Annotated in this window: 45 protein-coding genes and 3 pseudogenes; 16 read left to right on the top strand and 32 right to left on the bottom strand. The window is 69.5% G+C overall.

Going from position 1 to position 52841, the window contains the following annotated elements; all coding sequences use genetic code 11:
* Positions 1–126: 126 nt before the first annotated feature.
* Positions 127–471 carry a MerR family transcriptional regulator gene (locus ABZ453_RS38085; protein ID WP_359022520.1) on the top strand — a complete coding sequence of 115 codons (345 nt, stop codon included), beginning with the start codon at positions 127–129 and terminating at the stop codon, positions 469–471.
* Here the strand turns inward: ABZ453_RS38085 and ABZ453_RS38080 are convergent.
* From ABZ453_RS38080 to ABZ453_RS38045, 8 genes and pseudogenes are all read right to left on the bottom strand, one after another.
* Positions 463–660, bottom strand: coding sequence for a hypothetical protein (locus tag ABZ453_RS38080; RefSeq protein WP_359022518.1), 198 nt, complete (start codon positions 658–660; stop codon positions 463–465). The two genes, ABZ453_RS38085 and ABZ453_RS38080, sit on opposite strands and share 9 nt — an antisense overlap.
* Before the next feature lie 45 nt (positions 661–705).
* Positions 706–1905, bottom strand: a complete 1200-nt coding sequence (locus ABZ453_RS38075; RefSeq protein WP_359022516.1) for a PP2C family protein-serine/threonine phosphatase — start codon at positions 1903–1905, stop codon at positions 706–708.
* 534 nt (positions 1906–2439) lie between these two features.
* A pseudogene (locus ABZ453_RS38070) lies at positions 2440–2716 on the bottom strand (IS630 family transposase); the annotation flags it as partial.
* Positions 2717–2933: 217 nt separating this feature from the next.
* The gene (gene ugpC / locus ABZ453_RS38065; protein WP_359022514.1) at positions 2934–4121 is read right to left on the bottom strand and encodes a sn-glycerol-3-phosphate ABC transporter ATP-binding protein UgpC; all 1188 of its coding nucleotides are present in this window, start codon (positions 4119–4121) and stop codon (positions 2934–2936) included.
* A gap of 89 nt (positions 4122–4210) precedes the next feature.
* The gene (locus ABZ453_RS38060) at positions 4211–5044 is read right to left on the bottom strand and encodes a carbohydrate ABC transporter permease (RefSeq protein WP_359022512.1); all 834 of its coding nucleotides are present in this window, start codon (positions 5042–5044) and stop codon (positions 4211–4213) included.
* A complete protein-coding gene (locus ABZ453_RS38055) occupies positions 5044–5991 on the bottom strand; it encodes a sugar ABC transporter permease (RefSeq protein WP_359022534.1) in 948 nt (315 codons plus the stop codon). The genes ABZ453_RS38060 and ABZ453_RS38055 overlap by 1 nt, the downstream gene beginning before the upstream one ends.
* Before the next feature lie 64 nt (positions 5992–6055).
* Positions 6056–7309 (bottom strand): ABC transporter substrate-binding protein, encoded by a 1254-nt coding sequence (locus ABZ453_RS38050; RefSeq protein ID WP_359022510.1) that lies wholly within the window; start codon positions 7307–7309, stop codon positions 6056–6058.
* A gap of 505 nt (positions 7310–7814) precedes the next feature.
* Positions 7815–8885 carry a LacI family DNA-binding transcriptional regulator gene (locus ABZ453_RS38045; RefSeq protein ID WP_359022508.1) on the bottom strand — a complete coding sequence of 357 codons (1071 nt, stop codon included), beginning with the start codon at positions 8883–8885 and terminating at the stop codon, positions 7815–7817.
* Between the two features lie 188 nt (positions 8886–9073).
* Here ABZ453_RS38045 and ABZ453_RS38040 point away from each other — a divergent pair, with 188 nt between their 5' ends.
* Entirely contained in the window at positions 9074–11206 is a 2133-nt protein-coding gene (locus ABZ453_RS38040; protein ID WP_359022506.1) for a glycoside hydrolase family 36 protein, read from the top strand.
* 273 nt (positions 11207–11479) lie between these two features.
* Here the strand turns inward: ABZ453_RS38040 and ABZ453_RS38035 are convergent.
* The 12 genes and pseudogenes from ABZ453_RS38035 to ABZ453_RS37980 all read right to left on the bottom strand — a co-directional run.
* Positions 11480–11798: pseudogene (locus tag ABZ453_RS38035) on the bottom strand (acyl-CoA dehydrogenase family protein); the annotation flags it as partial.
* A gap of 21 nt (positions 11799–11819) precedes the next feature.
* The gene (locus ABZ453_RS38030) at positions 11820–12122 is read right to left on the bottom strand and encodes a hypothetical protein (protein ID WP_359022504.1); all 303 of its coding nucleotides are present in this window, start codon (positions 12120–12122) and stop codon (positions 11820–11822) included.
* A 79-nt stretch (positions 12123–12201) separates the two neighbouring features.
* Positions 12202–12411, bottom strand: coding sequence for a PAS domain-containing protein (locus ABZ453_RS38025; protein WP_359022502.1), 210 nt, complete (start codon positions 12409–12411; stop codon positions 12202–12204).
* 124 nt (positions 12412–12535) lie between these two features.
* Positions 12536–13210: a CoA transferase subunit B gene (locus ABZ453_RS38020; RefSeq protein WP_359022500.1), complete on the bottom strand. Its 675-nt coding sequence runs from the start codon at positions 13208–13210 to the stop codon at positions 12536–12538.
* Positions 13207–13989, bottom strand: a complete 783-nt coding sequence (locus tag ABZ453_RS38015) for a CoA transferase subunit A (RefSeq protein WP_359022498.1) — start codon at positions 13987–13989, stop codon at positions 13207–13209. Before ABZ453_RS38015 ends, ABZ453_RS38020 begins: the two co-directional genes overlap by 4 nt.
* A 22-nt stretch (positions 13990–14011) precedes the next feature.
* Positions 14012–14755 carry an SDR family oxidoreductase gene (locus ABZ453_RS38010; RefSeq protein WP_359022496.1) on the bottom strand — a complete coding sequence of 248 codons (744 nt, stop codon included), beginning with the start codon at positions 14753–14755 and terminating at the stop codon, positions 14012–14014.
* On the bottom strand, positions 14752–15723 hold the full coding sequence (locus ABZ453_RS38005) for a fumarylacetoacetate hydrolase family protein (RefSeq protein ID WP_359022494.1): 972 nt from the start codon (positions 15721–15723) through the stop codon (positions 14752–14754). Before ABZ453_RS38005 ends, ABZ453_RS38010 begins: the two co-directional genes overlap by 4 nt.
* Before the next feature lie 116 nt (positions 15724–15839).
* Complete coding sequence (locus tag ABZ453_RS38000) at positions 15840–16778, bottom strand: VOC family protein (RefSeq protein ID WP_359022492.1); 939 nt, start codon at positions 16776–16778, stop codon at positions 15840–15842.
* A gap of 13 nt (positions 16779–16791) precedes the next feature.
* Entirely contained in the window at positions 16792–17790 is a 999-nt protein-coding gene (locus tag ABZ453_RS37995) for an amidohydrolase family protein (protein ID WP_359022490.1), read from the bottom strand.
* A complete protein-coding gene (locus ABZ453_RS37990) occupies positions 17787–18923 on the bottom strand; it encodes an FAD-dependent oxidoreductase (RefSeq protein WP_359022488.1) in 1137 nt (378 codons plus the stop codon). Before ABZ453_RS37990 ends, ABZ453_RS37995 begins: the two co-directional genes overlap by 4 nt.
* Positions 18924–19096: 173 nt before the next feature.
* On the bottom strand, positions 19097–20056 hold the full coding sequence (locus tag ABZ453_RS37985) for a cyclase family protein (protein WP_359022486.1): 960 nt from the start codon (positions 20054–20056) through the stop codon (positions 19097–19099).
* Positions 20053–21039, bottom strand: coding sequence for a fumarylacetoacetate hydrolase family protein (locus ABZ453_RS37980; protein ID WP_359022484.1), 987 nt, complete (start codon positions 21037–21039; stop codon positions 20053–20055). The genes ABZ453_RS37985 and ABZ453_RS37980 overlap by 4 nt, the downstream gene beginning before the upstream one ends.
* A 120-nt stretch (positions 21040–21159) precedes the next feature.
* Here ABZ453_RS37980 and ABZ453_RS37975 point away from each other — a divergent pair, with 120 nt between their 5' ends.
* Entirely contained in the window at positions 21160–22119 is a 960-nt protein-coding gene (locus ABZ453_RS37975; RefSeq protein ID WP_359022482.1) for a LysR family transcriptional regulator, read from the top strand.
* Between the two features lie 74 nt (positions 22120–22193).
* On the opposite strand, the gene ABZ453_RS37970 is transcribed toward ABZ453_RS37975, so the two are convergent.
* The 9 genes from ABZ453_RS37970 to ABZ453_RS37930 form a co-directional block, all read right to left on the bottom strand.
* Complete coding sequence (locus tag ABZ453_RS37970) at positions 22194–23462, bottom strand: MFS transporter (protein ID WP_359022480.1); 1269 nt, start codon at positions 23460–23462, stop codon at positions 22194–22196.
* A 204-nt stretch (positions 23463–23666) separates the two neighbouring features.
* Positions 23667–23822: a hypothetical protein gene (locus ABZ453_RS37965; RefSeq protein WP_359022478.1), complete on the bottom strand. Its 156-nt coding sequence runs from the start codon at positions 23820–23822 to the stop codon at positions 23667–23669.
* Between the two features lie 558 nt (positions 23823–24380).
* A complete protein-coding gene (locus ABZ453_RS37960) occupies positions 24381–24707 on the bottom strand; it encodes a hypothetical protein (RefSeq protein ID WP_359022476.1) in 327 nt (108 codons plus the stop codon).
* Positions 24708–24760: 53 nt separating this feature from the next.
* Positions 24761–26614 carry an RICIN domain-containing protein gene (locus ABZ453_RS37955; RefSeq protein WP_359022474.1) on the bottom strand — a complete coding sequence of 618 codons (1854 nt, stop codon included), beginning with the start codon at positions 26612–26614 and terminating at the stop codon, positions 24761–24763.
* A 72-nt stretch (positions 26615–26686) separates the two neighbouring features.
* Positions 26687–28423, bottom strand: a complete 1737-nt coding sequence (locus tag ABZ453_RS37950; protein WP_359022472.1) for a trehalase family glycosidase — start codon at positions 28421–28423, stop codon at positions 26687–26689.
* A 77-nt stretch (positions 28424–28500) separates the two neighbouring features.
* The gene (locus tag ABZ453_RS37945; RefSeq protein ID WP_359022470.1) at positions 28501–29325 is read right to left on the bottom strand and encodes a carbohydrate ABC transporter permease; all 825 of its coding nucleotides are present in this window, start codon (positions 29323–29325) and stop codon (positions 28501–28503) included.
* Positions 29322–30308 (bottom strand): sugar ABC transporter permease, encoded by a 987-nt coding sequence (locus tag ABZ453_RS37940; RefSeq protein ID WP_359022468.1) that lies wholly within the window; start codon positions 30306–30308, stop codon positions 29322–29324. Before ABZ453_RS37940 ends, ABZ453_RS37945 begins: the two co-directional genes overlap by 4 nt.
* 20 nt (positions 30309–30328) lie before the next feature.
* Positions 30329–31576, bottom strand: coding sequence for an extracellular solute-binding protein (locus tag ABZ453_RS37935; protein ID WP_359022466.1), 1248 nt, complete (start codon positions 31574–31576; stop codon positions 30329–30331).
* A 144-nt stretch (positions 31577–31720) separates the two neighbouring features.
* Positions 31721–32734 (bottom strand): LacI family DNA-binding transcriptional regulator, encoded by a 1014-nt coding sequence (locus tag ABZ453_RS37930; RefSeq protein ID WP_359022464.1) that lies wholly within the window; start codon positions 32732–32734, stop codon positions 31721–31723.
* A 455-nt stretch (positions 32735–33189) separates the two neighbouring features.
* Here ABZ453_RS37930 and ABZ453_RS37925 point away from each other — a divergent pair, with 455 nt between their 5' ends.
* From ABZ453_RS37925 to ABZ453_RS37880, 10 genes are all read left to right on the top strand, one after another.
* The gene (locus tag ABZ453_RS37925) at positions 33190–36807 is read left to right on the top strand and encodes a LamG-like jellyroll fold domain-containing protein (protein WP_359022532.1); all 3618 of its coding nucleotides are present in this window, start codon (positions 33190–33192) and stop codon (positions 36805–36807) included.
* Between the two features lie 76 nt (positions 36808–36883).
* On the top strand, positions 36884–37114 hold the full coding sequence (locus ABZ453_RS37920; protein ID WP_359022462.1) for a hypothetical protein: 231 nt from the start codon (positions 36884–36886) through the stop codon (positions 37112–37114).
* 637 nt (positions 37115–37751) lie between these two features.
* Positions 37752–39053 carry an extracellular solute-binding protein gene (locus ABZ453_RS37915; protein WP_359022460.1) on the top strand — a complete coding sequence of 434 codons (1302 nt, stop codon included), beginning with the start codon at positions 37752–37754 and terminating at the stop codon, positions 39051–39053.
* A 7-nt stretch (positions 39054–39060) separates the two neighbouring features.
* Positions 39061–39981, top strand: a complete 921-nt coding sequence (locus ABZ453_RS37910) for a sugar ABC transporter permease (RefSeq protein ID WP_359022458.1) — start codon at positions 39061–39063, stop codon at positions 39979–39981.
* Entirely contained in the window at positions 39978–40859 is an 882-nt protein-coding gene (locus ABZ453_RS37905) for a carbohydrate ABC transporter permease (protein WP_359022456.1), read from the top strand. The genes ABZ453_RS37910 and ABZ453_RS37905 overlap by 4 nt, the downstream gene beginning before the upstream one ends.
* A complete protein-coding gene (locus tag ABZ453_RS37900; protein ID WP_359022454.1) occupies positions 40856–42223 on the top strand; it encodes a carboxylesterase family protein in 1368 nt (455 codons plus the stop codon). Before ABZ453_RS37905 ends, ABZ453_RS37900 begins: the two co-directional genes overlap by 4 nt.
* A gap of 8 nt (positions 42224–42231) precedes the next feature.
* A complete protein-coding gene (locus ABZ453_RS37895) occupies positions 42232–43362 on the top strand; it encodes an ROK family transcriptional regulator (protein ID WP_359022530.1) in 1131 nt (376 codons plus the stop codon).
* Between the two features lie 60 nt (positions 43363–43422).
* Positions 43423–44949, top strand: coding sequence for a GMC oxidoreductase (locus tag ABZ453_RS37890; RefSeq protein WP_359022452.1), 1527 nt, complete (start codon positions 43423–43425; stop codon positions 44947–44949).
* Positions 44950–44965: 16 nt separating this feature from the next.
* On the top strand, positions 44966–45574 hold the full coding sequence (locus ABZ453_RS37885; RefSeq protein ID WP_359022528.1) for a nucleoside deaminase: 609 nt from the start codon (positions 44966–44968) through the stop codon (positions 45572–45574).
* Complete coding sequence (locus tag ABZ453_RS37880) at positions 45571–46575, top strand: sugar phosphate isomerase/epimerase (protein WP_359022450.1); 1005 nt, start codon at positions 45571–45573, stop codon at positions 46573–46575. The genes ABZ453_RS37885 and ABZ453_RS37880 overlap by 4 nt, the downstream gene beginning before the upstream one ends.
* A 225-nt stretch (positions 46576–46800) precedes the next feature.
* On the opposite strand, the gene ABZ453_RS37875 is transcribed toward ABZ453_RS37880, so the two are convergent.
* Positions 46801–47523: a flavodoxin family protein gene (locus ABZ453_RS37875; RefSeq protein WP_359022448.1), complete on the bottom strand. Its 723-nt coding sequence runs from the start codon at positions 47521–47523 to the stop codon at positions 46801–46803.
* Positions 47524–47887: 364 nt separating this feature from the next.
* Between ABZ453_RS37875 and ABZ453_RS37870 the strand changes: the two are divergent.
* A pseudogene (locus ABZ453_RS37870) lies at positions 47888–47977 on the top strand (IS630 family transposase); the annotation flags it as partial.
* 34 nt (positions 47978–48011) lie between these two features.
* Here ABZ453_RS37870 and ABZ453_RS37865 read toward each other — a convergent pair.
* The gene (locus ABZ453_RS37865) at positions 48012–48884 is read right to left on the bottom strand and encodes an SDR family oxidoreductase (protein ID WP_359022446.1); all 873 of its coding nucleotides are present in this window, start codon (positions 48882–48884) and stop codon (positions 48012–48014) included.
* A 145-nt stretch (positions 48885–49029) separates the two neighbouring features.
* Between ABZ453_RS37865 and ABZ453_RS37860 the strand changes: the two genes are divergently transcribed.
* The gene (locus ABZ453_RS37860; protein ID WP_359022444.1) at positions 49030–49434 is read left to right on the top strand and encodes a helix-turn-helix domain-containing protein; all 405 of its coding nucleotides are present in this window, start codon (positions 49030–49032) and stop codon (positions 49432–49434) included.
* A gap of 248 nt (positions 49435–49682) precedes the next feature.
* On the opposite strand, the gene ABZ453_RS37855 is transcribed toward ABZ453_RS37860, so the two are convergent.
* The gene (locus ABZ453_RS37855; protein ID WP_359022442.1) at positions 49683–50936 is read right to left on the bottom strand and encodes a Gfo/Idh/MocA family oxidoreductase; all 1254 of its coding nucleotides are present in this window, start codon (positions 50934–50936) and stop codon (positions 49683–49685) included.
* Between the two features lie 838 nt (positions 50937–51774).
* Between ABZ453_RS37855 and ABZ453_RS37850 the strand changes: the two genes are divergently transcribed.
* The gene (locus ABZ453_RS37850; protein ID WP_359022440.1) at positions 51775–52590 is read left to right on the top strand and encodes an endo alpha-1,4 polygalactosaminidase; all 816 of its coding nucleotides are present in this window, start codon (positions 51775–51777) and stop codon (positions 52588–52590) included.
* Positions 52591–52841 lie beyond the last annotated feature (251 nt).

Below are 52841 nucleotides of genomic sequence, written 5' to 3'. Positions count from 1 at the left end.
GCGGCTCCCTCTTCGCGGAATATTCGGGGCGCCTTTTTTTGGGTGGTTTTTTTGTATTGTGCGGGGTCGGGGGGGCGTCGCTCCCCGCCACGGCCCCCCCGACGCGTCCGCCGAAAGAAGAGGTCTATGCCCCCTGCCGACTCCCGTCCCGTCGACAATCTCGACGACGACGACTACCCCGCCTACACCATGGGCCGGGCCGCCGAAATGCTCGGCACCACCCCCGCCTTCCTCCGCACCCTCGGCGAACACCGCCTGATCACCCCGCTGCGCTCCGAGGGCGGACACCGCCGCTACTCCCGCTACCAGCTACGCATCGCCGCCCGGGCCCGTGAACTCGTCGACCAGGGCACCCCGATCGAGGCCGCCTGCCGCATCGTCATCCTCGAAGACCAACTCGAAGAAGCCCGGCGCATCAACGAGGAACTGCGCACCCAAGGCCGCGAGCCGCAGTCAAAGACCTCAGCCTGACAGACGACACGCCCGACGGCCCAGCCGACGTCGCTGACGGCCCGTCACGGCTCCCGCCCCGCATTGCAGCGTGGTGCCGGTGTGCAGGGCGACTTCGCACAACACCTGGAATCCCGCGGTGAGCGCCATACCGTGGACCGCGATGAACACGCTGGTGCCCCGGTCGGCCATCGCGTCGTCGTCGATCACATACGAGCTCTCTCCGCCCGTTCTCTCCCGCCGAATGCCCCTGAGTCACGTGCGATGGCCCGGGGTTGCCGCGTGGAGGCCGCGCCAGTCCAGGCACAGGACGGTGGCGTCATCTCGCGGCTGCCGGCCGCCGTAGGCATCGGAGACCGCCCCGACCAGCGTGCGCACGACCTCGCGGGGATGGTCGGCGACGGTCTCACGCAGGAGACCGGGCAGGTCGACGGCACGCGCTTCGCGTTCCTGCATGCCGTCGGTGTAGAGAACGAGGCGGTCGCCGGGTCGCAGGTCGAGGTCCTGCACCTGGTAGGCGCCCTCCCAGGCGACGCCGAACGGCAGGTTCACCGCCAGGCGCAGTTCCTCGACCTTGCCCTCACGCAGCCGCAACGGCCAGGGATGGCCCGCGTTGACGAGCTGGGCGCCGCTGCCGTCCAGGGCGACGCGCACCAGCTGTCCCGTGGCGAAGGTGCGCCGGCCGTGCTCGAGGAGGGCCTGGTGAGTCTGGCGAGCCTGTTCGGCCAGGTCCGCCCCCGCACGGCGGGCGCCGCGGGAGGCGTTGACCAGGAGGGTGGCCATCAGCGAGGCGTTCACGTCGTGGCCCATGGCGTCGGTGACGGACAGGTGCAGGGTGTCCTGGTCGAGAGAGTAGTCGTAGGTGTCGCCGGCGATGTCGGAGGCTGGGACCAGCGCGCCGGCGAGGTCGAACTCGGGCGCCTCGCAGGAAGAGGCCGAGGGCAGCAGCTGGCGCTGGATCTCCGCGGCCAGGCTCACCGTGGTGGTGCGGTTGCCCCAGTGGTAGAGGTCGGTGAAGCGGCGGTCGGTGACGATGATGTAGGCCAGCGCGTGCGCGGCCTCCTCGACCTGCTCCAGTACGTCCTTGGTGGTGTCGGTGAGGAACAGCTCCAGCACACCGATGGCGTCGCCGCGGTTGGTGACGGGAGCGAGCACCCGCTGCCCGGGATCCGGCCCGTCGTGCGGCGCCTGGACCAGCTTCTGGGTGCGCAGAACCTGGTCGTAGACGCCGCTGCCGGCCAGCGAGACGTGTTCGGCCTGACGATGCCGTGGTGAAGCGGTGTTGTCGCTGACCCGCAGCAGGCGCCGGCCGACGACGTCGACGAACAGGAACGACACGTACCGTGCGCCGAAACGCTCGCGCAGGTTGCGCGCCACCACATCCAGCGACTCCACCGGTGCGGCGTCCTCCGCCGCCGCCAGCACATCCGACAGCCCGAACCGATCACGCAGCACATCCGCCTCCCTGGTTACGCCCCTTCTTCCCGCCGAAACGGCAAGCATCACCGCATTCTGGCGTTCAGCACGTCCCCCCACGGGGTGCTTCCGGTGTCCAGGTCGAGGCGCTCGCGCCGGGCCGAGGGACCCTGGTGATGGCACACCCGGCGTCGAACGGCCTGTGCAAGCAGCTCACCGACCGCCCCCGGCCGCCCAAGAAGCGGATCCACCGCGACGAGGTCCACAACCCGCCCCGCCTCATCCTCGACCCTGTGGACACACCGCGGCCACGGTCGACCTCACCGCCGTCGTCACCCACCTGGCCGCAGACTGCGGCGCACTGGTGCGATGCCGGCCGCCATGGTGGCCCCCGACCGCGTGCAACCGGGTACCCACTACCCCAGCGACGCCACCGCCGGCGCAGCCGTCGGCCCGGCCAGCGCCTGACTCACCCGCCACATCCCTGCCCTGCTTCTGCGCCACTGGCTCCGAGTGCTCTGACCGCATAGGTTCGCCGGGTCGCTCAAGCTGCGGCGACGAGGGGGGCGACTCTCAGCGGATGCCTCTTTCGCTGCGGATGCGGGCGCGTTCCTTGCGTTCGGCGGCCAGGACGTCGCGGTGGCGGGCGTTGGCGTTGCGCCAGCGGAGGCAGGCGTGCAGGGCCCAGATCTGCATGGTGTGGTGGGCATGGTCGGAGTTGGCGACATCGAACTGCCGCAGCGGTCCGAAGTGGAACTCGATGGGTTCGCCCATGGGGCGTAGGCCGGGGTGAAGCACACCTCGACCTTGTCTTCTTCGCCCAGCGGCAGATGTCGGCGCCCTTGTGGGCTTCGCCCGCGTCGCCATCGCCGCCACGAGCCCCCACTGCTCAACCTGGCCCTCACACCCCGCTACGCCACCCACAGCTCACAAGCCGGTGTCACCGCCATCAAGTGACGAGCCGTCAACACCACCGGCACCCACCTGTCCCCCACTTCGTCAGCCGCAAGGACCACGGAGCCTCCATCTCGCGGCGGGCTATGTCGTCGTCCGGCCGCGCGGCATCGTCAGGCTTCACTCTCGGGATGGGTGAGGTTCGCTCCGGTCGCCGGATCGAACACGTGCGCCTTGGCCATGTCGACGAGCAACTCCACCGGTGCGCCCTCCCGGGCGCGTGTGGCGGCGTCCAGGCGGGCCACGATCTGCTGGACCTCCGCGCCGGTGTCGCGCAGACCCGAGTCAGCCGCCAGTTCCTCCAGTTCCGCGGTCGTAGCGGAACCGCCCTCCGCGGTGAAGTACACGTATGCGTCGGAGCCCAGCGACTCCAGTACGTCCACGTTGGCGGTGAAGACGGGGCCGCCCCGGGTTGGTTGGGACGACAGGGCCGCGTCCTCGAAGGCCTCCGGCCGCAGGCCGACGATGACCTCGCGAGGCGCGTTCTGCCGTTCCAGAGCCTGCCGCGTACGGTCTTCCAGCGGCAGATCGCCCAAGGGCGAGCGCAGCATGCCGCCCTCCAGGGTGGCGTTGAGGAAGTTCATCGCCGGTGAGCCGATGAAGCCCGCGACGAAGAGGTTGCGCGGCAGGTCGTAGAGCTGTGCGGGCGTGCCGATCTGCTGGACGAGGCCCTGCCGCATCACGACGACCCGGTCGCCGAGGGTCATCGCCTCGGTCTGGTCGTGGGTGACGTACACCGTGGTGGTGCCGAGGCGTCGTTGCAGGCGGGAGATCTGGGTGCGCATCTGCACCCGGAGTTTTGCGTCCAGGTTGGACAGTGGCTCGTCCATCAGGAACGCCTTGGGATCGCGGACGATCGCCCTGCCCATGGCCACCCGCTGACGCTGGCCACCGGAGAGGTTCGCGGGTTTGCGGTCCAGGTGCTCGGTGAGGTCGAGGATCCGGGCTGCCTCCTCGACCTTGGAGTTGACGGTGGCCTTGTCCACCTTCGCCAGCCGCAGCGGGAAGCCCATGTTCTCGCGCACGCTCATGTGCGGGTACAGGGCGTAGCTCTGGAACACCATGGCAACGTCGCGCTCCTTGGGAGCGAGTTGGTTGACGACCTGGTCACCGATGCGCAGGGTGCCTTCGGTGATGTCCTCGAGTCCGGCGATCATGTTCAGGGTGGTGGATTTGCCGCAACCGGAAGGACCGACCAGGATCACGAACTCGCCGTCGGCGATGTCGAGATCCACATCCTTTACGGCAAGGGATCCGTCGGGAAAACGCTTGGTGACTCGTTCGAGGGTGATCGCGGCCATGGTGCCTCCTCCTTGCCTTCATGCCTTCCGGGTCCGGGTGTGGGGGTAGGGGTCCCGTAGCGGCGGACTGCCTGCCACGGCCGGCCCGGTCACCCCTTGACCGCCCCGGAGGTCAGTCCGGCGACGATCCGCCGCTGGAAGAGCAGAACGAAAATGATGATCGGAATGGTGATCACGACGGCCGCGGCGGCGATCGACCCGGTGGGCTGCTGGAACTGCGAACTTCCGGTGAAGAACGCGATCGCCGCGGGCACCGTGCGCGCCGCCTGCGTGGAGGTCAGCGAGATGGCGAACAGGAAGTCGTTCCAGCAGAAGATGAAGACGAGGATGGCTGTGGTGAACACGCCCGGCGCGGCCAGCGGAGCGATGACCAGCCGGAAGGCCTGCGCGGGCGTGGCCCCGTCCACCTTGGCGGCCTTCTCCAGGTCCCAGGGGATCTCCCGGAAGAACGCCGACAGGGTATAGATCGCCAGCGGCAGGGAGAAGGTCATGTACGGGATGATCAGCCCCACCCAGGTGTCGAAGATCCCCACGATGCGTTCGATGTTGAACAGCGGGGAGACCAGGGAGATCGGGGGGAACATGGCGATGAGCAGCGACATGCCGATGAGGACCCGCTTGCCGGGGAACCGGAGCCTGGCCACCGCGTAGGCGGCCATGGTGCCCAGCACCACTGCGATGATCGTGGAGATCAGGGCGATGCCGATCGAGTTGATCAGTGCGCGGGTGAACTCGGAGGTCTTGAAGATGCCCCGGTAGTTCTCCCAGGTCCACTGCCGCGGGATGTAGTTGCCGTCGGTGAGCGTGCTGGGCGCCTTGAACGACAGCGCGGCGATCCACCACACCGGGAACAGGGCATACAGCACCACCACCACGTTGATGACACCCCAGCGCGTGGCGTGCGTTTTCCCCACTTCGGCCATCAGCGTTTCACCTCCGCGCCAGGTGCGGCCGCGCCGAAGAGCTTGACAAACGTGAAGGCGATGATCCCGACGGCGATGAAGATCAGGACCGAGATCGTCGAACCGATGCCCAGGTTCAGCGCGGTGAACAGATTGTCGTAACCGAGGATGGACACGGAGCCTGTCTCGTGGGCGCCGGAAGTCAGGATGTAGATGTTGTCGAAGATCCGGAACGCGTCCAGCGTGCGGAAGAGCAGCGCCACCAGAATGGCCGGTTTCATCAGTGGCAGCACGACCTTGAAGAACCGCTGCCGGGCGGTGGCGCCGTCCACCATGGCCGCCTTGAGTGTTTCCTCGGGGACCAGCGCGAGGCCCGCCAGCAGCAGGAGGGCCATGAACGGGGTCGTCTTCCACACCTCGGCGAGGATGATCAGCCACAGGGCTGACCACTGATGGGTCAACGGGGCCGATCCGCTGGGCAACAGGCTTGCGAGGTAACCGAGTTGCGGCGTCCAGGCGTACTGCCAGGAGAAGGCGGCGACGACGGTGACGATGCCGTAGGGGATGAGGACCGCGGTACGTACGGAGCCGCGACCGAAGATCGTGCGGTGCATCACCAGGGCAAGCCCCATGCCGAGGACCAGTTCGATGGCCACGGACACGACGGTGATGAACAGCGTGACCCAGAAGGCCTGCCACCAGAACGTGGAGGACAGCACCGAACCGTAGTTGCTCAGACCCACGAACTTCGCCTGTGCCGGGAAGCGCAGGTCGTAGCGCTGCAGTGAGAGGTAGACGGCGTATCCGATCGGGTACGCGGTCACGGCGAGCATGACGATCACGGCCGGCGCGCACAGCAGCCAGCCGAGCCGCCGCTCCTGCCTGGCGCCGGCCGACAGTGCCGCCCGGTCCTGCCTGGCCTGTTTGGCATCGGGGGGCGGCGGGGCTCCGGCCGGTTCGGCCTGCATGCTCATCGGGGACCGCCGCAGGGTGAGGCCGGCGCGTGGGCGCGTCGGTCAAGGGGGTGGTGGTTCACGGGATCACTCCCTTGGATTGCAGAGCAGCGTCGATCTGGTCCCTGATGGTGCGGACCGAACTCACGGGCTTGATGGCGGAGGGCGGGGACAGGGTGTGGGAGACGGCGATCGACACGTTCTGGTAGGCGGGGGTGAGCGGGCGCACGCTCGCCGACTGCAGGGAAGTCAGCACGTCCTTGGCGAATGGATACGCCTTGATGAACGGCGGCTCGTCGTACAGGCCGCGCAGGGTGGGCGGCAGACCGCCCATGAGCGCGGCGGTGAGCTGGTTCTCCCTGTTGCGCAGGCACAGGGCGGCTTCGAAGGCCAGTTGCGGGTGGCGCGTGTAAGCGCTCACCGCGAGATTGATTCCGCCGATGGTCGGACGTGCCGGGCGGCTCGCGTCGACCCGGGGGTACAGCGCCCAGCGGAAGTTCTTGAACAGTGCCGGATTGTTGGCCTTCATCGACGGATAGACGAACGGATAGTTGAGTTCGAATGCGGCACTCCCGGACTCCATGGCGAGGCGGTTCTGGTCCTCCATCTGGTTGGACAGGGAGGGGTCCGCGGCCACGGAGCGCGCCAGGTTGCGCATGATCGTGGCGGCCCGCACGGCGGGCGCACCCAGGGAGGGCTTTGTCGCCGTCGGGTTGAGGATGGAGCCGCCCGCGCTGTTGATCAACGTGTTGAACCAGACGGTCAGTCCCTCGTACTGAGCACCCTGGATCTCCACATAGTGCGGCTTGCCCTGGCGGGCGAGGTTGCGGGCCATGCTCAGCATCTCGGCCCAGGTCTTGGGCGGGGTCGGCACCAGGTCCTTGCGGTACCACAGGAGTTGGGTGTTGGTGTTGTACGGGACGGCGTACAGCTTGTTCTTCCAGGTCGAGGTCTGCAGCGGTACCCGCAGGGTGCCCTGGGTGGCCTGCTGCTTCGCCGCGCCGGTCCACTCGCGGATCCAGCGCGCCTCGGCGAACTCCGCCGCCCAGGTGACGTCCAGGCCCAGGATGTCCAGGGTGTTGTCGTGGGCCGCGAGCCGGCGGACGAGTTGCTGGCGCTGGCCGTCGGCGCCACGGGGGAGCTTGTTGTAGCTGATCTTGTAGCGGCCGCGGGATGCCTGGCTGCACCGATCGGCTGCCTTCTGGAGCGCGCCGGAGTCGTCGGGGAAGTTGTACCAGTTCAAGGTGGGCCGGCCAGACCCCTCCCCGCTGCCGCACGCGGCGAGCGTCGACGCCAGCAGGGGCAGCACGGCGAGCATCCGCAGCCGTCGCATCCTCCCCCACGGGCGCCTCCGGGCCGGAAGGGGCCGCAAGCCGGGCCTCGCGTCCACGCGCTCCACACCTCGCCTTCGGGCCGGTGACCACGGAAGTTGGATTCCGTAGCCTTTATCCACGCAACGAACGCTAAACGCTACATAGAGCAACGACAAGTACATATAAGGGCAAATGGCTTACGTCCTGCACTTTTGGTCTACACCCGGCCCATCGTTGACACCTGCAGCCTCCGATCACGACGGAGACCAGCCGGCGGAAAGCACCACTGCGCCGCGCGACCGAGAGACCCGGACATACCTGGCCGCCCCACACCGCATCGAACAGGTCCGCAGGAACGCTGTGCGCCCACGCAGCCGCCCGACGAGCCCGCGGCTGTCGGCGTCGGCAGAACTCGGGTTCTGGATCACCACCACATGAGATGACGCCATAGGCAAGCGAGGGTTGGCGGCGCGGTGTTGTGAAGGGTGGTGGCGGAGGCGGAGCGGAGGGGTAAACGGGCCCGGATCATGCGCCCCGGCTCCCGGTGCTTTCGCGCCGGACCAGTTCGGGGCCGGCGAGCGTGGGCTCTGGCGCCTGGAAGTCGGATTCCAGCTGGCCGCGCAGGAGCCCGAAGGCGGACCGGCCCAGCCCCTGGAAGTCCAGGCGCACCGTGGTGAGCGCGGGTGTGATGAACTGCGAGTGGGGGGCGTCGTCGAAGCCGATGACGCTGACGTCCCCCGGGACGGACCGGCCGGCGTGGTGCAGGGCGCGCAGGACGCCCAGGGCCAGGTCGTCGTTTCCGCACAGGATCGCGGTGACGCCAGGATCACGGGCGAGCTTGCGGCCGGCGTCGTAACCGGCCTGGGCGTCCCAGCCCTTGCCCGTGGGAGGCGGAGGAGTGACACCTGCGGCCACCAGGGCCTGCCGCCAGCCCTCGGCGCGGGGTGCCGCCGAGCGCCGCGAGCCGGTGGACGCGGGAATCGCCACATAGTGGACGGTTTCGTGACCGAGGTCAAGCAGGTACTCGGTGGCGGCGCGGGACGCCGTACGGTCGTCGACCCACACCGCCGGACGCGGAGGTGTACGGCCCGGCGGCGGGGCTTCGACAGCCGCGGCGCAGGGCACGTTGGACGGGACCCGGTCCAGGGCCGCCGCGCCGAGCCGATCGAATCCGATCACCACGAGCCCGCCACCGGTCGAGGCCGCGGTGGTGATCGTACGGTCCAGGTCGTCCTGCGGGGTCAGGACCCGGACGCCGACCGAGTAGCCCGCGGCGCGGGCGGCCTCCTCCAGGCCCTGCAGGGTGGCTGCGTAACCGTAGAGGACGGTGTTGGACGTCAGGACCGTGACCGTCTTCGTGACGCCGCTGGCGAGCGCGAACGCGGTGGCGTTGCGCCGAAAGCCGAGGGCCTCGATGGCCTCCTCGACCCGGCGGCGGGTCTCCTCCTTCACGTTCGGGTGGTCGTTGATGACCCTCGAAACGGTCTGGTAGGAGACGCCGGTCGCCTGGGCGACATCACGGATACTGGCGGGCTTCCGCCGGCTCCCCTGCGGATCAGCAGGGCCGCCGGAGCTGGTGTGACCGGTCACAGCCATGCGAGGATTGTGAGCGGTCACAACACGGTCGTCAAGAGACTGCAACCACGGCGCTACCAATCCGCCGCAGAAACGGCCCATCGCCCCGTAATGCGCAGAAATCCAAAAACCACCTCAAGCTGAGCAATTCCTGTGAAACGACCCATGTGAACCACGGAGAAGTTCGGTTGTCCGGAAGGGAAAGCGCGTTGACAGCTTCTGCCGAGATCGCCCAGGAGTCCTTGCTGTGGAGCGATGAAACCCTCGGGTTGCACGTCGTGGCGGACCCTTCGGGGTCGGTCAGACTCACCGGCGACGGCCGCCCGTGGGACTGCCTCGTCCCCCTCGTCGAGGTCATCCTCACCGGGCACGGACGAACCTGGTCGGGAGAACGCTTCATCGACACGACCGTCGGCAGCCGACTGGTCCTGCGCGGCCACAAGACGGTCCAGGACCGGCAGTGGCGGCGCACCACGATCAGCCTCACCGACCCGGACACCGGTCTCGCCGCCGACGTCACCCTCAGCACCGTTCCGGGAGAGGGCTTCGTGCGCTCGCAGGTCCGCCTGGTCAACGAGGGCGACGCCCCCCTGCACCTGGAGGGCATATCCATCCTCACGCTCGGCGGCATCACCGACGGGGAAAAGGGCCTCGACGGCCTGACCCTGCACTGGGCGGACAACGACTGGCTCGCCGAATGCCGCTGGCGCCAGGCCACGTTCCGGGACCAGGTCGTCCCGCTGAGCAGGACCGCCCACGGCCATGAGGGCCGCGGCTGCTTCGAGCGCTCCTCCCAGGGCAGCTGGTCCACCGGCCGGCACCTTCCCCTCGGCGCCCTCACTGGCGGCGCCGGAGGCGCCTGGCTCTGGCAGATCGAGTCCAGCGCCGGCTGGCGCTACGAGACCGGGGAACGCGAGGGAGCCGCCTACCTCGCCCTGTTCGGACCGGACGACGCCCACCACCAGTGGCGGCAGACGCTGGCCCAAGGAGCCGAGTTCACCACCGTGCCCGCCGTGCTCGTCCACACCGAGAGCGGCGGCCTCGACGCGGCCTTCGGTGAACTCACCGCCTACCGCCGCCACATCCGCCGCACCCACCCGGATCATACGGCGCTTCCCGTGATCTACAACGACTACATGAACACCCTGATGGGTGACCCCACCACCGACAAGCTCCTGCCGCTCATCGAGGCAGCCGGGGCCGCCGGCGCCGAGGTCTTCGTCATCGACGCCGGCTGGTACGACGACGACGCCCAAGGCTGGTGGGACGCGGTGGGCGCCTGGGAACCCGCCGGGCGGCGCTTCCCCGGCGGCATCCAGGAAGTCCTCGACGCCATCCGACGCCACGGCATGACGCCCGGCCTGTGGCTGGAGCCCGAAGTCGTCGGCGTACGCAGCCGGTTGGCCCTGACCCTGCCCGACGAGGCGTTCTTCCGGCGGGGCGGGGTCCGGCTGACCGAGCACGGCCGCCACCACCTCGACCTGCGCCACCCGGCCGCCCGGGCCCACCTCGACCGGGTCATCGACCGCATCGTCGGCGAATGGGGCGTGGGTTACCTCAAACTCGACTACAACATCAACGCCGGCCCCGGCACCGAGAACGGCTCGGAGAGCGCCGGCGCCGGCCTGCTGGGGCACCACCGCGCCCACCTCGACTGGCTCACCTCGCTCCTGGACAGATATTCCGGCCTGGTCCTGGAGAACTGCGGTTCGGGCGGGCTGCGCATGGACTACGCACAGCTGGCCGTGACCCAGTTGCAGTCCACCAGCGACCAGCAGGACCCGTTGCGTTACCCGCCCATCGCGGCGGCGGCCGCCACTGCCGTGGCACCCGAACAGGCCGCCGTGTGGGCCTACCCGCAACCCCACTTCGACCTCGACGAGATCGCCTTCACGATGACCACCGCCCTGCTGGGCCGTGTGCACCTCTCCGGCTTCCTGGACCGTATGGACGAGGAGCAGCTCGCCCTCGTGCGCTCCGGCATCGATCTCTACAAACGCATCCGCCCGGCGATCGGCAGCGCCCGCCCGTTCTGGCCGCTCGGGCTCCCCGGGTGGGAGGACTCCTGGCTCGCCCACGGACTGCACGGGGAGGCCACTACGTATCTCGCGCTGTGGCGACGCGACGTTGTCAACGACGAGACTGCTGCGCAGAAGCCCAGCTCCGGCGTCCGAGGTATCCGCATCCCCCACTTGCGGGGCAATCGTCTGGACCCGCAGGTGCTCTATCCGACCGGCGCGGGCGCCACGGCGACCTGGGACGCGATCGACGGAACCCTCACCACGTCCCTACCCCGCGTCAACACCGCCGTCCTGCTGAGTCTCGACCACACGGAACAGTGAGCCCTCCAGCAAAGGTGGCACCACCATCCTGGTCAACTTGCGCCGATGTTCACCCTGTTGCGGGTCGCAAGGTGACAGGCAAGGGAAGAGGCGTATGCCCATGGGATCCACCGTCGGCCAACGCCCGGTGCATAGCCGCCCTCGGGCTGGGTGAGGCCGGCGGTGCCATCGCGAGCGACCTGGCCGACGCGGGCGCGGTTGCGTCCGGCTGTGTCCGGTTCCGGACGGGGCGAGGCCGCTCGCCCCGTCCGGAACCGGGCCACGGGGGACCGGTCAGCGGTAGGCCGCCTGGCCGGTGAGCGCCTGGCCGATGACCAGGGTGTGGATCTCTGGTGCCCTCGTAGGTCAGCACCGACTCCAGAGTGTTGGCGTGACGCAGCGGCGCGTACTCCAAGGAGATGCCGTTGGCCCCGAGGACCGTACGGCACTCGCGGGCGATGGCGAGCGCCTCGCGGACGTTGTTGAGCTTGCCGACGCTGATCTGCTCGGGGCGGATGCGTCCTTGGTCCTTCAGTCGGCCCAGATGCAGGGCGACGAGCGCGGCGCTGCCCAGAGACACGCTCATGTCGGCGAGCTTCTGCTGGGTGAGCTGGGATGTGCAGCTCTCTGCCGGTCAGCGGCACACCGGTGCGAAGTACCTGGCGCAGCGCGGCGTCGGTGGTCTCGGCGTTCTGCCGGGAGAACGCAGCCGGCGGCCGGCCGGGGGGACGGTGAGACCGTCGAACATCCAGGGCGTGATGTTGGTGCAGGTGACGGTCAGGTCCGCGTCGTGGACGACGATCCCGACGCGGTCCCGGGTGAGCAGGGCACGCAGCAGACTCGCGCCCTGCTCCCAGTACTTCGCTTGCCGAGCGGGGGCGAAGAGCAGCAGGGACCGCCCGGAGGCCGACGGCAGCACGCGAAGGGCGATTTCCACCGCGTCGCCGGTCCGGTGCCGCAAGAGGGCTCGACCCGCGGCCGGGATGGCGGACTGCCGTGCCGTGGTCCCACGTGTGTCATCGGACGGGTCGGCGAGCAGGAACCGGAGCGGGCGACCACAGACATCCCCGGAGCGGGCGGCCACAGACATCCTCGGCGCGACGGTCCAGCAGCTCGGCGGCTGTCTGGGACCAGTCGAGCACCGTGCCCTCAGCGTCGAGCACGGCCGTCGCGACCCCGGCGAGCGCGGTCTCTCTCCCTTCTGCGCCAGAGGTGTATCCGCGCATCTCGCTCCTCCCGCTCGGTGATCCCACACCTGGGCGTATATCCAGTATGGAAGCAGACGGGCGACTGCGAACCCGGCTCCGTCGCCGTAGGTGACGGCACCGAAGAGCCGGGGGCCGGGGAAGATCAGCAGGCGGCTGTGATGGAGTCGGTGCGCAGGGGTGCCCCGGTGCGGGCGGCGATGGCTTCGACGGTGACCCCGGGTGCCGTCTCGACGAGCGCGAGGCCGTCCGGGGTGACGTCGAGGACGCCGAGGTCGGTGATGATGCGGTGGACGCAGCATTCGCCGGTGAGTGGCAGGGTGCATTCGCTGAGGATCTTCGGCGAGCCGTCCTTGGCGGTGTGTTCCATCAGGACGATGACGCGGCGGGCGCCGTGGACGAGGTCCATGGCGCCGCCCATGCCCTTGACCATCTTGCCGGGGATCATCCAGTTGGCCAGGTCGCCGGCTGCGGAGACCTGCATGGCGCCGAGGACGGCGGTGTCGATGTGGCCGCCGCGGATCATGCCGAAGGACAGGGCCGAGTCGAAGAAGCTCGCCCCGGGCAGGACGGTGACGGTCTCCTTGCCCGCGTTGATCAGGTCGGGGTCCACCTCGTCCGCGGTGGGGTAGGGGCCGGTGCCGAGGATGCCGTTCTCTGAGTGCAGCACCACGTGGATGCCGGGTGGGAGGTGGCCGGGGATGAGGGTGGGCAGGCCGATGCCGAGGTTGACGTAGGAGCCGTCGGTGAGTTCGGCGGCGGCGCGCGCGGCCATCTGCTCGCGGCTCCAGCCCGGCGCGGTACGGACATCGTGGCTCATGCGCGGGCTGTCCCTCGTGTCGAAGACGCGGAAATCGAAAGGTGTTCGATGTGCTTGTCGGCCGCCTGGGCCGGGGTCAGTTCGACGATCCGCTGGATGAAGACTCCCGGCAGGTGCACGGCGTCGGGGCTCAACTCTCCCGGCTCGACGAGTTCTTCGACCTCGGCGAGGGTGATGCGGCCGGCCATGGCGGACAGGGGGTTGAAGTTGGCGGCGGCCCTGCGGAAGACCAGGTTGCCGTGGCGGTCGCCGCGCCAGGCGCGTACGAGGGCGAAGTCGGTGGTGATGCCATGCTCCAGGACGTGCGGGCGGCCGTGGAAGATGCGGGCCTCCTTGGGCGGGGAGGCGAGGGCGACGGTGCCTTCGGGGGCGTAGCGCCAGGGCAGGCCGCCGTTGGCCACCTGGGTGCCCACGCCCGCGGGGGTGTAGAAGGCGGGGATGCCCGCTCCCCCGGCGCGCAGCCGTTCGGCCAGGGTGCCCTGGGGCACCAGTTCCACCTCCAGCTCGCCGGAGAGGTACTGGCGGGCGAACTCCTTGTTCTCGCCCACGTAGCTGCCCGTGACGCGGGCGATCCGGCCGGCCGCGAGCAGGACGCCCAGTCCGCGCCCGTCCACGCCGCAGTTGTTCGAGACGACCTCCAGGCCGGTGGCGCCCTGGGTGTGGAGGGCGTGGATGAGCACCTCGGGGATGCCGCTGAGGCCGAATCCGCCGACGGCGAGGGACGCCCCGTCGGGGATGTCGGCGACCGCCTCCGCGGCGCTCGAACAGACCTTGTCCATGGGTGAGAGGGCCTTTCTGCTGCTAGTGCCGTACGGCGTCCGAGATCGGCTTCGCGCCGCCGTGCGCGGTGAGACCGCCGTCGACCGGGATCTCAGCTCCGGTGATGAAGGACGACTCCTCGGAGAGGAGGAAGGTGACGAGCGGGGTGACGTCGGCGGCGATCCCGGTGCGCCCGAGGGGCGTGCCGGCGAGGTTGGCCTCGCGGAAAGCGGGCGCGGCGGAGGCTGTCATCTCGGTCTCGATGTAACCGGGGTGGATGGTGTTCACGCGGATGCCGCGTGGCCCCAGTTCCATGGCGGCGGTGGCCGACAGGCCGCGCAGTGCCCACTTGCTGGCGGTGTAGGCGACCGGGTAGTGGGCGGTGAGTGCCGCCGAGGAGCCGACGTTCACGATCGACGCCCCGGGGCGCATCAGCGGTGCCAGGTGCTGGATGCCCAGGAGCGGCCCGGTGACGTTGACCGCGTGGACGCGGGCCATGTCCTCGGGGCGTACGGCGTCGAGGCGGGCGCGCCAGGTGATGCCGGCGTTGTTGACCAGGCCGTGCACCTGGCCGTACGCCTCTCCCAGTTCGGCGGCGAGTTCGGCCCAGTCCTTCTCGCTGGTGACGTCGAGTAGGCGGCAGCCAGGTGTCTCGGTCACATCGGTGGCGATGACCCGGGCGCCTTCGCGGGTGAGCGCCGCGGCCTCGGCGGCGCCCTGGCCGCGGGCGGCGCCGGTGACCACGACGACCTTGCCGAGAAGTCTCTTGGGGTGGAGGTCGGTCATGGCCGCTCCCGGGAGCGGCGTCGGCCGGTCGGCAGCGGGACCGGGGTGGCCCCGGCGACGAGCGTGTTGGAGACGCTGCCGATGCCCTCGACGCTCAGCGTCACCGTGTCACCGGGCTTCAGCGGGGGCGGGTCCTGGCTGCCGCGTACACCCCACAGCTCGGCGAGGCAGCCGCCGTTGCCGCAGGTGCCGGAGCCCAGGACGTCGCCGGGGCGGACGACGGTGCCGCGCGAGGCGTAGGCGACCATCTCCTCGAAGGTCCAGCTCATGTTGGACAGCAGGTCCTCGCCGACGACCTCGTCGTTGACCGAGGCGGTAAGCGCGAGGCGTAGGAAGCCGTCCGCGTCGCGGTACTTCTCCAGTTCGTCGGCGGTGACCAGGTACGGGCCGAGGGTGGTGGCGGTGTCCTTGCCCTTGCAGGGGCCCAGGCCCACCTTCATCTCGGCGGACTGCAGATCGCGGGCGGACCAGTCGTTGAAGATCGTGTAGCCGACGATGTGGTCGCGCGCCTGCTCGGGGGTGAGGTCGCGGCCCTCGGTGCCGATCACGGCGGCGACCTCGAGCTCGAAGTCGAGCACGTTGGAGCCGGGGGGCATCGGAATGTCGTCGTGCGGGCCGTACACGGCGTAGGGGTTGGTGAAGTAGAAGGTCGGCGCGGCGTACCACTGCTCCGGCACTCCGGCGGTGCCGTCCACGGACCGCCGTACGCCTTCGACGTGCTCCTCGAAGGTGACGAAGTCCCGCACGGTGGGCGGCTGGAGCGGTGGCAGCAGCCGTACCTCGGAGACATGGGGACCGGCCGGGATGTCCAGGGTGGCGGAGCCGGCCTCCAGCAGCTCGGGCAGGCCGCCGCCCTGGGCGAGCACGCCGGTCAGGGAGCCGGCACCGGGGAGAGGGTGGAGCGTGCCGTCCTCTTCGACGACGGCCACGTGGCGTCGGTTGCGGTACTCGTACGCGGCGAAACGCATGGAGGTTTCCTGTCGGCTGTCGGCGTGCGGGGTGGGCGCGAAGGCCGGGGGCGCGGCCTGGGAGTCAGGGCAGTTGACAGGGCCACCGCGCCCCCGGGGACTGAGAGCTTCGCCGATCAGAGCGGCGGGGCGACGAACACGCCGCGGTCGACATCGTTGAAGGATTCCTTGGTGACCAGTTCGTTCATGGGGTTGGCGGTGCCCCACTGGTCGGTGACCTCGGGCTGGGAGAAGTCGTAGACGTGGGGATGCCAGGTGTCCTCGTCCAGCAGTTCCAGCTCCGTCGTGTACTCGACGGTGTTGCCGTGCGGGTCGAGGAAGTAGGTGAAGGTGTTGTCGCCCGCCATGTGCCGGCCCGGCCCCCAGATCTTCTTGAAGCCGGCGCGGATCACCCGGCCCGAGCCGCGCATGTACTCGTCGATGCCGCGCATCTCGAAGGAGATGTGGTGCAGCGAGGTGTGCGGGCCCTTGGCGATGGCCATGGAGTGGTGCTGGTTGCTGATGCGCATGAAGTGCATGACGTCGCCGATGTGCGGATGGCCGAGGGTGTCGGACAGCCGGAAACCGAGGTGCTCCTCGTACCAGGCCTTGGTCTTGTCCAGGTCCGGGGAGTTCAGCACGACGTGCGACAGCTTGACCGGGATCGACTCCTTCTCCTCGATCCTGCGGTGCTGCCGTGCCTCGACGTCGGCGGAGACCTCGATCGTGCGCCCGTCGACGTCGAAGAAGCGGAAGCCGTACCCTCCTCCAGGGGTGTCGACCTTGCCCGGCTGGGAGATCAACTGCACGCCGCCCGCAAGGAGTTGTTCGGCGAGGGTGTCCACGTCGGTTGCGCTCGCGGCACCGTAGGAGACGAGGTCGAGGCGCTTCTCGTCGGCCTTGCGCAGCCGGACGACGTACTGTTCGGGGCTGCCTTCGGCGGCGAGGAAGGAGATGCCGGAGTCCTCGGCGACCTTGGTCAGGCCCCAGACGCCGGAGTAGAAGTCGAGTTGCTTGTCGTAGTCGGGCACGGCGAGGTCGACGTGCCGCAGGTGGGTGAGCAGGCGGTTGGACATGTGGGGGGCCTCCTCAGGCGAGGTTGAGAAGTGCGGCGGCGTTTGTGCCGCGGATGGCGTGGAAGTCGGGGTCGGGCAGCCGGGCGGCGCGCAGGGCGGCGACCGGGTCGTCGGTGCCCATGTCGAAGGCGTAGTCGGAGCCGAGCAACACTCGGTCCGCGCCCGCCACCCGCACCAGCTCCCGCAGCACGTGCGGGTCGTGGACGAGGGAGTCGAAGTACATCCGCTTGACGTAACTGCTGGGCAGATGGGCGCAGCCTGCCCCCGCGTCCGGACGGGCCGACCACGCGTGGTCGGAGCGGCCGATGTGGGTGGGCAGGTAGCCGCCGCCATGGGCTGCGATCAGCTTCAGCCCCGGGTGCCGGTCCAGCACGCCGGAGAAGATCAGGTGCGACAGCGCGACCGCGTTCTCCACCGGCTGGCCCACGACATTGGACAGGTACCAGCGGTCCAGGCGCTCGTCGAGCGTGCAGCCGAAGGGGTGCAGGAAGAGGACGGCGCCCGTCTCCTCCGCGCGGGTCCAGAAGGGTTCGTACGCCGGGTCGGACAGCTCGCGGCCGGGGGCGTGGCTGGAGATCTCCACCCCCAACAGACCTTGTTCCAGAGCATGTTCGAGGGCGAGCACGGCCAGCTCGGGATGCTGCAGGGGGACGAGGCCGAGACCGTGCAGCCGTTCGGGCGCCTGGGCACAGTGGGCGGCCGTCGCCTCGTTGGCGAGCCGGAAGACCTTCTCGGCCGTCTCCTCGTCCGCCCAGTAGTGGTAGTGCGAGGGGGAAGGACTGACCAGCTGCACGTCCACGCCCTGCGCATCCATGGCGGCCAGCCGCGCGGTGACGTCGATCATCCTCGGGGCCCGCTCGCGGACCATGGGGCCGCTGACGGCGAGGGCGTCGCGGCCGTTGCGGCGGGCGTCGAGGGCCCGTGCCTCAGCCAGTCCCGGCAGGTCCGCCACCAGTGCGTCGACCTCCGGCAGCAGGACGTGTGCGTGGACGTCCACGGTGCGCGCCGTCACGGCAGCTCCTTCAGGGAGTTCATCGTGCGAGCGATCAGCCCGGGCACGTCGGCGTCGCGTACGCCGTCCAGCTGCCACTGCCCGATCTGCACGGACGCCTCGACGACCCTCCGCACCCGGGGAATGCGGCGCTCGTAGTAGCTCTGGAGCACCTCGCTGTCCCAGTCCCGTCCGCTGGTGAGCAACTCGGCGAGCACCAGGGCGTCCTCCAGGGACATGGCCGCGCCCTGGGCGAGGGTGGGCGGGCAACAGTGGGCGGCGTCGCCGATCAGCACGACCCGGCCACGGTGCCAGGAGCCCTCGACCAGCAGCCGGTCGAACCAGGTGTAGTTGACCTTCCCGGGGTCGGTGATGTGCCGGGTGATCTCCGGCCAGGCTCCCCCGTAGGCCTGCGCCAGGCGGCGCATCTCGTCGGCATAGGTGGCCGGGTCGATGGAAGCGCGGTCGCGGCAGCCTTCGACGACGAACGCGTAGATGGTGTTCTCGCTGGTGGGGGTGTAGCCGGCGATGTAGGCCGGGCCGCCGTAGGCGAGGTCGCTGCGTTCGACGCCCTCGGGGCGCGGGGCGGCGATGCGCCAGATGGCCATGCCGGTCGGCTCGGGTTTGTCGGCGATGCCGATCGCGGCGCGGGTGGCGGAGTTGAGGCCGTCGGCGCCGATCACCAGGTCGTAGCGGCCTTCGGTGCCGTCGCTGAAGCGCACGGACACGCCGTCGGTGTCCTGCTGCAGGGCCTCGGCGGTGGTACCGAGACGGACGGTGGCACCGGAGGCGCGGACCGCGTCGATGAGGATCTGCTGGAGCTGGGGGCGCTGCATGCCGAGGGTGGCGGGAAGGTCGTCGCCACCGGTCTTGATGTCCTCGGCGACGTGCAGCACGGTGCCGTCCGGAGTGGTGATGCCCAGCGTGGTGAACGGGAAGCCGGAGGCGCTCACCCGGTCCCAGACCCCCAGTTCGCGCAGCACGCGCAGGGCGTTGCCCTGAAGGGTGATGCCGGAGCCGGTGGTGGCGTTCCAGTCGGGCTTGGCCTCGACGAGGTCGACGGTGATGCCGGCGCGGCGCAGCAGAATGGTCACGGCGTTGCCGGCGGCGCCGCCGCCGATGACCAGGACTCTGCGTGTGGGGCTGTGTGCCATGTCGGGATCCTCCCGAGGTCGGGCCGCACGGCTTCGGGCGGCGGGGTGCGGCTCGCCCGCCACGGGGGGGCGGGGCCATGGATTTTGATGAGTCACCCGTCGGCGGGGTGGAGCGGGTGGGGCCGGATGCGCCGCTGCTGTCCGGGGAGGACGCATCCGGCCGGTTCTGCGGGCTATTTGACGGCGATGGGGTTGACCGGTGAGCCGACAGCTCCGGTGATCGGCAGGGGTGCGGCGGTGAGCCAGAACTCGTACACGCCGTCGTCCGCGCAGTCGGCCGCGAGGGCGTCGAGGTCCCACATCTCACCGACCAGCAGGCCGATGTTCGGGATGACGACCTGGTGCAGGGGCTGGAAAGCGTGGTCGAACTCGTTGGGCCGTACCTCGAAGCCCCAGGTGTCGGTGGCGATCGCGGCGATCTCTGTGCGGTGCAGCCAGCCGGCCGTGGTGAAGGAGAGGCCGGGCGCCGGTCCGCCGGCGTAGTCGCCCCAGCCGTGGCGCCTGGCGCGGGTGAGCTGACCAGTCCGTACGAGGACGATGTCGCCGCGTCCCACGCTCACGCCGTGGGCTTCCGCGGTCGCGGTCAGGTGCTCCTCGGTGATGGCGAACGCGTCCGACAACTCACCGTCGGTGCCGATGACCTGGCCCACGTCCAACAGTACCCCGCGCCCGGCGACGTACGGGGCCATGTGCTCGATGCCGGTGACGAGGTCGCCGTCGGAGGTGACGACCTTCTCCGCCGGCCGCCCGTTCCACGCCTTGCCGTGGTCGAAGATGTGGCCGAGCCCGTCCCACTGGGTGGAGCACTGCAACGGCATCGCGATGACGTCGTCGGCACCTCCGATCCCGTGCGGGAAGCCCTGGTTGCCGAGGGCCGCGTCGGTGCCGGTGTCGAGCATGGTGTGCACGGGGTTGGTGCGCCGACGCCAGCCCTTCTGCGGACCGTTCATGTCGAACCGCTGGGACAGCGAGAAGCTCACGCCCCGGCGCACGAGTGCCGCGCCCTCGCGCCGCTTGGCCTCGGTGAGGTGGTTGAGGGTACCGAGGACGTCGTCCTCACCCCAACGCCCCCAGTTGGAGTACCTCTTGGCGGCTTCGATGATCGCGCCCTCGGGATCCGTACGGTCGATCATGCGCCGGCCTCCTCGGCGACACAGCGGGTGCGCTGGACGCCCAGCCCCGTGATCGAGCCCTCCATGACGTCGCCGTCCCGCAGCAGCCGCCCCCAGTGGATGCCGTTGCCGGCCGGAGACCCGGTCAGCACCAGGTCGCCGGGAAGGAGTCGGGCCGCCTGGGAGATGTACGACACCAGGCGGGCGACTCCGAAGAGCATGTCCTTGGTCGACTCGTCCTGCATGGTGTCGCCGTTCAGCTTCAGCGTGACCCGCAGATCACCGGGGTCCGCGATCGATCCGGCGGGCACGATCCACGGGCCCAGCGGCGTGAAGCCCGGCGCGTTCTTGCTGCGCAGCCAGTCGGTGCCGATGGCCTTCATGTCCCGGCGGAAGACCGTGGCCCGGTCGGTGAGGTCGTTGGCGATCGTGTACCCGGCGACGTACTCCAGCGCCTCCTCCACGGACACCCGGTAGGCAGGCTTGGCGATCACGGCCGCCAGCTCCAGCTCCCAGTCCGGCTGCTGGGCCCAGGCGGGGAGGACGACGTCGTCGTAGGGCCCCGCGATGGTGCTGGGCAGGCCGATGAAGACGTATGGCAGGTCCTCGGCCGCCCGCCGGTCCATCACCGCCGCGATCTCGGCACGCGCCTCCTCGACCGTGCGCGGGTCGTCGGCAGAGCGGTGCGCGACCTCCAGGTCGATCACGTGCTGGCGGTAGTTGGCGCCGGACTGGAAGATCTGCCGGGGCTCGACCGGGGCGTGCACCCGCAGACCGTCCAGGGGCTGCCACGCCAGGCTTTCCTCGCCCGCGAGGACGTGCAGAACGGGGAGAGCCTCCTCCCACCGTTCCAGCACGGACCGCACATCGGCCGGCTCCCAGGCCAGAGCCTGGCTCAGGTCCAGCACCCGGCCCCGGACCACCAGGGCGGGGAACGGGTTCCCGTCCTGGAAGGAGAGCGTGCCGAGTGCGAACGGGCCGGCTGGTTGCGCGAGTGTTGCCATGAGATTTCCTCCCGCTGAGTTGCGGTCTACTGTGACCTGGAACCGCAGATCGCGGAAATGAATCCTGTGGATGATGCCCATCCACGGCACGGATATCTGACTCTTTCCAGGTGGTGCCCGGTGAACCTGTCCCGACTCGACCTCAACCTGGTCGTTGCCCTCCGCGCGCTGCTGGAGGAACGCAACGTCACCCGGGCCGGCGAGCGCATCGGGCTCAGCCAGCCCGCGATGAGCGCGGCGCTGTCCCGGCTGCGGCGCCACTTCGACGACGACTTGCTCTCGCGGACGGGCAACACCTACGAACTGACGCCGCTCGGCGCCGCCCTGCGCGAGCGCAGCGCCACCGCCTGCGACCTGCTGGAGCGGGTCTTCACCAGCCAGGCTGACTTCGATCCGGGGGCCGAGACCCGCGAGTTCACCCTGCTCGCCTCGGACTACGGCGCGGCCGTGTTCGGGGCCGTCCTCGCCCGCGCCCTGCACCAGAAGGCGCCGGGAATCCGGCTCACCTTCCAGCACCCGGCGCCCTCCGTCGTGGAGAACACCGCGACCGTTCTCAGCACCGTCGACGGCCTGCTGATGCCGCACGGCGTCATCGACGGTCTGCCGGCCGTCGACCTCTTCAGCGACCGCTGGCTCTGCCTGGTCGCCGATGACCACCCCGAGGTCGGCAATGAGCTCACCCTCGACCATCTCGCCCGGCTGCCCTGGGCCGTCTACCAACGCCCCTACGACGCGCCGGCCGCCCGCCAGCTCAGCATGATAGGCATCAGCCCCCGGGTCGAAGTCTCCGTGCAGACCTTCCAGCTGCTGCCCCACATGGTCGAGGGCACGAACCGGGTCGCGATGATCCAGGAACGCCTGGCCCGCAAAGCGGTACGGTCCGCCGCGGTACGCGTGCTGCCCTGCCCGTTCGAGGCCGTACCGGTGCGGGAGGCGATGTGGTGGCACCCCGTGCACACCCAGGACGCGGCCCACATCTGGCTGCGGCAGAAGGCGGCGGAGGTGGGGGCGACGCTGACGGGCAACGGCGACGTCATCGATAGAGGTGAGATCGACAGAGGCGAGGATGGGTCCCGCTGACACGGCTGTCCACGATGTGCTCCAAAGCCGCGTCCGGAGCACATCGTGGCGGCCCCCGGCGAAGGGTGTGCCCGTCAGGCCGTCTGCTCCGGCAACGGCCGGGAGTCGACCACACCGACGCGACGGCGCGCCGCGAAGAGACCACCCGCGAGGAGGGCGGCAGCCAGCCCCAGCACGGCCACCGCACCGGCCAGACTCCCGACCGCGGACTCCACGGCCAGCAGGACGAGCGGGCAGACGAACTCACCGCCGAAGAAGGCCGTCATGAACAGCCCCGTGCCCCGGCCGCGGTCCTCGAACGCCAGGCGTGACATGGCGCTCGTGAGGAGGGCGGGCAGCAGCATGCCCGTACCCGCGCAGTTGATCACGGCCCCTGCTACCAGCAGCGGGGTGTTGCCCGCCAGGAACATCACCCCGAAGCCCGCCGCACACAGCGCGAGGACCGCGGGCAGCATCGCGTCCGGCGAACGCCTCAGTCGGCTGAAGGCGATGGCTCCGCCCACGGTCGCGGCGCTCGACACGGCGGTGGCCAGGCCGATCACACCGGAGTTCTTCACGCCGAGGTCGTCGAGCAGGTACGACATCTCCACCGGGACGGTGTAGAAGACCATCGCCCCGAAGAAGGTGAGGGCGCAGATTCCCCGCAGCTGCCGCCACGGGAAGGCGCGGCGGTTGTCGGCCACCGCTGTCCCATGCTCGTCCACGGTCGCGCCGGGCGCGGGGTTGGGCAGAACGGTGGCCATCAGCGGGGCGAGCACCAGGCTCACGGCATACACCCAGAAGGGCGCCCGCCAACCCGCCGACCCGGCGGCCCCACCGATCACGAAGAAGGCGGTGGCCGACGCCGAGCCGCACATGGTCTGCAGGGCGAGGTACTTCACCCGCTGGTACCCGGAGTAGTAGTCCCCGATCAGGGTGGTGCAGCAGGTCATGATCGCGGCCTCGGCGACACCGACCAGTGCTCGGCTGGCGATGATGGCGCCCAGGGACGCCAGATAGAGCGGGGCGGTGCCGAACACGGCGTACAGGAGCGTCGCCACGATCAGCAGGCGCTTGCGGCCCAGCCGGTCGACGATCACCCCGGCGAACGGCGCCAGCAGCGCCAGCGCCAGCGCCGGCGCGGTCAACGCGAGAGGAACCAACGCTTTGGCACCGGGGGTCGACTCGAAGTAGTCCTGCATCTTCGGCAGCACCGGTGCGATGAGCACCGCCCCGAGAATCGGCATACAGCTGCCCGCCATCAACAGGGTCAGGCGCAGCAGATGGGCCGGGCCCGAGACGGCGACGGGCGACGACGCGACGTCGTCGACCGCGGTGGCGGACGACTGGACGGAACCGGGCATGGCGACTCCAGGGACGAGTATGGAAGCGGACATGCCTGTGGGGGCGCGCCGGCAGCGCACGGCATGGTGAGATGGCCCCACGTCGGCCGTCGGTCGGACGGCGGCGAGCGGGTCGGCATGACTATGTGCCGTGCACGGCCCCGCTGCCATACCTCGAGCGATCCGAATTCCGTATTCGGGTCATTCACACCATGGATGTCCAGGTCACATCACTGCTCCGGGCCTGCGCAGACAGCCGCACCGGCGGGCGGTCATGGCTTCGGGAACCAGGGCCCCGAGCGTGGCGTCGACCAGCCTGACCACCATGCCCTCGTCGAGATGCACGCAGAGCAGAAAGCGGCTCGGCTGGCGCCCCAGCACGAACGCGGCCTGCGTGTCACGCCGCGTCCGGAATCGCCGACGCGGTCACGGCCGTCAGCTGCACCGTACTTGAGCCGATGGACGGGATGCTGACGATCCTCGCATCCGTGTGGGAGAACATGGCGGCCATGCACGCACGCGGCCAGGGGCCTGGAATACATCACCTCACAGGTCTCCACGGACACCCTGGCGCTCGTCTCCGTGACCTCGCTGGCGACCGACTCCCGCGGGTTGGGGCACCGCAAGGGGCGGCTCGCACTCGGATATGACGCCCACCTGCTCGCCGTCTGCGATGACCCGGTGCGCGACAAAGCCTCGATACGGGACGTGACGGCAGTGTACCGGGCGGGTCGTGAAGTGCACCTGTCGAAACCGGCCGCCGAGGGGGTATGACAAGACGGTCGCGTGGGCGCTCGTTGAGATGCTCGCAACGAGCCGAGCCGTCCAACGTGTCTGCCAGTGTTCGGACCGGCGGGGATGTGGCTACCTGACTCGCCGTCGCCTTGGCCATCGTTGTCACCGGCGTCGGCGTCGTCCCTCTTCATACGGCACTGCATGTCATGGGAGGCAGACACGGCGACGTTTGTGAATAGCCGCTCTTCTCGACCGCGTCGGAGTCACGGTGGAGCATGTGCCGACGATCGGCGCGAGCTCCTGGGCGGCGGGGGCCGCCTCACGGATCGTGATGAAGGTGGCCGCCTCACGGTCCGAGAAGACGTCCATGACCCGGATGTCCTCGACGTCGACCAGGACGGCGCCGGAGCGTCGTCCCTTGCGGAACGCGAACTCCTCGACGCCGAGCGCCCGAGGTGCCTGGGTGGGGACCGCCGGCGCGGTGAGCAGGCCCAGCAGGTGGGTGCGGCCGGTAACCGACGTCCAATTCACAGATGTGGCCGTCCGCTGCCGGTACCGGACGGCCACGCGCCTGCGCAGGGCTCTCAGCTCTTGCCGTCGAGCCTCCAGATCTGGTTCTTCTTCGTGCTCAGGGCGCTCGCCGGGTCGCAGGTCCACTGGTGGACGAGGGCCCGCGGCTGGGTGGAGACGTTGCTGACGTCGACGCACTTGCCGCTGTGGACGGCGACCAGCTGGTAGTCCTGGCTGTTGCCGAGGGCGGTGACGGGGTTGAGGGTGAACATCTGGTTGGTCTGGCCGTTGCAGGTCCACTGTTCGACGGCGGCGCCGTCGGCGGTGGAGGCCCCGGAGACGTCGAGGCACTGGCCGCTGAGCTCGTTGACCACGGTGTAGGTATTCGTCCGCCCGGCCACCGGCTTGAGGTCGAGCATCTGCTGGTAGCCGCCCTCGCAGTAGTACTGCTGGTACTGGGTGCCGTCGGCGGTGCTCAGATTGGTGTCGTCCAGGCACTGGCCGCTGTTCTCGCTGACGGCGACCGTGGAGATGGTGGTGTTGGACGGCGGGAGCAGGGTGACGGTGTAACCGTCCTTGGCGTTGCTGAACGGGACGCTCACCGAGGCGGCGTTGTTGCTGATGGTCAGGGTGGTGTCGGAGACGGTGACCGGGCCGGCGACGGCGGCGCCGTTGTTGTAGGGAACGCGCTGGACGATGGCCCGGACCTGGCCGTTCTCCACGACCGAGGTGGTGTTCAGGCCGGTGAGGTTGACGGTGACATTGCCGGTGTTGCCGCTGCTGCCGAGCAGGATCTTGGCGTTCTTGACGGTGTTGTCCTTGGTCGCCAGGCCGTCGATGCCGGAGCCGGGGACGTAGTTGACGATGTTGCCGGACTGCGAGCCGTAGTAGCGGTACATGAACCACTCGCCCAACGGCAGGTACTGACCGGCGCTGTTCTTGGTGAGCAGGTTGGCCTCGTCGTCGTGCAGAGCCGTGCCGGAGGCCCAGTTGCCGCGCAGGCCGTCCGCCCCGGCGCGCTCCAGCCGGCCAATGAACCAGGCGCCGCCGCCAGGTGACTGCATGGACAGGGTGGCGTACTCGTTGATCTGGTACGCGCGGGTGTTGGTCAGCCCGGCCGCGGAGAGCGTTGAGTTGGCGCGGCCGACGTCGACGGCCGGGTCACCGGGTTCGTCGTGCCAGCTGTAAATGTCGGGGGCGACGTTGTTGGCCTTGACGTAGTTCAGGTAGGTCGTCCACCAGCCGTTGGAGGAGTTCGGCTGGCTCGCCATGCTGGGCCCGACTATGAGCTGGCTGGGGAAGTTGGCCCGCACCGCGGCGTAGAAGCGCGACCACATCTGCAGGTACTGGGTCTGTGTGGCACCCCAGAACGGCTTGTTGTCCGGCTCGTTCCACAGGTCCCATTCGACCGTCATGTTGTTGGCCTTGACGTCGCTGATGAGCTGATTGACGAAGTTGTCGAACTGCGTCCAATTACCGTTGTCGCCGGGCCAGCCCTGGGTCGTGGTGCTGTCCGCGCCCCACAGGTCGTGCGGGAGCAGGACGAAGGTGCCGCCGAGGGCGACCGTGCGCTTGTACTGGGCCAGGGTCGAGTTCCAGCGGGTCTGGTAGTCGGCGAGGCTGGTGGCGTAGCCGCCGCTGTTGAGCTGTGCGCCACCGGCCCGCATGAAGTGCCACTTGATGTCCTTGAAGAAGTGGTCCTGCGGGAGCGAGCCGTCCGGCGTCATGCCGTAGATCATTCCGGAGGCGTGGTAGGTGGGGGCGCCGCCCGCGGTGGCGAAGTCGACGGTGACGCTGGTGTCCGCGGCTTGAGAGGGGGCGGCGGGTACCAGGGTCGAGGCCAGGGCGGCCATGAGGACGGCGACCGTGGAGGCCGCCCGGCGTCTGGTGCGGGCTGTGGTCGCGGGAAGTGCGGTGAACGGCTTCACTGTGCGGCTCCTGGGGAGGGGAGGGCGGGGACCGGGGCCCGTCCGGCCCCGGAGCTGTGTGGGAGGCGGCCGTCAGTGGCCGTCTCGGTGCGCGTGCGCCGCCGCGAGGAGGAGGTAGCTGCTGGCGGTCCAGGTGTAGGCGCGGTCGCGCAAGCCCGTTCCGGTGAGGGCGTCGAAGTTCTCGGCGAAGCCGTGGGTCTCGCACAGGGCGCGGAAGCGGGCGCTGATGTCGTCCGCCAGCCGGTGGTGGCCGGCGCGGCGCAGGCCGTCCTCGACGAGGACGGTGGCGGGGGCCCAGATCGGGCCGCGCCAGTAGCCGTCGGCGAGGTAGTGCGGCGAGGTGGGCAGTTCGGTGGCCAGGCCGTACGGAGTGAGGTGGGCTTTGATGTGGTCGGCCAGCGTGCTGCTGATCTCACCGGGCAGGTGCTCGCCCAGCACGATGGGCATCAGGTCGAGGAGGCTGGCACTGGTCCAGGTGTCTGCGGTGGCGGCCGATCGCGTGACGAATCTGTCGCCGGTCCAGAGCTGGTCGAGCAGCGCGGTCTGTGTCTCCTCGGCCAGGTCAGCCCAGCGGCGTGCCTCGTCCGGCCTGCCCAACTCCCCGGCGAGTCCGGCGAGTTCGCGCAGCTGGAGCACGAGGAAGGCGGACAGGTCGGCAGTGACGACCACGCGCTCGGGGTCGAAGGAGGTGGCGTTGTCCCAGCCGCTGTCATTGCCGTGCTGGTAGTGGGGAAGTCGGGCGCCGGGGCTGCGTCTGGCGGTCAGCCAGAAGTCGGTCCAGCGCCGCAACCTGTCATACGTCTGCGCCAGTTGCTCCCCGCTGAGTGGCGCGGGCAGTCGTCGGCGCAGATGGGCGAAGGCCCAGCCGTGGATGGGGGGTTTGACGAAGTTGTACAGGACCTCGGAGTGGGTGACCGAGTCGGGCAGGGCTCCGCCGGCGTCCTGGTGGTCGAAGGGCAGGGCGAACTGGTCCATGGCCAGTTCGGGGCAACCGGACGCCAGGGCAAGGGCGTTGAAGCAGTGGTCCCAGCTCCACACCTTGTCCATCCAGTGCTTGGACATCAGCACAGCGGGCCGGGTGACCAGGCCGGCCGGCCGTACGGTCGCCGACCAGACGACGTAGGCGGCGAGTTCGGCGGCCGGAGTGGCGGGCGAACGCCAGGGGGCCACCGCGTCGACGAAGGCGGCGAACGAGCGCCGCGCGGACTCCACGATCTCGCCGAAGGCCGCCGACGACGCGTAGGGCGGGCGGGAGGTGTCGAGTTCCTCGATCGCGATCTCCCAGGTGCCGTCGGCTCCCCCGGTCATGGTGAGTCCGCGGTCGACGCCGCCCAGGGCCTGGGATCCGGTCGCGCCGGCGAGCGCGCCGGACAGCACGGTGACGCGGTAACGGCGTCCTGTCTCGTACGACGTGAACACGTGCGCGTCCGCCGCCGGGTCGTGGAAGAAGTACGTTCCGCTGAACGGGGTGAGGCGGTGTGCGGCGGCGAGGACGCCGAAACCCAGGCCCCTCCCCCGCAGGCGAACGGTGTCCGGCGACTCGAAGGCGAGCTCGACGCGGCCACGCTCGCCGGTCCAACTGAGCAGGCCCGGTGTCGCCTCGACGCGGGTCTCCGCGCGGTCGCCCTTCGCCGTGCTCAAAGGGATCAGGCGCAGGACGGCGTGCATGCCGTTCTGGTGCGAGACGAGGTGGAGGTCCTCGGCGTACGTCTTCTCCGCCACCACGGGCGAGATGTCGAACCAGGACCCGTAGATGCTGAACGGGATGTCATGGACGGAGAAGGCCGGGCCGGATGGGGCGGCGGTCATGGTGGCGTGACTCGTTTCTGGAGCAGGGGGGCAGCAGCCGACTGGCCAACCGGCCAGTCGTGGTGGGGGTTGGGGGCTCAGTCCTTGACGGCGCCGGCGGTGACGCCCGCGGCGACGTAGCGCTGGGCCAGGACGAGGATCACCGCGGCGGGCAGCGAGGCGACGACGGCAGTGGCCATGATGGCGTTCCACTGCTGGTTGTTGTTGCCGATGTAGTGGTAGATGCCGAGGGTGATCGGCTCGTGAGCGCCGCCGTTGACGAGGGTGCTGGCGAAGACGAAGTCGGACCAGGACCACAGGAAGGCGAACAGGGACACGGTGACCACGGCGTTGCGGCTCATGGGCAGCACGACCGACCAGAAGGTGCGCAGGGCCTGCGCCCCGTCCATCTGTGCGGCCTGGAGGAGTTCGCCCGGGATGCCGGACATGAACGCGGTGAAGATCAGCACCGCGAAGGGGACGGCCAGGGTGGAGTCGGCGACGATCAGGCCGGGGACGGACTGGAGCAGGCCGAGCTGGAGGTAGATGGCGTAGAAGCCCATCGCCATGATGATGCCGGGAATCATCTGGGCGGCCAGCAGGACGAAGCTCAGGATGCCGCCACCGCGCGGACGCAGCTTGGCCAGCGCGTAGCCGGCAGGGGCGGAGAGGGCGACGGTCAGCACGACGGTGCCCAGGCCGATGACGAGGCTGGTGCCGAGGTAGGGCAGTTGCTCGTCGAGGACGGTGCGGTAGCCGGTCAGAGTGCCGTGCAGGGGCAGAGGGTCAGGCGGGCTCTTGCGCATGTCCTGGTCGCGGGTGAAGGAGACGTTGACCATCCAGTAGACCGGGAAGAGCATGATCCCGGTCAGCACGAGGCCGATCGTGGTCTTCACCCATGTACGCCTGCGTGTGCGGCTCAAGACAGGGCCTGCTTTCTCTGCACCCGGACGTAGATCAGGCCGAAGGCCAGAGCGGCGACCACGAGCAGGTTTCCGACGGCCGCGCCCGGCCCGAAGGCGGGCAGCAGGTTGCCGAAGCCGAGCTGGTAGGACCAGGTGGCGAAGGTGGTCGAGGAGTCCGCCGGACCGCCCTTGGTCATGATCCAGATGATGTCGAAGACCTTGAGCGTGTAGACCAGCCCGAGGAGCAGGGTGATCGCGGAGACCGGCCGCAGCAGCGGGAAGGTGATGCTCCAAAAGCGCCGCCAGGCTCCGGCCCCGTCGAGGGCGGCGGCCTCGTACAGGGCCGCAGGGATGGATTGAAGTCCGCTGTAGAGCACGACCAGGTTGAACGGGACGCCGATCCAGATGTTCGCGATGATCACTGAGGTCAGCGACCAGGACGGTGAGGTCAGCCAGTTCACCGGCCCGATGCCGAGGGCGTGCAGGGCGGCGTTGACGATCCCGGAATCGCTGTTGAGCATCCACGACCAGGTGGAGGCCGACACGATCAGCGGCAGCAGCCACGGCACGAGGAACAGGGCGCGCAGGGTGGCCGAGAGCCGGAAGTGCTGGTTGAAGAAGACCGCGAGGGCGAGCCCGATGGCGTACTGGAAGAGCAGGCAGACGGCGGTGAAGACGGCGGTGTGCAGCAGGGCCGGGGCGAAGGTCGGGTTGTCGAAGACGGTGCGGTAGTTCGCCAGGCCGTTGAACGGGGCGTCGCCCTGGACGAAGGAGCGGACGGTGTAGTTGCGCAGGCTGAGGTCGAGGTTGCGGTAGAGCGGATAGGCGTAGAAGAGGGCGAGGTAGACGGTCACCGGGGCGAGGAATCCCCAGGCGGCCCACTGGGTGGAGGTGGGCCGGCGGCGCTTCCCGCGGCGGGCCCGGGGCGGGGCGGCGGTGTGCGCCGCCCCGCTGCGGACGCGCTCGGACCGGTGGTCCGGCAGCTGTGTCGTGTGGTTCATCAACGACCCTTGTGGTCCGGCTACTTGGCGGCGGACTGCGCCTCGGACAGCGCGTCCTTGGGTGACTTGGAGCCGCTGAGGGCGGACTGGACGGCCTTCCACATCTGCTCGGAGATCTTGGGGTACTTGGTGCCGAGGTCGTCGCTGGTGCGCCCCTTGGCCGACTTGACCGCCTCGACCCACGGCTTGAGCTCGGGGTTCGCCGCCACCTGCTTGTCCTGGACCGCGCTGGTCGGGGCCACGTAGGACAGGGTGGTGTCGGTGGTGTAGAGGTTGTCGCCGCTGGTCAGGCAGGTCACCAGCTTCTGGGCGGTGGCGTAGCGTCCGGTCTCCTTCTGGACCGGGACGGTGACGAACTCGCCGCCGGTGGGGGCCGCCGCGTTGCCGCCGTTCGCGCCGGGTATGGGCAGTACGCCGTAGTCGAGGCCGGCCTTCTTGGCGTTGGCGAGCTGCCAGGTGCCGTTCTCGCTGAACGCGTAGTCGCCGCTGGCGAACTCCTGCCAGCTGGTGGTCTGGGTGTTGTTGAGCACCGAGTTGGGCGCGTAGCCGTTCTTCAGCCAGTCCTTCCACAGGGTCAGCGCGGACACGCCCTGGGCGGAGTCGAGTTGGGTCAGTTTGGCGCCCGATCCCCAGAACCACGGCAGGAACTGGAAGCTGCCCTCCTCCGTGCCGATCGCGGAGAAGGTGATGCCCTTCTTGCCGGCCTTCTTGGCCTTCGCCAGGGCCGCCGTCAGTGAGGTCCAGTCCTTGACCGAGGCGATGTCCACGCCGGCCGCCTTCAGGACCTTCTTGTTGTAGTAGAGGGCGAGGGTGTTGGCGCCGATCGGCGTGCCGTAGGTCTTGCCGCCCGACTGTCCGGCCGCCAGCAGGTTGGGGTCGACCTTCGAGGTGTCGAGCTTGTTGTCGGCGGTGGTGGTGAGCACACCCGCCTCGGCCAGGGTGGAGACCACGGGGTTGTCGACGATGAGTACGTCGGGCGAGTTGCCCTGCTGGGCGGCGAGGAGCGTCTTGTTGCCCAGGTCGCTGGTGTCGAAGCCGGTGCGCTTGACCTTGACGCCGGCCTTGGTTCCGCACTGGTCGAGCAGCTTCGCCCAGTCCGAGGCCTTGTCGAACTGCGGGTAGGGGTCCCAGATGGTGTACGTGCCGCTGCCGGCGCCCTTGGTGTCGGTGCTGCCGGAGCCGGAGGAGCAGGCGGTGGCGGAGACGGCCACCGCGAGCGCGGTGACGGCCGCGGCGGTCAGACGGCGCTGTCTGGAGGAGCTGTTCATTGCGAGGGTTCCTTTGTTCTGGGCATGCGGGTGCCGAGGCACGGGGTCAGGGGCGAGACGGGCGTGGCGAACAGCGCTGTCGGGCGGTTCGAGCGTCCCGTGAAGTGAGGTGAAGCGACGTGAAAGTGAACGACGCGGATGCGGTCAGGACGGGGTAACGGGTCCGGTGCTGGCGCGCAGGGAGATCGGCGGTGCGAGGAGATGGTGCCGGGGCGGCGCGTCGGGGTGGTCGAGCCGTTCCACCAGCAGGTCGACGGCGCGTCGGCCCATCTCCTCGGCCGGTACGTCGGCGGCGGTGAGCTGCGGGGTCACCGTCTCCGCCCAGCGGCCGGCGACGACCCCGGTGACGGAGAAGTCGCGCGGCACATGGCGGCCGGCCTGGGCCAGGCCCCGGTACAGGCCGCCCAGGGCGGCCTCGTTGAGGGTGACGAGGCCGGTGGTGGCGGGGGCGTCGTGCAGGATCTGCTCCAGGCAGGCCTGCCCGGATGCCGGGTCGTCCCCGCAGCAGTAGGTGCGTACGGTCAGGCCGCGTTCGGCTGCGGCTTTGGTGAAGCCGTCGAGACCGCGGTGGGCCGACTCGTACCCGGCCCGCAGCAGTTGCTGAGGGCGGTTGACGAAGGCGATCCGGCGGTGGCCGAGGTCGGCCAGGTGGTGGACGCAGGCCGCCGCGAGCGCGGTGTGGTCCAGGCCCACCCACCAGCCGCCTTCCGGATGGGCGGTGCGGCCGATGGCGACGGAGGGGAAGCCGAGGTCGGCCAGGTGGTCGACCCGGTCGTCCTCCAGCCTGATCTCCATCAGGATCGCGCCGTCGACCCGCCGCTCCCCCAGCAGCCTCTGGAAGGAGTGGTCGCTGTCCACGCCGCTCGGAGAGAGCAGGACGTCGTAGTCGTGGGCCGCGGCGGCCTCCACAACGCTGCCGATGAAGTCCAGCTGCATCCCGGTGTAGTGGTTGCCGGCCGGCGGGAAGACCAGGCCGATGGTGCTGGTGCGGCCGTTGGCGAGGGCGCGGGCGCTGGCGTTGGGGCGGTAGCCCAGTTCGTCGATGACCTCCTGGATCTTGCGGCGGGTGTCCTCCGAGACCGGGCGCTTGCCGCTCAGTGCGTAGGACACGGTGCTCCGCGAGACACCGGCCCGCCGGGCGATCTCACCGATGTTCACGGGTGACTCCTTGCTCGAACCGGTTCGAATATGCGGTGACGAGAGTACTCATCGGCTCGTGAGGGTGCGGGGTGGAACTGCGACTCGGATCCGATCGTCGAACCGGTTCGCGTGAAGTGAAGGTAGGAACAGACACAACGGCTGTCAACACCACCGGCAAACAATTCGTATCCGGCGGAAGGTCCGGATTTCTTCTGGTCCAGGGGATTGCTGGCCGACATTGACGGTGTTAGCTTCCCCGAACCGGTTCGATGAAGTGATCCTTCCGGTGACCGTGGGCCGGTTCCGCACCACCCTCCCCGCATGCACGGACCGTAGCCCTCTGCCCGGCAGGCGAGCCATTGCTGTCGACAAGGCCACGATCGAACTGGTTCGACACCCGCGACACACACGGATTGAGGACGCAATCCATGCCACACGCTGACAGATCTCCCCGGCGCCGGGCACCGGTCGCCATGGTGCTGGCCCTCGGGGCGGGCCTGCTGGCCGCGCCGGCCTTACCCGCACAGGCGGCCGAGACGCCCCAGCCCACCGCCCACTACACCTTCGACCAGGACGATCTCGCCACCGGAAAGATCACAGACAGTTCCGGCAACGGCCTGACGGCGACCCTGGTGAACGGCTCGACCGCCCGGTCCGTCGCGGGTTCCGACGGTGTCGGCAAGGCGCTGTCCCTGCCCGGCGGCGCGCCCACCTCCGACGGCGCGTACATCCGACTCCCACGCGAAGTGCTCGGCGACGCAAGCGACTTGACGGTCTCGGCGCGCTTGAGGTGGAGCGATGACACGTCGGCTTGGCAGCGGATCTTCGATCTGGGCACCGACACCGGCAGGTACCTGTTCACGACGCCGTCGAACGGAGGAGTCCTGCGCACCGCCGTGACCACCGGCGGCGGAGGCGCGGAGGCGCAGGTCTCCGGCTACGCGCCGCTGCCCGCTGACGGCTGGCGGACGGTGACGGTCACCCTCGACACGTCCGCCCACCGGCTCACCACCTACCTCGACGGCGTGGCGGTCTCCTCCACCGCGACGACCGTCAAGGCCAAGGACTTGCTGGACAGTACGGCCACGGCGGCCGGTTACATCGGCAAGTCCTTCTACCAGGACCCACTGCTCAAGGGCGCGATCGACGACTTCACAGTCTGGCACTCGGCACTCACCGCCGAGCAGGTGGCCGGCACGGTCGGCACCCTCCCCACCCTCCAGCAGCTCTCACAGACGTCCTTCGACGTCCGTACGACGACCGGGACCGCCCCGTCCCTGCCCGCCTCGGTCCGCTCCACCTTCTCCGACGGCTACGACCGCGACACGCCAATCGCCTGGGACGCCGTACCGCCCGAGAAGTACGCCGGGACGGGCACCTTCACCGTGGCCGGAACCGCGGCCGGACAGGCCGTGCAGGCGACCGTCACCGTCGTCCGCGAGGGCGCCCTCACCGTCGACCTCGCCTCGGACACCGGCACGTTCCACGGAGGGGCCTCCGGCACCCTCTACGGCGTGTACGGCCCGGACGTCCCCACCAACAACCTCATCGAGGGCATGGGCCTGCGCACGGTCTCCACCAAGGCGCAGGACGGCCCGCAGCACCCCGGCGCCGACGCGCTGGACGTGGTGAAGCCGCTGGCCGACTCCACCGACGGTGACGTGTACATCTACATGACGGACATCCACCGCGGCTTCCCCTACGAGTGGCCGGGGAACACCCCCGCCGAGAAGCTCAAACTCTACGAGGAGAAGATCGCCAAGCAGGTCGACCAGGTTCTCCATCTGCCGAAGCGGTACCAGGACAACATCGTCTTCGTGCCGTTCAACGAGCCTGAGGGCAACATGTTCGGCACCGGCGACTGGAGCTACGACAAGGTCAGCTGGCTCACCGACCCCACGGACTACTTCGCCGCCTGGGACTCCGCCTACAAGCTCATCAAGTGCAAGATGCCGGACGCCCGCATCGCCGGACCCAACACCAGCATTCTGTACGAGCAGGTGAAGGGCTTCCTCACGCACACCCTGGCCGCCGGCACCCTCCCCGACGTCATCACCTGGCACGAGCTGAGCCACCCGGAGGCGGTGCGCCAGAGCGTCGCCAAGTACCGGGCCTGGGAGAAGGACCTGTTCAAGGGCACCGACCACGAAGGCACCCGACTCCCCGTCAACATCAACGAGTACGCCTTCAACTACCACACCTCCGTACCCGGCCAGATGATCCAGTGGGTGTCCGCGATCGAGGAGTCCAAGGTGGACGCCGACATCGCGTACTGGAACATCGACGGCAACCTCTCCGACTCGGCCGTTCAGTCCAACCGCGGCAATGGCCAGTGGTGGCTGCTGCACTCGTACGCCTCGATGAGCGGGCACACGGTGGCGGTGACGCCGCCCTTCCCTGGCCAGAACTACACCATGCAGGGCGTGGCCACGTTCGACGAGCACAAGAAGCAGTCCCGGCTGATCTTCGGCGGGTCCACCGGCAAGGGCCACATCACCTTCGACAACGTCCCCAGGAAGGTCTTCGGCGACCGTGTCCACGCCTGGGTGCGTGAGATCGACTGGAGCGGTCAGGTCGGCGACAACACCGGCCCGAAGCTCCTGACCGAGACGAACCTGAAGGTCGGTGCCGACGGCAAGGTCGTCGTCGACTTCGGCGACGGCACGCTGCCGCGGCTGAAAGAGTCCTCGGCGTACGAGATCATCCTCAGCCCGGCCGGCAAGGCGAAGGGCACGCAGTCGGCGCCGGTGCGCTGGCAGGGGTCGTACGAGGCGGAGGACGCCGCCCACACCGGGTCCGGCTACTCCAAGAACGGCCCCGAGGGTTCGACGGGCGACGTGTCGAAGTTCTACACATCCGGCGGTTACGACGTGGGCGGCCTGCGCACCGGCTCGGACGTCACGCTCGACTTCGCCGTGGACGTGCCCGAGGACGGCACCTACGACCTGAGTGTCTTCGCCAACTCCCTCAACACCTACGACAAGCTGAAGGAACAGGGCCCGACCAACGTGTTCCTGCGGGTCGACGGCCAGGCGGCCGACGAGCAGGAACTGTACCTGCCGCTCGGCTACAAGTGGGTGGTGTGGGACCACACCGACACCAAAGTGCACCTCACCAAGGGCAGGCACACCCTGACGCTCGCCGCGAAGAGCCTCGACAGCAGGCGCACCACCAAGGGCGACACCATCGTCGACCGGCTCACGCTGTCCCTGCCGAACGCCTCGGCCGCCACCCAGGTCTACGAGGGCGAGCTGGCCTGGACGAGCGGCGGGGCCCACCCCGTCTACGACCTGCCGAAACACACCCCGGCACCCGCCACGGGCTCCGGCGCGGTCCGGGTCACGAAACATCAGACCGCCACGTTCTGGGTCTACTCCCCCGCCGACCGCGAGGCCACCCTCGGCGTCGACACCCTCGGCGGCGCTGATGCCCGGCTCTCCGTCAACGGACACGACGTCCTGCAGGTGACCAAGTCCCGGCACAAGGTGGCGGTCTCCCTCTCGGGCGGCATCAACAAGGTGACGGTGACCGGTGGTTCGGACGTCACCCTCGTCGACCGGCTGACGGTCACGCCCACCGACGGCACGCTCAAGACGCGTACGTACGAGGCACAGGACGCCAAGCTCGCGGGCTCGGCCACGCCGGCCTCGCTGCCGCTGGCGAGCGACGGTACGGCGATCACAGGCATCGGCGGCGACCCGGGCAACGGCAACACGGCGACATTCACGGTCACCGCTGACAAGGCCGGCCTGTACGCGCTGCGTATCCGCTACTCCAACCCGGAGCAGTCCGAGGCCACGCACTACAACCCCGACCCGCTCGCCCGCCACGCCGACATCACCGTCAACGGCGGCGAGACACAGCGCGTCGGCTTCCCGCACACCTTCCACCAGGACAACTTCTGGGAACTGACCGTCCCCCTCCAGCTGACGAAGGGACAGAACACGGTCTCCTTCCGCTCCGAGGAACTGCCGAACTTCGACGGCACGACATACGCCTCGGACACCTTCCCCGGAGTGCTGCTCCGCTCCCGGTACGCGCCGCTGATCGACCGGATCGTCGTCGCGCCGTACGCGCGGGAGGTGCGATGAGATGACCGCATGACGTCGTCGACGGCTTCGAACCGAAGCTGTTCGGCGCCGTGCCTGCCCGCGAGGACACTCACGCGTGGTCCTGGGCGACCAGCCGGGCCTGGTCGCCCTCCTCGACGGAGTCATCTGGGTCGTATTTCGCACGCAGCTGCTCCAGGCGCTCCGGTCCCCCGAACGGAGCGGGGCCGTTGGTGAGGTTCTCGTCGGCAGCTGGATACCCGCCGAGAACGGCTTGAGCCGCCGCATCTGCCCGGTCGCCGCGTCCTTCCTGCTCGCTGTCTGTGCAGGCGACCGCGAGCAGGGGTAGGCCACGCTCCTGGGCACCTGGCGGTTGCACACAGGAGAAACGGGTCGATCGAACGGGGCAGCGACAGAGTCTCGAGGAACCACGGCAACACCTCGTCGAGCGTGTCGATCGGATAGGTGGCAGGCCGTCATGCCGACCGTCCTCACCCGGCATGACGAAACTGATAGGTGCACCCTTCGCTTCGCCGACATCGATGCGGTCACCCTCGCCGTGCGGGCCCTCCGAGGTACTCGACGCCCTCACCGTCCTGCGACGTTGCGGTTCGATGCGCTGACGGTCTGAGGCCGCAGCGACTGTGGCCTCCGGGCGGGCGTCAGGGGGCCGAGGCTGGGCAGGTGCGGCGCGGTCGACGCGCCGGCGCTGCCCGGTGTCAGCACCTTCGCCACCGGCCTGAGCAGGAACTTCGCGCAGTGACTACCGGGCTGACCACAGTCCGGCCCGGTGCGGCGAAACGGGATTTTGCTACAAGTTCCGAAATTTCACGGTGACGGACGCGCGATGCCATGGCAACGCGCCCCTCCTACTGTCACTGCCACGCCGCAAAGGCACCAGAACATCGATCACCTCCCCCGGACCGAAATCGCTACTTCCCCCGAAATTCCACTGTGCTCAGCGCCCATGAGACAGGAGCCCCAGAGTGTCCCACCCCTCCAGACGCGGTGTCCTCCAGCTGACCGCCGGCACCGCTCTCCTTGGCAGCCTCGCCCTGTCGGGCTGTGGTCGCGGCAGTGACGACGCTGCGGCCGCCGCTTCCGCCAAGCCCGTCGACGACTCCCCGGCGAAGGGCACCGTCAACGTCTGGGCCGCCCAGGGCGATGCCGACGTGCTCGACAAGGTCATCAAGCCCTTCAAGGCCGCGAACCCCAAGCTCACGGTGAAGTTCACGCTGATTCCGAACGCCGAGTACTACACCAAGCTCCAGTCGGCGATCGCGGCGGGCAAGGGGCCCGATGTCGCCCAGTTCTTCCCCGAGGCGCAGGCGCAGTTCTTCGATCCGTCCATTCTGCGCCCCGTCCCGGACGGTCTCGTCGACCCGTCCACCTTCTTCCGCAGTCTGTGGGACGCCGGTGTGGTGAAGAACGTCGCCTACACGGTGCCGTGGTACGCCTACACGTATGCGCTCGTCTATCGCGCCGACCTCGCCAGGAAGGCGGGCGTCAAGGCGCCGACGACATGGGACGACGTGGTGCCGTTCTTCAAGGCGCTGCAGCGCGCCGGAGCCGGGCACGGGCTCGGGGCGGACATCGGCTGGGACATCTTCAACGGCCAGGACGTCGCGATGTACGCCTGGCAGGCGGGCGGCTCGCTGCTCTCGGCCGACGGCAAGTGGACGCTCGACACGCCGGCGATGGTCGATGCGATCAAGTACAACGCGTCGTTCTTCACCTCGGGCATCGCCGACACCAGCGGGCCCACGTTCCTCGACGCGCAGCCGTACTTCGTGTCGGGCAAGACCGCCTGCATGATCACGGGTCCGTGGGTCATCGGCCAGCTCGACGCAGTCGCCAAGAAGACCGGCTGGACGGCCTCCGACGTGGCCACCGCACCCCTGCCGGCCGGATCGTCGGGCAGCGTCTCCTTTTCGGCCGGGGGCAGTTGGGGGGTGCTCGCCGACACCGGCAACGCGGACGCGGCCTGGAAGTTCATCCGGTACCTCTCCAAGCCGAGCACCCAGGTCGCGCAGTACAGGGCGTACAGCTCGCTGCCGGCCGTCGCCTCCGCCTGGGCCAACCCCGCCATCGCGGGCCAGCCGCTGCTGGACGCCTTCCTCTCGCAGCTGAAGAACACCCGGGCGTTCCCGCAGGTGAGCACCTGGCAGCAGGTCGCCACCCGGCTGGGCAAGGAGATGGAGGCCGTGGCCAAGGGCAAGGGGACCGCCGCGAAGGCAGCCGCCAACGTGCAGGCGTACGCCAAGAGTCTCGGCACGGGCAAGGGGTGATCCCCGGATGACCGCCATCATCGGGCCGGCGACGCCGCGCGGTGCGCGTCGGCCCCGGGGCGCCCGGCGAACCGCCGTCGCCTGGCTGTTCCTCGCACCGTTCGCCCTGGTGTTCCTGCTCTACACGGCGATACCCACGGTGGCCGCGCTCGGGTTCAGCCTCACCGATCTGCACGGCAGTGACCTGCGGCATCCGCTCGCCGTCAACTTCACCGGAATCCAGAACTACCTCCGGCTGCTGGAGGACCCGACCTTCCTGCGGGACATCCTCAACACCGTCCTGTTCGTGGCCGTCGGTGTGCCGTTGACGATGGGGTTCGGGTTCACGCTCGCCCTCGTGCTCAACTCCGGCATCCGGCGGCTGCGCGGCGCCTTCCGTACCGTCTTCTTCGCACCGGTCGTCACGAACGTGGTGGCCGTCGCCATGATCTGGCAGTACGCCTTCAACGCCAACGGCACCGTCAACAAGGTGCTCGGTGCCATCGGTTTCGCCGGGCCGAACTGGCTGGACGACACGCACCTGGCCATGCCCGTGGTCATCGCGCTCGGCGTCTGGCGCAACTTCGGCATCGCGATGGTGCTGTTCCTCGCCGGTCTGCAGGCGGTGCCGCAAGACGTGTACGAGGCCGCCTCGCTCGACGGGGCCGGCCGGTGGCGTCAACTCAGGCACATCACCCTGCCGTTGCTGATGCCCACCACGCTGATGGTGTCGGTGCTGCTGACGGTCTTCTACCTCCAGGTGTTCGACGAGCCGTATCTGCTCACGGGCGGCGGTCCGCTGGGCTCCACCGAGTCGATGGCGCTGTACACCTACCACGAGTTCGGGGTCGGCGAGTTCGGGGTCTCCTCTGCGGCGTCCTTCGTGATGCTCCTGGTCGTGACGTTGGTGAGCATCGTCCAGTTCCGAATGCTGAGGCCTCGCGCATGACCACCATCGCCGCACCGCGGAATGCCGAGATGACGGGCGAACGGACGCACTTCCGCCGCCGGTCCGTCGCCCGTCCCCTGCTGTACGGCGCGCTCGTGCTGTGCGCGTTGCTCACGATGCTGCCGTTCGTCTGGGTGCTCAGCGGCTCGCTGCGCAGCCTCGGCGAGATCCGCTCCGATCCCGGCGCCTGGCTGCCGCACCACGTCACCCTCGACAACTTCGTGCGACTGTTCAGGACCCAGGGCTTCGGCCGGTTCCTGGTCAACAGCATCGTGGTCGCGGTCATCGTCGTCGCCGGCAATATCGTGGCGGCGTCGGCCGCGGGTTACGCGCTCGCCAAACTGGACTTCGCGGGCAAGCGGATCGCGTTCGGCGCGGTCATGGCGGCGATGATGGTGCCGTTCACCACGGTGTTCGTCACCCAGTTCGTGATCACCGTCGACCTGGGCCTGGCCGACACCCTGACCGGTATCGCCCTGCCGGGTGCGGCGCTGCCGCTGTCCGTGTTCATCATGCGGCAGTACGCCCTGTCGGTCCCCGACGAGCTGCTGGAAGCGGCCCGGATCGACGGGGCGGGCGAGTTCCGGATCTTCTTCAGGATCTTCCTGCCGCTTGCGGGCCCCGCCGTCGCGACGATCACGATCATGTCGTTCCTCTTCTCGTGGAACAACTTCATCTGGCCGCTCATCGTCGCCCAGAGCACCTCCAGCTACACGCTGCCGGTGGGCCTCGCCGCCACCAGCCAGGCCGCCGCGCACGTCACCGACTACGGTCTGATGCTCGCCGGCGCGATCGTCGTGATGCTGCCGGTCCTCGTCCTCTTCCTGTTCCTGCAGCGCTACTTCGTGCAGGGCATCTCCGGAACGGGAATGCGGTGACGGCGGTGGACATGGTGGACGTGGTGGAGGCTCCCGCGGGTACGGTCATCGGCCACCGCACCGGCCGCGTACGGCGTTTCCTCGGTGTCCCGTTCGCCGAAGCACCCGTCGGTGCACGGCGGTTCGCGCCGCCGGTGCCACGCGGCCGGTTCACGCGGCCGTTCGACGCGTCCCGGCACGGTGCGACGTCGCAGCGCGTGCCGCTGTTCACCACGACCACCATTCCGGAACCGTCGGTGCCGGGCGAGGACGTGCTGAACCTGAGTGTGGTCGCCCCCGCGAACGGTGTGTCCTGCCCGGTGCTGGTGTGGATCCACGGCGGAGGCTTCCTCGCGGGCAGCCCGGCCAGCGCCTGGTACGACGGTCGCGCCTTCGCCCGCGACGGAATCGTCACGGTGACGCCCGGCTACCGGCTCGGCGTCGACGGCTTCGCCCCGCTGGACGGCGTGCTCCCGAACCTCGGGCTGCGCGACCTGCTGCTCGCGCTCGACTGGGTGCGGGAGAACATCGGGGCTTTCGGCGGTGATCCGGGCCGGGTCACCGTGGCCGGCCAGTCGGCGGGCGGCGGGGCGGTGCTCGCGCTGCTCTCCTCACCCCTCGGCAGTGGTCGCTTCCACCGAGCGGTCAGTGTGTCCGGCGGCTTCTTCGAGGTGGACGCGGACACCGCGCGCCATTTCGCCGGGCGGCTCGGTGACCGGCTCGGCGTGCCGCCGACGCGCGACGGCTTCGGCGGCCTGACGGTGGAAAGCGTTCAGCAGGGCGTCCGTCTGCTGCGGAGCCAGCGTGGCGACGACGGCCCACTCGTACTCGGTCCCGTCGTCGGCGACGACATCCTTCCGGTCCCCATTGCCGAGGGACTGGTCGTGCACGGACACGACGTACCACTGCTGCTCGGCGCCACGGGCGACGAGTTCGACGGCGGCGCCCCGGGCATCCGCGACGCCGCCGCCCGCGCGGCGGGCACCCGGGTGACGGACACCCTGTTCCGCGCCGCCTGTCCGCGGGCGGCGGCCTCGCGTCGCGACGCCACCGCCGGCACCTGGCTGTACTCCTTCGAGTGGCCCTCTCCCGTACTCGGCGGAGCCGTGCACTGCGCCGACATCCCGTTCTTCTTCGACGTACTCGACGCGCCGGGTACCGCCGCGGCCCTTGGACCGCAGCCACCCTCAAAACTCGCCACGTCCATGCACGCCGACCTGGCCGCGTTCGTCCACGGCCGGTCGCCGGCCTGGGAGCCGGCAACCGGGAGGCTCGGGGATCCCGCCCGCGAGTACGGCAGGCCCGGGGCGAGACCGGTGGCCGACACCACGGGTGTGTTCGACCCGGTGGTGGCGGCGGGGTCCGTTACGTCGGAGGCGTGTTGATGCCCGGGATGAACCAGAGCGCCGTCCGGCGGGTCAACACCTCGGTGATCCTTCGCGCGCTGGCGGTGTCGGCCGGGTCGATGACGCTGGCCGAGCTGTCCGAGCGGGTCGGCCTGTCCCGCCGCACCATCGAGCTCATCCTGGACTCCCTCGTCGACGCGGGCTGGGTGAGCGAGCTCGACCGGGTTCCGGTCAGCGGCTGCGCCGGGCGCCCCGCTCGCCGGTACGTCCTGCGGGCCGACCACGCTCTGCTGGCGGCTGTGCGCGTCACCACCCTGGACGTGTCCGCCGTCGTCGCCGACGTGCGTGGCCGCATCGTCGGCCGGGCGCACGGGCCGCTGCGGGTCTACCAGGATCCGCAAGCCACGCTCGACGACGCGGCGGCGCTGGTACTGGAGGCGCTCGACGACGCGGGCGGCTCGGCCGACCGGCTGCGGGCCGGCGCGATCGCGAGCGGTGGCGCGATCGACGACGACGGCGTCGTACGACGTCTGGTGCACACCACGCGATGGGAAGGCGTACACCTGCCCGAGGAACTCGGGAGGCGCATCGGCGTGCCGTGGTTCGCGGACAACGACACCAATCTCGGTGCCCTCGCGGAGCGTTGGCGGGGTGCGGCCGGTGACCACGACAACGTCGTATGGGCGATGCTCGGGAACCGGACCGGTCTGGGCATCCTCATACGCGGGGACGTACACCGTGGTTTCGAAGGCGCCGCGGGCGAGATCGCCGAAGCGGTGTCCTTGCCGGCCGGCTCGGTCGAGAACCGCCCCGTGGCCTGGCTGACCTCTCCTGATCCGGACCGGCGGCGTGTCGCGCTCGGCCGCTTCGCCGTGGCTCGGACCGGCGATACGGCGGCGCTCGCGGAGGTCGACGAGTTCGTGGAGAACATCGCGTCGATCCTCACCACCCTGTCGTGGACGGTCGCGCCGTCACTCATCGTGCTCGGCGGCGGGCTGGAGGACGCGGCCGACGTGCTGCTGCCCCGCGTGCGCGAGGCCATGCACAGCGCGCGTACCCCCGCCGTCGAACTGCGCGCCACCGTCCTGGGCTCCGACGGCCCGCTCATCGGCGCCGTCAAGTTCGTACTCGACCACATGGACACCGAGTTGTTCGGCCCACCCGTCCCGAGCGCGTGATCGCGCGTGCCACCCGCATTTTCCCCTCACACCACGTTGCACCAGAACAGGAGCCCGACCATGACCGGCACCAGCAGGACCGGCGTTCTCATCGTGGGCAGCGGCATCATGGGATCCGTCGTGGCCCGGCTGCTGCGGGACACCGATCCGGCACTGGACATCACCATGGTCGACGGCGGCCGGCCGATCGGGGCGGCCCCGGGTCTGCACCTGCACGACCTCGACGACCCGGCCCTGTGGTCGCGCTACAACGAACGGGTCTCCACCGGCATCCAGGGCCTGTACACGGGCGCCGAGGTGGTGCGCGACGTCGCGGACAGCATCACCGGCCTGGCACCCGGCATGTTCCACGCGCTCGCCTTCGGCGAGGACGCCGAGGCGATGCCGGCCGCCGCGCTCGCGTGGAACGCGGGCGGCATGGGAGTGCACTGGACCGCCGCGACACCCTGGCCCGCCGGACACGAGGTGTTCGACTTCGGCGACCCGGACCGCTGGGCGACGGATCTGGGCACCGCGCGCCGTCTGCTCGCGGTCACACCCGCCGCCATCGGCCCGACCCCGGTCGGGCAGCGGGTACTGGACGTGCTGCGCCGTCGCTACGACGGCATCGGGACGGACGACCGGCGGCCCCAGCCGATGCCGATGGCGGTCGGCGCGACACCTGCGGGACCCATGCCGCGCACGGCTCCGGGCACGGTCTTCCCCGCGATCGCGGCGGGCGGGGACCCGGCCTTCACGCTCCTTACCGGAACTCTCGCCACGTCTGTCGTCATCGAGGGCGGCCGGGCCGCCGGCGTGCGGCTGCGTCGGGTGTCCGACGGCGCCGAGTCCGAACTCCTCGCGGAGGCCGTGGTGGTGTGCGCCGACGCGCTGCGCACCCCGCAACTGCTGTTCGCGTCCGGCATACGGCCCACGGCACTGGGACGTCACCTCAACGAGCACGCGTTCATCAGTGCCCGGGTGCTGCTCGACCTCGACCGGTTCGGCATCGCTCTCGACGCCCTGCCCCTGCCGCGTGACGGCGAGTTCGCCACCGACTCGCTCTGGCTGCCGCACAACGGAACGGCGCAGCCGTTCCACGGGCAGATCATGAACCGCACGTACGTGGACGAGGCCGGCCGCCCCCTGGCGCACTCGGTGGGGCTGTCGCTGTACGTCCCCGTCGAGTCCCGCCCCGAGAACCGGCTCCTCTTCTCGGAGTCGGACACCGACCTCACCGGGATGCCACGGTTCACCGTCGAGTTCGGCTACTCCGACGCCGACCGCGAGCTGATCAGTCGGGCCTTGGAGCAAGCCCAGTCCCTCGCCCGGGAGTTCGGCACCCTCGATCCCGAGACCGAGCTGGCCCTGTTGCCACCCGGCTCGTCACTGCACCAGACCGGCACCGTGCGGGCAGGCAGCGCCGACGACGGCACCAGCGTGTGCGACCCCGACGGCCGGGTGTGGGGCTTCGACAATTTGTATCTCGCCGGAAACGGGGTGATACCCACCGCGATGGCCGCCAACGTCACACTGGCCGGTGCGGTGACCGCCGTACGGGCCGCGCGTGCCGTCGCCGCACGCATCACCGCGTCCGCCATCAATTGAGAGGGCTTTGGAAACCGTGATCGACATCCCGAAGGAATACCGCGTGGCGCTACCCGCGTGGATCGATGACGAACTCGCCGACGTGCCGGCCGTCATCCCCGACCGTGAGGACCGGATGCGCCTCGTGCACCGCCTCGCCGACCGCAACTGGCGTGAGGGCAACGGCGGTCCGTTCGCGGCACTCGTCGCCGAGCAGGACAGCGGCCGGATCATCTCGGTCGGCGTGAACGTCGTACTCGCCTCCGGTGTCTCCAGCGCGCACGCCGAGGTCCTCGCACTGGGCCTCGCCCAGAAGGCCACCGGAGGCTGGGACCTCGGCGGCGAGGGCCTGCCGGCGCACGAGCTGGTTGTCAACTGGCGTCCATGCGTGCTCTGTTATGGCGCGACGATGTGGTCCGGGGTGCGGGGTCTCGTGGTCGCGGGCGAGGGGCCGGACCTGGAGGAGCTCACGACCTTCGACGAGGGCCCACTCGGCGCGGACTGGGCCGAACAGTTCGAGGCACGCGGCATCACGGTCGTGCGCGATGTGCTGCGGAACGAGGCGCTCGCCGTGTTCCGCGGCTACCGGGACGCCGTCGACGCCCACGGCGTCACCGTCTACAACGCCCGTGCGGGCGCCGCATGACACTCCTGGATCCGCCGGCACCGCCGACACCGCGCTTCGCGACCGACGTCATCACCTTCTACCACCCGGACTTCTGGGGACTGGACTCCGCCGACGCCCTGCGCGAGTGGGCCCACGACCATCCCCGGCTCTTCTGGGCACGAGTGATGGACGCACTGGCCCAAGCCGGGGTGACCGGCCTGGAGCTGACCTTCGCACCCGGCGACATCGACTCGGCTCTGCGCGCCTTCGGTGGCGCGGATGCCTTGCGCCGTGAACTGGCGACCCACGGCCTGTTCGTGGTGAGCGCGTTCGTCGCCGGCAGCGACGCCCCCGACTGGCTGCAGGGCGGCAACCTGCCCGCGATCGTCGCCGACGCCGAGCGACGCGCCGCCTTCCTCGCCGAGGCGGGGGCGGAACTGCTCGTCGCCGGACTGCCGATGCGGACGACGTTCGGGACACGACCCCCCTTCTTCGTGGACGCCGCGTACATGACCCGGATGGCCGACATCGCCCACGCGGTCGGCGAGGCCGTCTCCCGGTACGGCGTGAAGCTCGCCTTCCACACGGAGTCCAACAGCACCCTCTGGTACGAAAGGGACATCGACCTGTTCATGGCGCTGACCGATCCGCGCTACGTGTGGCTGTGCCCCGACTCCTGCCACATCGCGCTCGGTGGCGGCGACCCCGTCGCCGTCGCGCGCCGCCACTCCCAGCGCATCGCGCTCGCGCACTGGAAGGACGCCGTCAAGCCGATCGACGTCGAACTCACCATCGACGAGACAGTCTTCGCCCAGCAACAGCCCTACATGACCGAACTGGGCACCGGCATCGTGGACTGGAAGGCATGGGCCGACGCGATGTCCGATACGCCCGGCGCCGACATCATCCTCGTCGAGCTGGACGAGGCGGCCGATCCCGTCGCCGCTCTGCGCGCGGGAAAGGCGGTCGTGGAGGGGGTCCGGGCACTGCCGACGGTCGGCGATCACGCCGCACCCAGCGAAACGCGGGGCCAGACATGACGGCTCCGGCTGGCACACTTGCACGCACTTTCCATCCCCGACGGCACCCTCACCCCTTCCGACATCTGGCACGGCAACCGCGGCCGACCGGGCTCGGCCCTCCTGCGGATCGCCATCCTCGGCGGATGCACGATCGACGACGTCCGCCCGCGTGCGCGAGCTGGACCGAGCCCGTCGGCAACCTGTCCTCCACAGCGGAGCGGCAAGCAGAGGCTCGTGGGTCAGTCAGCGGTAGTCGGGGTTCGGGGCGTCGAACCGGCAGCCCGCGTCCCACTCGGAGCGTTGGTTGCCGTGGGCCGGGATCCCCTTGGCGCGCTTGAGCATGGCGGCCAGGTGCATCAAGTTCCAGGTCATAAAGGTGGTGTTGCGGTTGGTGAAGTCGTTCTCCGGCCCGCCCGAGCCCGGGTCGAGGTAGGACGGTCCGGGTCCGGCCGGGCCGATCCAGCCGGCGTCGGCCTGCGGCGGAATCGTGTAGCCGAGATGCTGGAGGCTGTAGAGGACGTTCATGGCGCAGTGTTTGACGCCGTCCTCGTTGCCGGTGATCAGACAGCCCCCGACGCGGCCGTAATAGGCGTACTGGCCCTCGGAATTGAGCAGGCCGGAGCAGCCGTAGAGCCGCTCGATGACATTCTTGGTGACCGAGCTGTTGTCGCCCAGCCAGATCGGTCCGGCGATGACCAGGATGTCGGCGGCCATCACCTGTTCGTACAGGGCCGGCCACTCGTCCGACGCGAAACCGTGCTCGGTCATGTCCGGGTAGACACCGGGCGCGATGTCATGGTCCACAGCCCGGATCTCGGACGTGGTGATCCCGCGCGCCATCATGATCTCCGCGCTCTTGTCGATCAGGCCCTGCGTGTGGCTCTGCTGCGGTGACGGCTTCAGGGTGCAGTTGACGAACAGGGCGGTGAGGTCGTCGAAGCGGTAGCTGTCGTCGGTGGCGTTCACGGCGGCTCCTTGGGCATGAGGCGACGGCGCGCCCCCGGGGACGGGGACGAACCCAGCCGCAGCTTCTCGCGCGGATCTCCGTTTGTCGCGCTTTGTCCCGCATCCGTCATCATTCCGACCGATGTCGCGCGCATCGGGGCGCCCACCGGGAACGTGGCCTCGCGGCACTCGACGTGCCAGTGCGGTGCACAATTCCGGTGCCGCCCGAGCGGGTGACGGCGGGCGCCGACCCGCCGCCGTTTCAGTTCTTCCGCCCAGCCACCAGGAGCGACTCCGCATGGGTGAATCCTCGGCCCCCGCCATGAAGCCCCGCTCACGTCCATCGCTTGCGTCCGATGTCGACTCGGCTGACAGCGGCAAGCCGCAGCGCATCCGGTGCGGCCTACGGCACATCCGGTACCGCAGCGAACTCATGGACGGCTGTCTCGCCGAGACCGGCCTGACCATCAGACCCACCCGAGGAACCCGGCCACATCAAGAGTTCAACCTCAGTGATGCAGGGCCACCGCGAGTGCCTCGGCCACGGTCACCGGCGGGTGGCCGATCAGGCGGCGCAAGTCGCCGGAGTCGGTGTACATCTCGCCGCGGCTCATGCCGCGGTCAGCATCAGCGAGGACCTCCGCCAACTCGGCGGGTAGGCCCGCGGCGGCCAGTACCCGGGTGAGGTCGGTCACCGGGAGGTCAGTGTAGGTAACCTGCCTGCCGGCCGCAGCGGAGATCGCGGCGGCGAGCTCGGTCAGGGTGAAGGATTCGTCGCCGCCGAGCTCGTACACGGCGCCGGTGTGGCCTTCGGCAGTGAGGACGACGGCTGCGGCCTCGGCGTAGTCGGCGCGCGACGCGGCGCTGATCCGCCCCTCGCCTGCGGCGCCGACGACGGCGCGGTTCTGCAGGATCTGCGGCAGTTGGCTGGTGTAGTTCTCCAGGTACCAGCCGTTGCGCAGCAGCACGCTGGGGATTCCGCGGTCCCGCAGATACTCCTCGGTCTCGCGGTGCGTGGCACCGATGACGGTGGTGGCCGTGTCCGCGTGCGTCGTGCTCGTGTACGCCACCAGCGACACGCCTGCGGACACGGCGGCGTCGATCACGCGGCGGTGGTTGGCGACCCGCTCGCCCACAGGGACCGAGGCCGAGATCAACAGCAGCCTGTCTGCCCCGGCGAATGCCTCGGCCAGGCTGTCGGTGTCCGCGAAGTCGCCGCGGCGTACCGTGACGCCTCGGTCGGCCAGGTCCTTGATCCTGGCGATGTCCCGACCGGTCGCGATGATGTCCGCGGCCGGGATCCCGCGCCGCAGCAGTGCCTCGACGGTGAGCCTGCCCAGCTGGCCGGTGGCCCCGGTGACGACGATCGGCATGATGACCATTCCTTCCTTCCCGCGCGTGCCTCGCACGCCTGCCGCAGTCCGTCCGCGGCGGGATGGAACACAGAATGACCTGGACACTCTCTGCTGGGGAGTAGCCACTTATTGGTAGGGTACTTACGGGAGCGAAAGCATTGAGGTGAGCCATGTGGCTGCTGTCGAGAACGTGAGCGGGCCCATACCGTCGTTCGATCCGTACGAGCGCGGCTGCCCGTCGCGGGACCTGCTCGACCAGATCGGCAGCAAGTGGGCAGTCCTCGTGCTGGGCGAACTCGGCCGGAACGGGACCTCCCGGTTCGGCCGGCTCCGGCAGGCGCTGGCGGGCGTGAGCGAGAAGATGCTCACCCAGACGCTGCGCACCCTCGAACGCGACGGGCTGATCAGTCGTACCGTCTACCCGGAGGTGCCTCCGCACGTGGAGTATGAGCTGACCGCGCTCGGCGAAACGCTGCGGGAACCGCTGAAGGCGCTCACGGAGTGGTCCGTGCTGCACATCGAAGAAGTCATCGCCGCCCGCGAAGAGTACGACGACCGCTCTGCGCGTACCCGGTAGTTGGCAGCGGTCGACGGACTGGTCATAGACCGCTGCCTCGCCGAGACCGGCCCGACAATCAGACCCACCTGAGCAACCCGGCTGTCGGCCCGGAGGATGGTCATCTCCGGATGTATCAGCCGCGGGCGGAAGAGGACTTCCTTCGTCGCCTGGGAGGCCTGCAGGTCGTCCGGGCCAATCCATGATCATCAGAAGCAGGCCCGTGGGTGCCGACCACGAGATGCCGCCTCGGATGGAGTGCGGCCGGCTCAGTCGCTCCGCAAAGCCGGGGCGTGGGAGCCAGGTTGGTGGCGCACGAAGTAGTCGGCGAGGTGCGGGGCGAGGGCGGGGACCTCCACCGGAGTGCCGCCCGAACGCAAAGACGTGGTGGCCGCGATGCCGGTCGCGACGGCTTCGCGGGCGGCTACGGGCGATGTCTCGGTTGCGCCGCCGTGCGCGACGAAACGCAGGAACTCGTCGACGAGGGACTGATCCGCGCCTCCGTGCGGGCCGCCGGCCGCTTCGGCGGGGAGCAGGGTCAGATCTGCGTCGGGGCGGTAGCCTGAGCGCCGCCGGTTCCAGACCTTGATCACCGGGGCGTCGCCCTCGACACCGTCCCCGAGGTTCTCGATCCGGCCCTCGTCGCCGATGACGGTGTAGTTGCGCCAGTAGTCGGGGGTGAAGTGACATTGCTGGTAGCTCGTGAGCACCCCGTTGTCGAGGCGAGTCAGCACCATGCTGATGTCCTCCACGTCGATGACGGGGTTGAGATCGCGCAGCGCGGACGGCGGCCACACGCCCTCGTCGAACCAGTCCTGCACCCGCGCCGACCCCTGTGGCCCGGTACGGCGGTGCGGACTGGCGCCGTAGACGGACAGGCCGCCCAGTGCGGTCACCGTGCGGGACCAGCCTCCCGCCAGCCAATGGATCGCGTCCAGGTCATGCGCGCCTTTCTGGAGCAACAGGCCGGTGGTCCGGGCTCGTTCGGCGTGCCAGTCCTTGAAGTAGTAGTCGCCGCCGTGGCCGACGAAATGTCGGCACCACACGGCCCGCACGGTTCCGATCGTCCCCTCGTCGACGAGTCTGCGCATGGTGCGCAGGACCGGCAGATGGCGGAGGTTGTGTCCGACGTACAGCCGCGTGCCGGTGCGGGCCGCGGTGGCCAGGACCCGGTCGCAGTCGTCGAGGTCGACGGCCAGAGGCTTCTCGACGAACACAGCGACACCCGCTTCAAGGAAGTACAGGGTGGGAGCGGTGTGGATGTCGTCCGGGGTGAGGACGAACACGGCGTCCAGACCGTCCCCGAGCATGTCCTCGTAGTGCTCGTGGACCTGGACACCGGCCCCAAAGATCCTCCGGGCGTCGGCGCGGCCACGCTCGGACGTATCGGCGCAGGAAACAACGCCGGCCGCGCCGGGCCGCTCGGCCAGGGCGGCCAGCCCGGCTCGCTGGCCTGTGCCGACGACACCGACGCGCAGTTCCGGCGCGTTCGGAGGACCACTGGTCACGGAACACCCCTTCATCGGAGACGGGGAGACGCGGCTGACGCCTGGGCGCCGGAGGCCGGTCGGTGGGCCACCGTACGGCGGCGGTCGACGTACTCGCCGCGTAGCGAGAGCGCTGTGGCATCGGAGCCCGCGCGAGGGCACGGCAGACAGGCACCACGACGCGCTCCGGGCCGACATGGCAGCCTGTGCTCCACGGTGACACCCATGACCATAGATGCTTGAACATGCTCTATCAATGCCTCAATCGAGCATCTTCAAGCATCTTTTCCCTACTCGGACATCGCCCATGATGCGCCGACTGCGTTCGGGCACCCAGCCGGGCCCGGGACCCGCGGCCTCGACGTCGTCAAGCCGAACGTTGACGGTTCGGTGCGCTCACCTGCGGCGGCGAATCCGACGCCGTGCGTCCGCGGTGAGAGTCGTGGGTGCCCGGGCGGTGGTCGCCTCCCCGGTCCCCAGGTCCTCGCCCATAGGCGACAGGGAGTGGCGCGGTCGGCCCTGGCCGGAGCGGCTCGTCGAGGCCATGGCCCGTCGGCCGCAAGCCTGGTCGCGCCGCTCGCCGGCGACTTCGGCCCCGGGGCGCACCGGGATCTGCTCGACACGGTTACGATGCGCCGCGTGTCGCATCCTCCCCGTGGGCTCCCGACTGGCCCCGTGGCAGGGGGACTTGGGCAGTGCGTTGACATCCTCACAGGTGGTCGCTTTACTCCTGGGCAACGCTGGAGCCACGCTCCGCGTGCAGAGGCACGCCCAGCCGGTATGCAGGCCCCCGCGCCGCGAGTCCGGCCCGAGTCGCCAGGACGCCCCACGTGTCCGAGGCGGGGACGTGCCCGCTTCCTCTGGAGCTCACCGCATGAGCAACCTCAACACCGCCTCCCGCAAACTCACCGGCGCGGCCGTGGGCGCTGTGGCCCTGACGGGCGCTCTGCTCGTCCAGGCGCCCTCGACGCATGCCCTGACCGTGACCCTGCCGCCCACGCATGCCGCCTTCGACTACCAGATCGGAGGCGCCTACACGCCGCCGAGTGGTGTCAAGGTCGTCACTCGTGACCACACCGCCTCTCCGGCGGCGGGCCTGTACAACATCTGCTATGTCAACGCCTTCCAGGCGCAGCCGGGCGCCGAGGGCGACTGGGACCCGGACCTGTTGCTGCGCGACTCCGCGGGCAAGGTCGTCTACGACGAGGACTGGGGCGAGGCCCTCCTCGACGTCAGCACGGACGCCAAGCGGCAGCGGATCGCCGGCACGATCGGAGCCCAGATCGACGGGTGCCGGAGCAAGGGCTTCCAGGCTGTCGAGCCCGACAACTACGACAGCTACACCCGTTCGAAAAACCGCCTGACGGCGAACAACGCACAGGCGTTCATCAAGCTGCTTTCCGCCCGCGCCCACGCGGACGGCCTGGCCATCGCCCAGAAGAACACCTCCGAACTGGCCGGCAATCGCAAGGCCAACGGCCTCGACTTCGCCGTGGCCGAGGAGTGCGGCCAGTACGACGAGTGCGACAGCTACACCAGTGCCTTCGGCAACAACGTGATCGTGATCGAGTACACCAACGCCGGCCGGTCGAAGGCGTGCCGAGGGTGGGGCGGCACGCTGAGCATCGTCCAGCGCGACGTGGACGTCTCGCCCGTCGGCACCAGCGGGTACGTCCGCAAGACCTGCTGATCGCTCGGCTGGAAGCGCCGCGTCACGTCGTCGATCGTCTGCGGCACGGTCTTGGCTGGTCGCGTGGTCCCCCACGCCCCTTCAGGACGCTGTCGAGCCGCAGTTGACGTCGCCCGACCTTGTCGGGCTTCTTGAGCGCGCGTCGGGTGGTTTAGGGTCGGGGGGGCGGGCCCCACCCCCGTGGCGCCGGTGGGAAGGGCAATGGCCAAAAAGAGGAAGTTAACCGGGGGTGAACCAGAACCCGGGACAGC

This window comes from Streptomyces sp. NPDC005799 (assembly GCF_040630525.1).
GTDB classification, from domain to species: Bacteria; Actinomycetota; Actinomycetes; order Streptomycetales; family Streptomycetaceae; genus Streptomyces; species Streptomyces griseorubiginosus_B.
This window is presented reverse-complemented; position numbering and strand designations above follow the sequence as displayed.

Bases quoted from the DNA above. Each gene is read 5' to 3' on its own strand.
- ABZ453_RS38085 (WP_359022520.1), top strand. From the start codon at position 127: ATGCCCCCTGCCGACTCCCGTCCCGTCGACAATCTCGACGACGACGAC.
- ugpC (WP_359022514.1), bottom strand. From the start codon at position 4,121: ATGGCCGCGATCACCCTCGAACGAGTCACCAAGCGTTTTCCCGACGGA.
- ABZ453_RS38060 (WP_359022512.1), bottom strand. From the start codon at position 5,044: ATGGCCGAAGTGGGGAAAACGCACGCCACGCGCTGGGGTGTCATCAAC.
- ABZ453_RS38055 (WP_359022534.1), bottom strand. From the start codon at position 5,991: ATGCAGGCCGAACCGGCCGGAGCCCCGCCGCCCCCCGATGCCAAACAG.
- ABZ453_RS38050 (WP_359022510.1), bottom strand. From the start codon at position 7,309: ATGCGACGGCTGCGGATGCTCGCCGTGCTGCCCCTGCTGGCGTCGACG.
- ABZ453_RS38045 (WP_359022508.1), bottom strand. From the start codon at position 8,885: ATGGCTGTGACCGGTCACACCAGCTCCGGCGGCCCTGCTGATCCGCAG.
- ABZ453_RS38025 (WP_359022502.1), bottom strand. From the start codon at position 12,411: ATGCGCGGATACACCTCTGGCGCAGAAGGGAGAGAGACCGCGCTCGCC.
- ABZ453_RS38020 (WP_359022500.1), bottom strand. From the start codon at position 13,210: ATGAGCCACGATGTCCGTACCGCGCCGGGCTGGAGCCGCGAGCAGATG.
- ABZ453_RS38015 (WP_359022498.1), bottom strand. From the start codon at position 13,989: ATGGACAAGGTCTGTTCGAGCGCCGCGGAGGCGGTCGCCGACATCCCC.
- ABZ453_RS38010 (WP_359022496.1), bottom strand. From the start codon at position 14,755: ATGACCGACCTCCACCCCAAGAGACTTCTCGGCAAGGTCGTCGTGGTC.
- ABZ453_RS38005 (WP_359022494.1), bottom strand. From the start codon at position 15,723: ATGCGTTTCGCCGCGTACGAGTACCGCAACCGACGCCACGTGGCCGTC.
- ABZ453_RS38000 (WP_359022492.1), bottom strand. From the start codon at position 16,778: ATGTCCAACCGCCTGCTCACCCACCTGCGGCACGTCGACCTCGCCGTG.
- ABZ453_RS37990 (WP_359022488.1), bottom strand. From the start codon at position 18,923: ATGGCACACAGCCCCACACGCAGAGTCCTGGTCATCGGCGGCGGCGCC.
- ABZ453_RS37985 (WP_359022486.1), bottom strand. From the start codon at position 20,056: ATGATCGACCGTACGGATCCCGAGGGCGCGATCATCGAAGCCGCCAAG.
- ABZ453_RS37980 (WP_359022484.1), bottom strand. From the start codon at position 21,039: ATGGCAACACTCGCGCAACCAGCCGGCCCGTTCGCACTCGGCACGCTC.
- ABZ453_RS37970 (WP_359022480.1), bottom strand. From the start codon at position 23,462: ATGCCCGGTTCCGTCCAGTCGTCCGCCACCGCGGTCGACGACGTCGCG.
- ABZ453_RS37950 (WP_359022472.1), bottom strand. From the start codon at position 28,423: ATGACCGCCGCCCCATCCGGCCCGGCCTTCTCCGTCCATGACATCCCG.
- ABZ453_RS37940 (WP_359022468.1), bottom strand. From the start codon at position 30,308: ATGAACCACACGACACAGCTGCCGGACCACCGGTCCGAGCGCGTCCGC.
- ABZ453_RS37935 (WP_359022466.1), bottom strand. From the start codon at position 31,576: ATGAACAGCTCCTCCAGACAGCGCCGTCTGACCGCCGCGGCCGTCACC.
- ABZ453_RS37925 (WP_359022532.1), top strand. From the start codon at position 33,190: ATGGTGCTGGCCCTCGGGGCGGGCCTGCTGGCCGCGCCGGCCTTACCC.
- ABZ453_RS37910 (WP_359022458.1), top strand. From the start codon at position 39,061: ATGACCGCCATCATCGGGCCGGCGACGCCGCGCGGTGCGCGTCGGCCC.
- ABZ453_RS37905 (WP_359022456.1), top strand. From the start codon at position 39,978: ATGACCACCATCGCCGCACCGCGGAATGCCGAGATGACGGGCGAACGG.
- ABZ453_RS37895 (WP_359022530.1), top strand. From the start codon at position 42,232: ATGAACCAGAGCGCCGTCCGGCGGGTCAACACCTCGGTGATCCTTCGC.
- ABZ453_RS37890 (WP_359022452.1), top strand. From the start codon at position 43,423: ATGACCGGCACCAGCAGGACCGGCGTTCTCATCGTGGGCAGCGGCATC.
- ABZ453_RS37880 (WP_359022450.1), top strand. From the start codon at position 45,571: ATGACACTCCTGGATCCGCCGGCACCGCCGACACCGCGCTTCGCGACC.
- ABZ453_RS37865 (WP_359022446.1), bottom strand. From the start codon at position 48,884: ATGGTCATCATGCCGATCGTCGTCACCGGGGCCACCGGCCAGCTGGGC.
- ABZ453_RS37855 (WP_359022442.1), bottom strand. From the start codon at position 50,936: ATGAAGGGGTGTTCCGTGACCAGTGGTCCTCCGAACGCGCCGGAACTG.
- ABZ453_RS37850 (WP_359022440.1), top strand. From the start codon at position 51,775: ATGAGCAACCTCAACACCGCCTCCCGCAAACTCACCGGCGCGGCCGTG.